This window comes from Allobacillus saliphilus, assembly GCF_018138385.1.
Taxonomy (GTDB): Bacteria; Bacillota; Bacilli; order Bacillales; family Alkalibacillaceae; genus Allobacillus; species Allobacillus saliphilus.
In genome coordinates this window covers 1-53,991 of record NZ_JAGSIE010000027.1, presented here as the reverse complement: position 1 = coordinate 53,991, position 53,991 = coordinate 1, and the positions used below count along the sequence as shown (strand labels likewise).

Genomic DNA, 53,991 nt, shown 5'->3' with positions numbered 1-53,991 from the left:
TCCGTATATTTCCTACGCTAAATTAGATTGTCATTCGTGTTTCTGAGTTTATAACTTAGATTTGTCCCAGCCTCTTTACTTTACTTATTAACTTCACTTCGGTTGCGTTATTCCACTTCTTCCTCAATAATTTCTCCTTTATCGAAATTGTAGAATCGGAATAAATCCCCATAAATAATCTCGTCAGAATACTTCAGTTCTTGCATCGCCTGTTCCACAATATCTGTACAATTGCTGTCATCTGCAATATCGCCTGTTGAGCGTTCATAACATAGTTCACTCGTATAAATATATTCATCTCCAACAACAGTTCCATCTCTCATTGCGATGAATCCTTTTCGTTCTTCGGAAAATAAATCATTACCAAAAACAATGTCATTTTGATTTTCGATATCCAACATGTTCAAAATGGTCGGTTTGAAATCAATTTGACCCGTGACCTGTGAGATCACTTGATTGTTTTCGTTTCCAGGAATGTGAATGAGTAAAGGTACTCTTTCTAACAAAACTTCGTCATAAGGTGTAATTTCATCTTTTCCAAGAAACTGTGCCATCGCTTTGTTATGATAAGAGCTTATCCCGTAGTGATCTCCCATTATGATAATGATTGAATCCTCATACTTGCCAGATTCTTTCAGCTCATCGAAAAACACTTCCAACGACTCATCAAAATATCGAACCGTTTGGAAATATTGATTTAATGTCGTTGAGTTTGAATCAAATTGTTCGATTGTCGCTTTTTCCTCTGGTATTTCAAATGGAAAATGGTTCGTTAAAGAGATCATTTTTAAATAATAAGGTTCTTCTAAATCTTTCATCATGTCGACTGATTGCCTGAAGAATTCCTTATCTTCGAGGCCCCACCCGAAGGAGTGTTCATCACTAATTTCATATGATTGTTGATCGAAAAATTTATCGTATCCCAATGATTCATACATCGTATTACGATTCCAAAAACTTCCGTTATTCGCATGCATAGAGTAAGATGAGTATCCTTTTTCTTTAATTATTTTTGGCAATGAATGAAATTCGTTTTGTGCATGTGTAAAATACACGGCACTATTTGGTAAAGGATACAAACTGTTATCTAAAATAAATTCGTGGTCAGAAGTTTTTCCTAATAGCGTTTGATGATAAAAGTTATCGAAATAATAGCTATCTTCCACTAAATCATTCAGAAACGGAGTAATTTCTTCTCCGTGTAATTCTTTATTGATCACAAAAGATTGTAGTGACTCTGCAGCGATATAAATTATGTTTTTATCTTCTGCAATTCCTTTCATGTCTGTTGAGGTTACTTTGTTGGTTGATCGAATCTCTTTATCTACATATTTTTCAATCTCGCTCATTTCCGAACCATCAGCAAATAACCGTTTTGATTGTGTGGACGCAGTCAGGACCATATCATACGCATGAAATGCAAAAATTCCCACATTCTTCACTAAGTATTCACGGTCAAATCCACGCTTGAACAACATCGGCCTTTCAATTTCAGCCAGCGTCAAATTGAGCGCTAAAGCTGCCAATGAGACGACAATAAGCTTTCTTTTAAACAGACCTGTATACAACTTAACCGGAAAAGTGGATTTTCTTGCAAAGTAGAAAATGAGAATCACATCTAGAAACAATAAGATGTCGGTAAGATAAAACAAAGAAAACACACTTGAACCTAAATCTCCAGCGTTGTTAACTTGGAATAGAGTCGGAATCGTCACGAAGTCTGTAAAATTCCGATAATAAAGCAAGTTCGCGAAAACAATTAAACTCATTACGAGTGAAACATATTTGATGTATCGCTTTTGGTTTTTAGGTTTCATCCAAACCGCAAGAAACAAAATGAATGCACTGATTGCTAATGCATTGATGATTAAGATTGTCTCCTGAAAGATGGATTCAATTGAAAGGTTAAAATAAAAGCGGTAGACAATATATGTTTTTACTCCTAGGAGTATTGCTGCAATGATAAATAATGGTATTTGTTTTATTTTGTTCATTTGAAGTCTCCTCACTTTTATCCCGATATAACTCCTATACAAATAAGACGAGTTATTAGATTAAAAGTTTCAAATCATATCGTATTTATTGTTCCCGTTATATGTTACAAACAAACGGGGCTTATTAACTATATTTGCTGCGTTCCTTTCTGACTATTAAAAGGGCACGCATATATTCCTCATTGGTTATCAGTTTATTTTGATATAATTCATTAATCTCTTGTTCCATCAAATTAAATTCAGCTAACCGATCGCCAATGTAAATAAAAATTCCATATTTTTTAAGTAATTGAAGCACATCAAGAAATGTTTCCATAACTCCACCCACTACGTTCATATAAACTTAATATTTTTATCACTTTAATTTTTGATAAAATTCCTCAAATTGCTCATTGTCTGGCTGTAACTCAATGGCTTTCTCAGCATACTTTAATGCTTCATCTTCCTCCATTAATCGTGAATGAACAACCGCTAAATTAAAGTAGGCTTCTGCAAAATTCTGATCAATATTCACAGCAGTGTGGAAATCTTTTTCTGCCAAATCAATTTCTTTTTGCTCGAAATAAGCCACACCTCTATAGAAATAAAGATACGCCTCTTCTCTTCCTCGATCTAGTTCATCGTTCACTAACTCAATCGTCTCATTATATGAACCTTCACCAATTAGTTCTTGAGCAGTTGCTGAAAATGTGTGTGGGTTGTCGAGACCGCCTGCTCGGTTCATTCCGTATAAAACTAAAGCAGCTATAATCGTAATATACATAAAAAATGCAACGAATTGCCTTACGAAAGCTTTTTTGTACGGCAAGTGAACAATCTGTGAGGCAACGAAACCACCAATTAAACCACCCAAATGCGCCCCATTATCGATTTGAGGAATTGTAAAACCAAAAACTAAATTTATACCAATAACGATAAATAAGCTAGAGCCCATCGTCTGAAAGAATAAGCGTTTATAATGCACTCCAAAAAATAATAGCGCACCAAACAAACCAAAGATTGCACCAGAGGCACCTGCTGCTATCGCATCATTTGTCGCAAAACTTGCCACACCACCAAACAGTCCTGCAAATAGATAAATGAACAAGAATCGCTTGCTGCCGAATATACGTTCAACCGCTTCACCTAAAAAATATAAAGCCATCATATTCATGAACAAATGCAACGTACCTATATGAAGGAACATTGAAGTAAATATGCGCCACCATTCACCCTCAATGATTGCCGGGTTATATTTAGCACCAAAATCAATCAGATCTTCCGTGTTTGTTGAACTTCCGACAGATTCCATATACATAAAAATGAATACATTAATCGCAATCAATAAAAACGTCCATCTTGGCTTTCCGAAGTGGAACGTTTCTTTAATTTCACGTTGTTGTTGTTTGTACGTTGAAAAGAGTTGCTGTTCGATATAATGAGTGTATGATTCTTGCTCTTCGATTGTTGGATACTCATCAAATAATGTTGATGATTCTTTTCCCATGCGGCTTAAAAAACGATTGAATTCCTCTTGTATATATTCTTCACTAAACAAATAAACGGAGGAATGCAAGCGTTTATTATTTTTCAGTTGTCGGTCTTTCAATAAAGGTTCCCAATGATCTACAGGTAAAAGATCGCTCACATAAATAAAGTGAAAAAAATAATTTCTGCGGCCACGAACTGGGTTCTGTCTAAATATTGACTTCGTCTTTTCCTGGATATCCCGCTCGAGCTGCCGTGCCCAATCGAACGTCTGGTGACTAAGTGTAACAATATGCGTAGAACCCTTTTCAGTTTTTTCTAGAACATATTCTTTTTGATTAGGCATAATTTGAACGAGATTAAATTGTTCATGGTTAACTAAATATTCAACTGTCTTCAATAATGTATATCGTTCAGTTATATACAATGTTACAGCTCCTCATGATCAACTGAGGCATTACCGTGTAATTAGCTTGGCAATTTCCTCAATACTCATTGATGAATCAATTTCATAAGAACCTAATTGAATCGTCTGACTTAAATCATGTTCTGCCAAATAATCAATAAATGGCTTTCTATCATTAATTATTTTATTTCTTTCTAGTGAATCTGCGATATCAGAAGAGTTCATCCCTTGTTCTATTTCCAGAACGTAGTGAAAAACGTCTTTCTCATTTGAAGACGCCGAATCATCTGATGTGCTGCTCTCTTTTTTTAGAGCTTTCAATTGAGCTTTTAACTCTTTATTTTTATCCACCAAATTAGTATATTCATCTTGTGGTAATAACTTGAGCTCTTGCTCCTCAATATATGTTTGTATTTCACTTTCCGGAACATTCGAGAAGTCTTTTACTTCGTTGGAATTTACTTCCATCCAATAAATAAGTCCAAAGATGAATGTTGCTGTCAATAGACCTACAGAATAGGCCATAACCATTCGTTTCAATTAGCTTTCACCCTTTAGCGATTCCAATGACTAGTGCTTTGATCTTTTTGATAATCTTTTACATCAAGAGGCTCTGATAGCAGTTCTTCTTCTAAAACCTTCAATTTATTATTGATTAAATAACGATCTTGTAAGGAAGAAATACGTATTTGTTCAACTTGGTATTCAATGTCTTTTAATTGATCGTTCATGAAAAAGGATAAAATAAACAATACGATTCCGATAGTACCTACACTAATTAATGCGATGATCAATCCATACACCTCATTTTGAAAAAATTCCTAAATTCTATTTTATCATAAATTTTATTGACGAGGCACTAAAATTGTAACAGTTCTATTTCAAAGCTTGAAACTCGAATTGTTCTTTGGTATGATAATGAAGTCAAAATGATAAGTGCAGAATGGAGGAATCATGATGCGTGAACAAATTACATTAGCGTGCACAGAAACAGGTGATCGTAACTATATTACTACGAAAAACAAGCGTACGAATCCTGAGCGACTTGAATTGAAAAAATATAGCCCACGTTTGAAAAAACATACGCTACATCGTGAAACGAAGTAAAACAGTAGGTTCCTGCCTGCTGTTTTTTTATATAGGAAATCTTCTAAGTATTTAACCATCCAATTAATGGAATACTCTTAATGAATCCATCGAATGACTGTTGGATCTTCATACAATCGTGATAAGCTAATGATAAACATTCTACAATATCGTAAAGGATAGGTGCTCAATGTCGAAACACGTCTACCGTACACTCAGTAAGCGATTGCTTCATCATATCCCTCGCCAATACAAGGATGATTGTCTCAATAGCATGATGGTACATTTGCAGGAAACGAACTTGTGGCAAGAAGCTGATACAGTCGCACTCACTATTCCTCGAAATAATGAACTGAATATTGAAGAAATCATTAAGGCTGCTTGGAAGTCAGGAAAACAAGTGGCTATTCCCAAATGCTTTCCAAAGAAAAATCATCACATGGAGTTTTATTTATATACCAATAAAAAAGAATTAGAAAACGTATACCTGGACTTGTATGAACCTAAAGATCATCGCGAAAAAATAGTTGATAAAGATTTTATCGATCTTATAATTGTTCCCGGCTTATTATTTGATCCACAAGGATATCGCATCGGATATGGCGGTGGCTATTACGACCGGTATTTAGTTGATTATCCGAATTCAACCGTTTCTTTAGCGATGGAAGAGCAAATCGTCCAATATATACCTTTTGATGAAAATGATATTCCGGTTGATTTCATCATCACTGAAGATCGGATGATTCATTGTGAAATCGAACGGAAGAAAAGCTCTTAATCGAATTGAATCACCCGTTAGAAACAAACAAAAACGTGCTAACCCTGAAATGAAACTTTACCTAGGGGATAGCACGTTTTCTGAGTGATTCAAATTCTGTTTTAAAACATGATTTCTTTTATAAGGCTTTTTTATTCTTCTTCTGATTCTTCCTCTTCTGATTCACTTTCCGAGTCATCTTCATTAGAACCTTTTAGCCGTTCTTCTTTCAACTCAAAATAAGTATCCAATGCCCTTCTTCCAATTCGGTGGTGAACTGGGTAGTCACCGGTTCCTAAATAAGGTGCCATGACGGCAAAAGCTATTTCCGGTTCATCAAAAGGTGCATAACCAACGAGATTGTAATTATTGACATCGGAATGTAAGGTTTTCGTGTCATTGTCCCAGTAAAAAGCTTCTGCAGTTCCCGTCTTGCCAGCTGGGTTATACTCAGCATCAGCGAAATACCTGTACCCTGTCCCTCCACTTTCTTGAAAGGCTTGTCGCATACCTTCTTGGACTCTTTTTAAATAAGTGTCTTTCATTTCTATTTTATTAAGAATCGTCGGTTCGTTAACTTTATATAGAGGGCCGAGTTGGTCCCCTTTCGATGAATTATGAATCTGCTTGACGAGATACGGTTTCATCCGGTAGCCATCATTCGCGATTGTTGAAATGTACTGAGCGAGTTGCATTGCTGTGTAGTTTCCGTACTGACCGATTGCCATATCTTGAAGTTCACCGCCATCAGCCTTAGCAATTTCCATATTTTCTTCATATGGAAAATCGATACCTGTTTTGGCTCCAAGACCAAACTGTTTATAATAGTTCTTCATCTGTGTGTAAGCTTCACTATTGTATGTGATGCCTTTTCCATATTGGTAATTATATTCTCCACCCATTCGCATCGCAATAAACCACATATAGACGTTGGAAGATCGTTTAATTGCATCGATATCATTTACTGGACCTAATCTTGTCCAAGAACTTTTTTCTTTATCAACTGATATTTTAATCGGACGGTCAGTAATCACTTCTCCCGGACGGATCACCCCTGAATCAAGACCCGCCAACACTGTAGCACCTTTTACCGTGGAACCTGGTAAATACGTGTCATAAAGTACTTTATGGGATACGTCCGTAAATTCATCTTCTCCTGTTTCAGAAGGATTGTATTGTTGTCCAGAGGTAGCCAAAACTTCTCCCGTTTTTGGATTCATCAAAACTATGACAGCATGTCTGAACCATCTGTTTTTCCCTGGATGTTTTTGCACGGCTGCCTTCACTTCTTCTTGCACGATTTTATCTATTCGATGTTGAAGTTCCATATCCACCGAAAGGATCAAGTCTTTACCTCTTTGTCCTTCACGGATTGTATTTGAGTCAATTACAGTACCGCTCGAATCAGTAATATGCTCTTTAATCTCTTTATTTCCATTTAAATAAAGCTCATACTCTTTTTCAATTCCACTTCGACCGACACGGTCATTTCGACTATAATTCCTCGCGAGAAAGTATTGATCCTCATCTTGCGGGATTCCTTGTTGTTGACTCGTTATTCTTCCAATGTAACTTGCAAAAGTACTTCCAAATAAATAATCACGTTCCCAATCCGTCGTGACATTAATTCCCGGTAATTCATGCAAGTTTTCACCGATTGCCATATATTCTTCTACAGTGATGTCTTCATATTGAATGATATGAGGTGTCAGCTCGTATGCTTTGTCCAGTTCTCGCTTAATAGCCATGACTTCAAGTTCTTGTTCTGAAAAGCCCTCTAATTCATCATCCGAGATCTTTTCGAGCATTACATAATATTGATCCTGATCACTCAGTTCTTTCTCTTCTTCTGTTAATCGTTCATATGCCTCTTTTTTATTGTTAATGATCCAGTAGTCTTGTTTATTTCGTTTGGTTACTGGTTCTGTATCCATTTCAATATATTTTGCTAATTTTTCAGCAATTTCTACATTATCTTCCGGTTGAACGTGCTTTTTTGGTGTATATGTAATAGCGAACTTCGCCTTGTTGTCAACGACGAGTTCACCGTTACGGTCATACATCTTACCTCTAGGTACAGGTGTCGCAGAAGTTACTCGCTCTGTTCGATCGAGTTCTTCTTGGGCGTCCATGCCGAATAAAATCTGGACAACGCCGAGTTGTAAAATCAAACCGGAAAACAATAGAAAAATAATAAAAAACAATATATTTAAACGAAGAGGCAAATGTGATTTTTGCTTCTTATTCTTCTTCCCCATCGTTTGAGCTCTCCCTTAAATCGAGTGAATTTGACAAGCTCTATTATATCATCAAATTAACTCATTTTCATGAAGAACTTCCGACATTTACTCGATTTTTCGAATTTGTAGCATAACGAATAGATAACCTAAACCGAATAGTAGTAGCGAATACCGCAGCCATTGAATCTCATGGAAGTATTGTAAACCAAGCCAAAATAGCACAAGCGAAATAACTCTGCCAAAATTTAATATTATTTCTTTAAATACGACGTATTCAACCCGGTAATCCCTTGCGTTCCTTGCCTGGCCAATGACATCGTAAGAGATGGACATGAACGGAGCAAAAAACAACGGAAAAGATAATCCAATCATCATTCCATATATATAAAGATCTACTGCGGTATTTGCATAAATAATCCAAATAACAGCAATGTATAGAGCGACAGAGCCAATAAATATAAATCGTTTCCGTTTAGATGGTTTCAACCAGCGATTCAATAACTGATATACCAATAATGATCCACCAGCATAAATGAAATTATAGATTCCGATGGTCATTTCCCGATCGGTAATCATGAATACCCAAAGACCAACAGCAAATAAAAACACACCGTCCCGGAATCCTTGTAGAAAGTGTGCATTTATCATTCGATTCCAATTCGGATTTTCTTTCCATTCTTGCATTGCCCTACGGATAATATACTGCCCGCTCGTTCGTCTGCGTTCGAGAAATATACTAGTTATTACAGCTAGTAAGAATAACAGAAACGATAAAAAGAATATCGTCAAATAGCCTTTGAATCCGGTCAGTACGGTAATCAAATAACCTGCAAATAACGGACCGATCATCCATGCAATCGATTGCAATGTCCCCATCGTGCTATTGAAATAATCACGTGTATGTGGTTCCGTCACTTCAAAGGTCAGCACATTAAATGCCAGTAAATAAAATCCGTAACCCGCTCCAAGAATGGCACCAAGCAATACATAAAATGACGAAGCATGACTTCCTAACGATAATAGACCAATGAAAAATAGTGAGATAAGTATAATTCCGACACGTAAAATAATAACTCGATCGAAACGTTTTACCCATTTGCCAGCAATGACAAAAATAATTAACTGCGTAAAGTAAATAGAAATATTGTACACGGCGAGCAGTTCAATATTATGAGATTGTTTCCAGAGAAAAATATTGACGAAAATATTGGACATGCTTAAACCAAGAGTATATAACGCAGAGATTGCCAGCAGATAAAATAAATTTTTTCTCTCGTATTCAGTTACGTCATCCCGATTGCGAAGTTTCATTTAGCTCCCTCTTTTCAATCTTTAGTCTAAACAAGAGGAAACCAGTTATGCATGCTTAGTATTGTGATTAAATGTATGAAACCTTCACAACAAGAGAACATTTTGCATTAAATAACATCATTTATTTCATTAAAAAAGCTCCCTTCAAAGCAGAATTACTTTGAAGAGAGCCTTTGAAACATCTTATTTCATTTTATTTAGCGTCTTCATAACGCTTACTTACTTCATCCCAGTTTACAACGTTCCAGAATGCTTTAATATAGTCTGGACGACGGTTTTGGTAGTTCAAGTAGTACGCATGCTCCCAAACATCCAAGCCAAGAATTGGTGTTTTTCCGTCCATAACAGGAGTATCTTGGTTTGGAGTTGAAGTGATTTCTAGTTCTCCATTATTTACAATTAACCAAGCCCAGCCAGATCCGAAGCGTCCTGTTGCTGCATTTGCGAATTCATCTTGAAATGCTGAAAAGCTACCGAACTTTTCATTGATCTTATCAGCTAGTTCACCGCTTGGCTCTCCTCCGCCGTTTGGAGAAAGAACTTTCCAGAATAGTGAGTGGTTCGCATGTCCACCACCATTGTTTCTTACTGCTGTTTGAATATCACTTGGTAGAGAGTTAAGATCTTTTAATAACTCATCCAATGATTTGTCTTGAAGGTCAGAATGCCCCTCTAAGGCAGCATTTAATTTCGTCACATAGGTGTTATGGTGCTTCGTGTGGTGAATGTTCATTGTTTCTTTGTCGATGTGTGGCTCTAGTGCATCATATGCGTATGGTAATTCTGGTAATTCAAAAGCCATGATGAAATTCCTCCTTCAAATAATTTAATCCATGGAAATTACAATGAATTTCCCTCCACCTTTAAGGGTATCAATGGTTACAAATTCCTGCAAGCTTTATGCTCTTTTTAAATTGTTAAATCCTTGTCATTCTTATGGCGCGATTCAGTATTCATCACATGATAAAATGGATATAAACAAACCTTTAGGGAGACACGAACTAAAATGGATACAAAAGAGATCATTCGAGAACAAAAACACAAACTGTTCTGGATTTTGCTATTCAGCATCCTACTGGCTGGGATTATTGTCTTCCAAGCCTTTTTAATAGTTGAAATCATTCAATCAATTTTTGTTGAAAACAAGCCATTTGAGGCTGTTATAACATTATTAATTCTCCTATTCATTTTCCTAATCGCACGCGCCTTTATTATTCATCTCATTGGGTCAGTTAGTCTAAGAGTAGGATTTCAGGCTAAGAAAAAGATTAGAAGTCAATTATTAAACCATTTTTCAACTAAAACCCTAACACCGACAAATGAAGACCAAACTGGGAAAAAAATAAGCTTGATGTTAGATACTGTAGACGAAGTAGATCCTTATTTTAGTGAATACTTACCTAAAATCATTCAAGCATCGACGATTCCCGTTACAATTCTGATTGTTATTTTCTTTTTCAACTATCCTTCTGGATTCATCATTTTATTCACCGCTCCTTTTATCCCATTATTTATGGCGATCATTGGGATGAAAACGAGAGATAAATCTGAAGAACAAATTGAACAAATGAATGCTTTTTCTGCGCAATTTCTCGACACAATCCAAGGATTGAAAACATTAAAGATATTCGGTAAGTCTAAACAGTCGGAAACGAAGATCGAAACGAGCACGTTGGGATTTCGTGATGCAACGATGGATGTTTTAAAAGTTGCATTCGCTTCAGCGTTTATGATGGAACTAATATCCATGTTAAGTATGGGGTTAATTGCGTTGGAAGTATCTTTTCGAATGATTATCTTCGAAACGATTACATTTCATACGGCATTCTTTGTTCTCTTATTAGCTCCAGAATTTTATGTATTTTTGAAAGACTTAAGCAGTACTTTTCATTCTGGCAGGGAGAGTTTGACAGCTATTAAAAAAATAGATGAAGAGATTTCCACCGAGACAGATAATGTAAGCTGGGGAGACCAAAAGCTTCAAACGGATTCTCCATCTTCCATCCAACTAAAAAATGTTGAAATGCAATACCCTAACGAAGGCTTCTCGCTTGGTCCAATCACTCTTCATATTAATCCGTATGAAAAGATTGCGCTAATCGGTGAAAGTGGATCGGGTAAAACGACTTTATTTCATCTAATAGCTGGCTTGATGGAACCAAAATCAGGGACAATCTATTTAGACGGTTATTCAAAATCAGATGTTGATTCAACTTCTTGGTTTCGTCAGCTTGGATATTTATCACAAAGTCCTTATATATTTGCTGGAACAATCGCAGAAAACATTTCGCTAAGCACAAATAAACGAGTCAGTGATCAAGTGATTTGGAGTGTATTAAAACAAGTCGAACTTGATGCTCTTGTGTCCACTTTGGAAAATGGTATCCATACGACAATCGGTGAAGGTGGACGAGGATTATCTGGTGGTGAAAAACAGCGGGTAGCACTTGCACGAATTTTAGTGAAACAACCATCAATTTTGTTATTTGATGAACCAACTACTGGACTTGATTTAAAAACGGAAAAAGTCATTCAAAATACGCTGAGTCAATTAACTGACAAAATGACAGTTATTACAATCGCACATCGAATAAAAACAATCCAATCCAGCGACCGCATTTGGATCATGGAAAAAGGAAAAATTGTAGCAGATGGTACACATAAAGAGTTGGAACATTCCAATGAGTTCTATCAGAGCTTAATTACACCAACAAGAAAGGAGAACATTGAATGACGAATCTACGCATTGTAATCAGCGAAATTTTAAAAGAAAAAAAAGATGTTCTTCTATCTGTGTTGTTTGGGTTCATTGCTGGCATGGCAGCGATCGGCTTGTTCTCAGCAAGTGGTTATTTACTATCCAAAGCAGCAATTGGTGTACCACTTACTGCGTTGACTGTCGTCATTGCGATTGTCAAATTGCTTGGAGTGACGAGAGCGTTTAGTCGCTATGGTGAACGTTATTATTCACACCGTGCCAGTTTTACGGTTCTCGGACATATCCGTAAGAGCTTTTATCGAAGACTTGACCGATCATTTTCAACTCTCATGCAAAAATATCAATCCGGTGACTTGCTCTCACGTATGGTTGGGGATATTGAATCATTGCAAACCTATTTCTTACGCGTGCTATATCCACCAATCCTGCTCTTTTTTATTTTCTTGACGACGATTTTCTTTGCGTCCTTTTTCTCATTTTGGATTGCTGTCATTATATTCATTGGCTTTATTCTACAAGTTTTAGTCTTGCCATCAGTTTTTTATTGGTGGCTGATGAAAACGAATCCGAATGTACGAGCGACTCGCACTGCATTATCTAATGACTCAGGTGAATACTTTTTTGGATATAAAGAGCTGAAAATTTTCCAACGTGAAAAGTATCAGAAAGACTCATTAATAAATAAGAGTGATCAATACGAGCAATCAGTATTAAACCAAAAAAGAAAGGAACGTTTGCATCAATCAATATACACATGGGTCGGCTATTTTATCATCTGGCTTGTTTTAGCAGTAGGTGCCTATTTTGTATCAGATGGTGATTTGAATGGTGTCTATTTAGCTGTATTCCTATTACTATCGATAACATTGTTCGAAAACAGCGAGGTCTTAAGTGCCCTACCCATTCATCTAGCAAATAGTCAAGAAGTTAGCGAACGGCTTAGTGAAATAAAGCCTACCGGCCAAAAAGAAAGGAAGTTAACAACTCCTTCATTCGAATCTTTACGTATGAATCAACTGACATTCCGTTATGCCAACGCTCTTTCACCCGCTTTGGTTGATGTTAGTTTTTATTTAAATAAAGGAAGTAAAACAGCTATTGTTGGACCTAGTGGTTCAGGTAAGTCGACAATTATTGATTTAGCTCTCGGACTTGAGTCCACACAAACAGGGTCTATCGAGTGGAATCGCACACCGATTTCACAGTTCGAACAGAGTTCTATATGGAAACAATCAAATGTAGTGTTACAAGAAAGCCATTTCTTTTATGGGACGGTTCGTGATAATTTGCTTACGGAACCATCGCATTCAGATATTGATCTAAAAAATGCTCTCCAGCGGGTAAATCTAACTTATTTAAACCTTGATTCACTTATATTAGAAAAAGGCAGCAATTTATCTGGTGGTGAAAAACAGCGGCTAGCCATTGCAAGAACATTATTGAATCCAGATGCGGAGCTTTGGTTATTAGATGAACCGACTTCAAGCTTAGATACGAATAATAAGGACAATATTTATCAACAACTTTGGGATGAAACAAAAGATAAAACCGTACTTTTGATTACACATGAACTAACCCACTTAGAAAAAATGGACCAAATAATCGTTTTGCAAGAAGGAAAAATTGTTGAATCAGGTACGTATGAAGAGTTAATGGACCGCAAAGGTGAGTTTTACGAAATGAAACAAATTGAAGACTCTGTCTTGTTATAAGGATCAATAATTGTAAAAACATTAGGGCTATATCATTAAGATTGAATGATAACAAAACCCCAGTTAGGACGTGAGCGTTGTCCACTAACTAGGGTTTTGTTTTTATTTGTCTATTATTTATAGTTATTATTCATCGTCATATAAAGAAGGACTCTCTTTTGACGCGACCCAAAAAGCTAAAAAAATTGATCCGATTAACACAATCGGTGGTGCATAAATAATTAGTAGTTCTTCCATATGAATCACCTCAACTATTTATCTCCTTGAATATATCTTTTATCAAATAAGAATAACCTAAACACTAAATACAATGATGGAACGAGCATGACAAAGCCCAAAATGAATACGATGATTAATGATATCGCCATTGTATCATTTGTAAATCCATCATGAACTGTCAAGTGAGGATAAAGTAAATACGGATACTTCGAAATACCGTAAGCGTAAAAAGCAAACGCGAATTGTCCGAATAACAGCGTTACTGACCAGCCATAATTTTTCTTTTTGATAAGAAAATATACAGAACCAATAAAGAATATAAAGGAAATGGCAAACATCCACCATAAGTCAATGATCAATTCTAAATGATCAGGATTATGCCAGCGTAGTTCATATATAATCCCACCAGCAGTAATAATTAAAGGCACAGCCCAGATTAATGCGTATTTTCGCATCAAGTTGGTAGCATTGGTGTCTCCAGCTTTATCTGCATACCACGTTAGGAAGACGGCTGAAATATACAATACAGCCACTACGGCTAGAACGACGATACTCCACGTCAATGGACTTGTAAATAATGACCAATAGTCCAAGATAGGTCCAGAGTCAGTTATTTCAATAAATCCTCCTTCTGAAATAGCGAAAACGACAGAAAGAGATGCTGGAAATAGTAAACCTGACACCCCGTACATAAATGCATATCCATTATGTCCTGTTGGTCCATAGGTTTCGAAAGCATAGTACGAACCGCGTATTGCTAGTAAGATCAGTGCGATACTGACTGGCACTAACAAAACACTTCCATAATAATAAGCAGTTGATGGGAAAAAACCGACAATGCCTACGAAGAAAAACACTAGAAAGACGTTCGTGATTTCCCAAACAGGCGAAAGATACCGCTGAATAACCTTTGTTAATATATGCTCTTTCCCGGTTAATTTACTGTATGCATTGAAAAAACCTGCACCGAAATCTATGGAGGCGATCATCACATATCCAAATAAAAATGTCCATAAAACCGCCATTCCTAAAATCTCATAGCTCATCGACCCTCACCACCTTGTAATGATGCTAGATCTTTTTCTACTGGGTTTTGTTTAAACATACGCGTGAGCACAACGACGACACCGATACCTAGTACTAGGTACAGAATCGCAAACAAAACGAACATCAATCCGACATGATCACTTTGTGTTGCCGCTTGGTCAACAGTCATAAAACCTCTTAAGATCCATGGCTGTCTTCCAAATTCAGCTAGCCACCATCCTGATTCGATCGCTATCATAGACAAAGGACCACCTAGCAAAATACAAAAACGAAACCATTTTTGTCGGATCCAATTCCAGTTGTACCGCGTTCCAATGACATAGATCAACCCTAAGAAAATCATCAATGAGCCAATCGTAATCATAATGTCAAAGAAATAGTGAATAAACAAAGGTGGTTGCTCTTCTTCTGGAAATTCATTCAATCCAATCACTTCAGCAGACGGATTATTAAACGCCAAAATGCTTAATGCATATGGAATCTCCAGTGCATAGCGGACGTTTTGATCGTCATCCAATATACCCATGTATATTAGAGGGGCCTCTGTTTCTGTTTCAAAATGCCATTCTGCTGCCGCTAACTTCTCTGGTTGGTGCTCTGCTAAATATTTACCAGAAAAGTCCCCGAGCAATGCTGATGCGATAGCAAATACTAAACCGACCTTCATCGTCAAATGTAACCCTTTTTTATGGTACGTTTGTTTAGAACCACGCAATAAATGAAAGGCCGCGATTGAAGCTAGAATAAATGCTGAAGTCATGAACGCAGTTGCGACAACGTGAGTCACTTTTGTCCATGTCGCAAGGTTGAACATTGCCATCAATGGATTCACGCTCGTCAATTGTCCATTAACGATTTCAAATCCTTCTGGCATATTCATAAACGCATTGACCGTTGTTATAAAGAATGCTGACATTGCAGCTCCGATGGCAACTGGAACGAGTAATAATAAATGTTTTTTAGGGTTTTCAAAGCGATCCCAAGTATATAGATATATACCTAAGAATATTGCTTCGAAGAAAAAAGCGAATACTTCCATGAATAAAGGTAAGGCAATCACATGCCCGGCTAATTCCATGAACCTTGGCCAAAGAAGACTTAATTGCAAGCCAATCGCCGTTCCTGTAACTACACCTACAGCTACAGTTACAACAAATCCTTTGGCCCATCTTCTTGCCATTAATAGATAATGAGGATCATTTCGTTTTATGCCGATCCACTGTGCAATCATAATCATTAAAGGTACGCCAACACCAATCGTCGCAAAGATAATATGAAAGCTTAGCGTCAACATGGTAAGCATTCTACTTCCAAATACCGGATCATCAAATAACATATTTCTCCCCCCATCGAGTAATATTATCTCACAATTACTATTATACCCTATCTGTTCTTGACTAAAGCTTACATCTATGATGGTTATATGGCTTTATTTTGTAATATTTGTGAATGAATTGTCATTTTGCAGAAACGAAGAAAAATTACATTATTTTAAAAATGCGTCTTGTAATTAGTAGTTTTTAAATAATCAGCTCTACTCTTTTCGCAGTATCTTTAAAACAAAGCAACTATTATTATTTTCCAAAAGCACGCATGAGGAAAAAATACAAAAACAGACCCCAATAGAGTATATAACTCATAGAGATCTGTTAAATGTTTACACTGATGCACGATCAGATTGATTATTGATAAATAACGACAAGATAAATCCTATTATAGAGATTATCGCTGCAACGTAGAAGGACACAACTACACCATTAATTTCACCCGCGACACCAGCATTCTGTGTAATTTGATGTGTCATAACGGAAACGAGCAATGCTGTTCCTACCGCACCTGATATTTGACGGAACGTATTATTCATTGCCGTACCATGTGGCAAATATTTCTCAGGTAACACATTCAGACCAGCTGTTGTTGAAGGCATCATAATCATCGCAATAGAAAGCATCCGCAACGTATTTGACACCGTTAAATATAAAAACGATGTCGACTCGTCTAAATTTGTAAATAACAATGTTGTCAGAAAGAGGCCCAATGAACCGATAATCAGTAACCAACGTGGTCCAAACTTATCAAATAACGTTCCTGTCACAGGATTCATTAGTCCCATTAAAACTGCCCCAGGCATTAACATGAGACCTGATTCCAATGGAGAAAAGCCAAGCATATCTTGCATAAAAATTGGCAGTATGATTGCTCCGCCGATCATTGACATAAATGAAACCATACCAATTACTGTCGCAATCGTAAATGTTTTAAATTTAAAGATTCGAAACTCCAAGATTGGCGTTTCCATTCGTAATTGCAAACGAATGAAAAGGAATAAAGTGATTGAACCTACTAATATAGAAATAACGGTTTCTGTCGCTAGCCAACCAGCATCCCCTGCTACACTGAAACCATAAAGTAATCCACCAAATCCAAGTGTAGATAAAATGATTGATGGTATATGAACAGATGGATATGTTTGTTTCGTTATGTTCTTTAAAATAAAATAAGCAACAATCATATCGAAGATCGCTATTGGTAAGACAATATAAAACAAAATACTCCAGTGATGATTTTCAACAAGATAACCGGATAACGTTGGACCGATTGCTGGTGCAAAAGCGATAATCAAACCAAAATACCCCATCGCTTTTCCTCGTTTATCAATCGGAAAGATCAAAAAGAGAATCGTTTGCATCAACGGCATGATAATTCCAGCGCCCGAAGCCTGAAATACACGGCCGACTAGGAGAATTTCGAAACTAGGGGCAATCGCACATAATAAGGACCCGAACGCAAAAAGACCCATTGCTGTCAAAAAGAGTCCACGAGTTGTAAATCGTTCAATCAAAAAAGCAGTAACAGGAATCATAATCCCATTAACGAGCATGAAAATTGATTGAAGCCATTGACCTAAATTTGGATCAATCTCTAAGTCCCTCATTATATATGGTAGCGCCGTACCTAGTAACGTTTGATTTAAAATCGCTACAAAAGCTCCAGATAATAACGCAATCATCAAGGGAACTTTTTTGATTTTACTTCTTTCTTCATCTGTCATGGTGAACCTTCCTTCTATCTTCGCAAATTAAGTATCAGTATAACAATTTAGTAACCCGAAATAAATAGATATGATTAATAATATTATTTATAAAATTTCCTCGCATAATAGCTTATATTCATGTTAAAAAACAAAAACTCTAAAAGTCGTCTGACTTTTAGAGTAATTATTTTATGTATGGCGGAGGAGGAGGGATTCGAACCCCCGCGGGCCGCAAAGCCCCTGGCGGTTTTCAAGACCGCTCCCTTCAGCCGAACTTGGGTACTCCTCCGAAGAGTAAATGGTGGACCCTGCAGGACTCGAACCTGCGACCGATCGGTTATGAGCCGATAGCTCTAACCAGCTGAGCTAAGGGTCCTAAGTATTTAATGGGGCGACCGGTGGGAATCGAACCCACGAATGCCGGAGCCACAATCCGGTGCGTTAACCACTTCGCCACGACCGCCATATGTAAAATGTTTAATTCATAAAAAATAGCGGCGGAGGGAGTCGAACCCACGACCTTACGGGTATGAACCGTACGCTCTCGCCAGCTGAGCTACGCCGCCATATGGCTCCAGCGGCAGGATTCGAACCTGCGACCAATTGGTTAACAGCCAACTGCTCTACCACTGAGCTACGCTGGAATATAATAAAGTAATTTTTACGTGGTACACGCTTTGCTTAATATGCTCCGTGTTCGTCTATCTTATTTCGTTCACTTCGCAATTTTCGACGACGAAATATAATTTATCATGTTCCTTCATGATTGTCAATCCTATCTCCATAAAGTTTTCTTTTAAAATTTTATTGGATGATATAAAAAGGTTAAAAATAGAACAAAACTTGTCAAACCAGCCATTTAGAACCGTTAATCTACATCCAATAACTTGCCAAAACTTATGAAAATTATAACCGCTCTCTATGTTAGAAAGCGGTTATAATAAATATTTATTAATGATTGTTTTTAACTTCTTGCGCTACGTTTGATGCATGATCTCCAATTCGTTCTAAGTTACTAATCATATCGACGAATACAATCCCTGCTGTTCCATTACATATGCCTTTATTCAGACGTAAAATATGATTTTTTCGATAAACTTTTTCCATATTGTCAATTTCATTTTCTTTCGCCATTACAGCATCGGCTAGTTCGACGTCCATTGTTTCGAATGCTTCCAAAGCTTGTGAAACTGTTGAAATAGTTAAATTGAGCATTTCATTTAAGTCTTGCATCGCATCTTCAGTAATAATGACTTTATTCGTGAGTTTATACTCATTTAGCTCAAGAACGTTTTCAAAGTGGTCCCCTATCCGTTCGATATCGCGGACAATATTCACGATACTGGAGTGTAACGTACTATCCGCTTCAGTAATCGATGCACTAGAAATTTGTACAAGATAGTTCGTGATCTTCTTATCCAAGTCATTAATCGCGTGTTCGAATTGATAAGCCATCTCTGAGTGTTTTCCACTGTTTGTATTCACGTAGTCTCTTGTCTCTTGCAATCCTTGTACAGCTAGTTCGCCCATACGCAACGTTTCTTGTTTCGCTTGGTTAATCGCTACAGAAGGTGATTGTGCAATAAATATCGGATCCAAGTGTTTTGGTTTATAATCAATGACTTGATCCTCACCAGGAACAATTTTCGTTACAAGCACAGCTAATAAAGCGATGAACGGAAACTGAATAATCGTATTCGTAATATTAAACGTACCGTGGGCAAATGCGATGGTCATTTTCGGTTCCAATGCCAGCACTTCTTGCATCCAAGAGATTAAGCTTGTAAATGGAGCCAAAATTATTAAAAAGAGTATTGCCCCGACTAGGTTAAAAATAACATGCGTTGCGGCCGCTCGTTTAGCTGCTACACTGGCACCAATTGCTGCAATAACTGCTGTAATGGTAGTACCGATGTTGTCACCAAACAATACAGGTAATGCAGCTGCTAACTCAATCGCGCCTTCTGCATGTAACGATTGTAAAATACCGATCGTTGCAGAAGAACTTTGCACGATGACTGTAAAGATTGTTCCGACTAACACTCCTAGTAGTGGTATTTCACTCATCGAAACAGTTAATTCTTGGAAGGTATCTAAAGTTCGAAGTGGTTTCATACCTTCACCCATTAGTTCGAGACCATAAAACAACGCACCAAAACCAAAGAAAACTTGTCCCAAATAATTAATCCGATTATTTTTAAAGAAAAATAGTAATAATGTACCTACTGCAATTATCGGAAGTGCATATGCAGAGATATCAATACCGATAATGAACGCAGTGACCGTTGTACCGATATTAGCCCCCATAATGACTCCTATTGCCTGTCTAAGGGTCATAAATCCCGCGTTAACCAAACCAATCGTTAACACAGTTGTTCCTGTACTCGTTTGTATTAATACGGTAACGACTATACCGGCGAGAACTCCCATAAATGGGTTCGTTGTAAAGCGATCTAAAATTTCTCTTAGTTTATCGCCGGCGGACTTTTGGAGGCCATCCCCCATATATTTAATTCCGAATAGAAAAATTCCTAATCCACCAATGAATAGGAATATCATTTCTTGAACAGATACATCTCCCATTGATTTCACCTCTGTTTATTTAATAACCCTTTCACATTATGTAGAACAAAGTCGTTTATTGTAAACGGTTAAGGTGAAAAATTTACACAATCTTTACAATCGAGAATAATGGTAAATTATTCTGTAGATCGGTCGACCTCTTTAACTACAATCCTTGTTCCCTCAATTTGCACAATCTCAACCTTTTTATCCATTTCAATCCACTTTCCTTCAGAAACTGCACTGTATTTTTCTTCATTTACTACAATCGTTCCCGTCGGTCGCAAAACCGTTTTTGTAATGCCTCTTTCTCCGAGCAAGCTTTTATATTCGTCATTTAATGAATTGTACCCCGCTTCACTCGTCAGCTGATCTTTCAAAGCAATTTTTGACCACATATTCCTTTTCGGAAATACTTTTAATAAAAACAAGCTACTTAAACTACCTAATAAAACACCCGCAGAACTATAAAAAGATGCTATCCAACCTGGTGCAGTATAACCGATTATAAAAATCATCAGTAATAAACCAATAACACCCAATGTACCATCATTAATTAACTTTCCGTCTAAGACTACTAACCCAAGTCCTACCAAGAAAACTGCAGTAATGATCAGTAATTGTAAAGAGTCCAGATAAAAAGAAAAGTAATACGCTATAAATCCAAGTCCTAAAATTGCTCCTACACCTTTAATTTTTACAAAAAGCTCACCAAACAAGAAAAACAACCCTAAAAAAGGAATTAAAAACACGAAAAAATTATGATCTAAAAGCATTTCTCTCCCCCGCATTTCTACATGACTAAATATTTTTATTCTTCTCTTTATTTTATATAATAATATTGTAGAAATAAACTAATATTGAAACCAATACGTTTTATCAAGTGTTAATATGGCAATTGGAACCGAATTTGTGTTATTATCTATATTGGATATTTATTTTTCTAAAGATTAAAGGAGAGTTGTAGCATGACTGCTATTACACACCGTAAGGATACGAGACCTGTTCGTGTAGGAGATGTTGTCATCGGTGGAACAGACGAAGTCATTATTCAATCCATGACGACAACAAAAACACACGACGTTGAAGCTACTGTTGCAGAAATTCACCGGTTGGAAGATGCTGGTTGTCAAATCGTTCGTGTTGCATGTCCAGATGAACGTGCAGCAAATGCACTTCCAGAGATCAAGAAGCAAATTAATATACCGCTTGTCGTTGATATACACTTTGATTACCGTCTCGCACTGAAAGCGATTGAAGGCGGCGCGGACAAAATCCGTATTAACCCTGGTAATATCGGTAAAAGAGAACGTGTTGAAGCTGTCGTAAACGCAGCGAAAGAAAAAGGAATTCCAATTCGAATTGGAGTCAACGCGGGATCATTAGAAAGACACTTGCTAGAGAAATATGGATACCCTACAGCAGAAGCAATGGTTGAAAGTGCGCTTGAGCATATTAAAATACTCGAAGATCTAGACTTCTACGACATTGTCGTTTCATTGAAAGCATCTGATGTTAACTTAGCGATTGAAGCATATGAAGAAGCTGCTAAGCAAATTCAGTATCCGCTTCACCTTGGTATCACTGAATCAGGTACATTTTTTGCTGGTTCTGTAAAAAGTGCAGCAGGTCTTGGTGTTATTTTAAACAAAGGGATCGGAAGTACACTTCGAATTTCTCTAAGTGCTGACCCTGTACAAGAAGTTAAGGTAGCGAAAGAATTGTTGAAATCATTTGGCTTAGCTGCAAATGCCGCAACATTGGTTTCATGCCCTACTTGTGGAAGAATCGAAATCGACTTAATTTCAATTGCGAACGAAGTTGAAGAATACATTCAAAAGATCCATGCTCCTATTAAAGTTTCTGTACTTGGTTGCGCTGTAAACGGGCCAGGTGAAGCGAAAGAAGCAGATATAGGTATTGCAGGAGCACGGGGTGAAGGTTTACTATTCCGTCACGGAAAAACTGTTCGTAAAGTTCCTGAAGAAACAATGGTCGAAGAATTGAAAAAGGAAATCGATATTCTTGCTGAAGAACATTATCGAAAACAAGAAGAAGAAAAACAAAAGCTAAACACGTAATTCAACTATGACAAAGCCGGTTATGAGAATAGTATCTCGTTACCGGCTTTTTTCTTGATTTCAATTTTAAATAATCGGATTGATCATCAATCGAAATATAACTGCAAACATTGATAATACGATGGCTGCATTTCCCAATATCAAACTGTTTTTCCGGATTGCATATACGCCTAATACCGCTCCGATTATTGCGAAAAATATCGTCCATATAAAGAACGAAATCACCGCTACGCTAAGTGCTAACCATCCCCATCCGTGCTGAGCACGTACTTTCATATTCGTTCTTTTATCATATTTCCTTACTTCTGAACGACTTGATTCGTGAGGATTGATTGCTGGTGCATCCGCAGTAAATTCCGTATCGTAATTATCTATTGACTCTACTTCTTGTTTCGAGTCTGTGTTTTGTTCATTGACATGACTGGTTGATGTGAAATCATCTTGGTTAGAAGTGTATTCTGATTCGTTATGATATTGATCATCTTTCATGATTGCATGCCTCCACTTTATTTCGTATCTTTAGTCTGTGTATAAGTGGTTATTTTATGAATGATAATTATTATTTTCGTCACAATTGGGTTGGTTCGCATGAGACATACTCGTTGTTCATACATATATATATAAATGAAATGACTACAGAAAGGTTGATCCCATGATTAAGCAACTCGTTCGGATGAAGTTAGCACAAACTTCACCAAAAGAAATCGTTCAATATAGCCAACGGTATAATATTCCGCTTACTATGAGCCAATCTGAAGAATTACTCGACTTCATCCACACAAAAAAAATCGACCCTTTTTCGGAAAAGGATCGATTGAAAACATTTTCTTATATTGAACAAAATATAGGCCGTCGAGAAGCCAATAATGCGAAGAAACTATTGGAAAGTTTAGCTAAAGAGTATAACTTAGATCACTTGTTATAGTTTACCATTATTGATTAACAATTTTATCTTTTAAATCTTCATCGAAAGCACCGTTTTTCAACATGTCAATTTCAAATTTGTAAGGTGGCTTTCGGTTCTTTTTATCTTCACCCACATATGGTGTTTCCAATATTTTAGGTACTTCATTAAATTCTGAAAGATGAATGACACGGTGCAATGCCTCAAAGCCAATGTGACCGAATCCAATATTCTCATGTCGGTCTTTTCTTGCACCTCTCTCATTCTTACTGTCGTTAATATGAAGTACCTTCAAGCGGTTTAAGCCGATAATGTCATCAAATTCTTTTAACACGCCATCTAAATCATTTACGATATCATAGCCGGCATCATGAACGTGACAAGTGTCAAAGCAAATAGATAAACGGTCATTATGTGTGACACCATCAATAATGTTCGCGAGTTCTTCAAAGCTACGACCACACTCTGAACCTTTTCCAGCCATTGTTTCTAAAGCAATTTGAACGGATTGATCTTTTTCAAGCACTTCATTTAATCCTTCGATGATTCGCTTGATTCCAACATCAACTCCAGCTCCGACGTGAGCTCCTGGGTGTAAGACAATTTGTTTAGCACCAAGGGCCTCTGTCCGTTCGATTTCACTACGTAAAAAATTGACACCTAATTCAAAGGTTTCAGGCTTCGTTGTGTTCGCAATATTAATAATATAAGGGGCATGGACAATGATTTCATTAATTCCATGCTCTTTCATATGAGCTTTGCCTTGCTCAATATTTAATTCCTCAATAGCTTTTCTTCTTGTATTTTGTGGCGCTCCTGTATAAATCATAAATGTGTTGGATCCATAAGAAACTGCTTCTTCACTGGATGCCAATAACATTTTCTTTCCGCTCATTGAAACGTGTGAACCTAAAATCATTCCCGTCTCCCCTTCCACTATTTTCTCTTTTTCCGAAATTGGTCTCTTTTCATTTGTTGTTTAATTCGTTCTTGTTCAGACTTCATTTTCTTTTTATATCCTGGTTTCACTTTTTTCTTTCTTCTGACTTGTTGCCATGCTTGTGCGTCTAGCTGAGATTCTTTCCTCTCACGCTTTTTCCGTTCATTCCATTCCTTGACTTCTACCCATTCACCTTGTTTGATGTCCATATTTGTGAATGACAAGCCCCGTTCTTCTAATTTTTCAATTAAAGGTAAATCTTTTTCTTCATAAAAGCTGACTGCTGTTCCTTCAAGACCTGCTCTTGCGGTACGGCCTACACGGTGAATATACGAATCCATTTCTTGTGGTAGCTGCGCGTTAAAAACATGACTAATTCCAGGAATATCAATTCCTCTTGCAGCTAAGTCAGTCGCCACAATATATTGAAAACGTAACGACTTCAACTCTTGAAGCATACGTTTACGCTCTCGCGGCTTTAGCCCACCGTGTATTAAACCAACTTCAAAGCCTTTCGATATCAATTCATTCGCCAACTCATCCGCATCTTCTTTCTTATTCACGAATACTAATGCGATATATGGATTAATTAAATCCGAAGCTTTGATTAGCAAATCAGCTCGATTTCGGTGTCGCAATGGGACTAAACGGTGCTCCAGTTTTTCCGGTCCAAACGAACCGTGATCTATTTCAATATGGAGCGGATTATTTAGATAACGCTTCAGTAACGGTTGCAATCCTTTTGGGATCGTTGCAGAAAAAATCATCGTTTGAACGTCTTCTTTCAATCGATACAAGATTTGGTCTACTTCATTGATTAAACCTAAATCGATCGTCAAATCAGCTTCATCAAGTACGACTGTGTTCACGGAAGCCGTTTTAATTGCCTGCTCCTTCATAAAATCAAGGATTCTTCCAGGCGTACCAACAATTAAATGTGGCTGGTTTTTCATTTTTTGTAATTCGCGGTTTTTATCTGTGCCACCAATGACCAACCGGGCATTCCAGCCAACCTGATCATCTGCGAGATGAATTATTTTTTTGACTTCATCAAAAATCTGAATCGCCAACTCACGTGTCGGTGCGATTACAATTTTTTGTACAGATGCATCTGTTGTGTCGATTTGTTCGAATAACGGGATTAAATAAGCATGCGTTTTCCCAGAACCTGTCTGAGATTGTCCAATAATACTCCGTTTACTGAACGACTGAGGGATCACCTCATGTTGGATCTCAGTTGGCTTTTTAAAGCCTAATTGGTGAATAATTTGAAGCATATTCTCGCTTAGTGCATAATCATTAAACATTTTAGTCATAAGACGAATTCTCCTTTAAAACTGCCATCTTTTATTATAAATCACAATAGAATGAATTGCCAACGACTTAACACTTTGTAAAAGTTACTCATAGGCCTTATAATAGGTTTAGAGAGATATTATTGCGATTTGAGGAGGAACCAATCAATGGAAGTCATCAAAATAGCCCCTAGAGGTTATTGTTATGGTGTGGTTGACGCAATGGTCATCGCAAGTAATGCCGCAAAGGATCCAAACCTACCTCGGCCAATTTACATTCTTGGGATGATTGTTCATAATAGCCACGTCACTAACGCTTTCAAGGATGAAGGGATTATTACGTTAGATCAACGTGGAAAATCACGTTTAGAATTATTAAAAGACATCAATGAAGGAACGGTTGTTTTTACTGCTCATGGTGTATCACCAGAAGTAAAAAAAGTCGCTGAAGATAAAGGGTTAACTGTTCTTGACGCAACGTGTCCAGATGTAACTCGAACACATGACTTAATTCGTGACAGAGTAGCTGATGGATATGAAATTGTATACATCGGTAAAAAAGGTCACCCCGAGCCTGAAGGAGCTGTCGGTGTCGCACCAGACCACGTCCATTTAATACAGACAGAAGATGATGTCGATAACTTAACGATCGATCCTACTTCGAAAATCGTTGTCACGAACCAAACGACGATGAGTCAGTGGGATGTACATGACATTATGCTTCTCGTCCAAGAAAAATATCCACAAACAGAATTGGTTCAAGAAATTTGTATGGCTACGCAAGTTCGTCAGGAGGCAGTTGCTGAACAAGCAAAAGATGCGGACTTAACACTAGTCGTAGGCGACCCAATGAGTAACAACTCCAATCGGTTGGCACAAGTATCAAAAGAACTTGCCAATACAGAAGCATATCGAATTGCCGATGTTTCGGAAATCAAATTGGAATGGCTTGAAGGCTGCGAAAAAGTTGCCGTTACAGCTGGTGCTTCAACACCAACTCCAATTGCCAAAGAAGTCATCAAATTCATCGAGAATTATGATAAAAACGATGAATCGACTTGGTCAAGAGAAAGCCTTGTAACGAGCACAAAGATTCTTCCAAAAGTGAAGCCTAATAAAAAGCCTGCCAAAAAGAATCGTGCGACAATCAAAAAATAAATTACATTTTGAGAATGTATTTTTACTGTTTCTGTAAGCCTCTCGCTTAGGTTTACAGAAACAGTTTTTTATGCTCAAAATATTAATAATAGACACCTAAACATTGAGCTTTTTCGTTTAATAACTTGTTGCTCATCTTAAGATATCTCTCCCCCACTCTCCAATTAAATAAACCACAAGAATAATCCGCTAGCATTTACCTTCCGTTTTTTTCGACATCTTGTTCCAATATATAAAACAGAAATTAATGCGATGCAAATTCAATTAGTGGAGGATGAAATACAGATAGGATATTAACGCACTATGATCAAGCAAGAGTGAAATTGAAACACTTCACTTACTCTCACAAATAGCAGGAAAAATTATGAATATGCAACACAAAACCTCAATGGGCGTATGTTATGCTTGATATTATTAAATGGAGATTCTTTACGAGATTACTAAAACATGAGTCTCACCGTTAAAGATGAAAATAGATACATTTATTACTGAAAAGCTAATTATTAAGATCATTGTCTATTTTCTGGCATATTTAGACACAATCTTGTATTATCAACCTATAAAATTTTTGTTATCAAAAAATCAAACATCGGAGGTTTATATGAAGAAAAATACGTTATTAACCATTGCATTAGGATTGATATTTGTCCTGCTAACTGCTTGCAACTCTTCTTCAGATGAAACGCATGAAGAAACAGTCAATCCGGACGATCCAATTGTTGTAGGTTCATTTGTTGATACAGAAGGTGGAATCTTAGGTAATATGGTTCTGTTAATCCTTGAGAAAAATGGTTACAACATAACAGATAAAGTTCAGTTCGGAACGCCTGATGTGCATAGAAACGCACTCTTACAAGCTGAATTAGATATTGGAATCGACTATACAGGAAACGGACAGTATTATGCTGAAAATGTCGATGAAGAAGTGTGGAGAGACGCATCGGAAGGCTATGAAACCATCAAGAAATATGACGAAAAAAACAATGATTTAATCTGGTTGGCTCCAGCAGAGGCGAACAATACTGAAATGTTAGCCGTGAAAAAAGAGTTTGCAGAAAAGAATGGTTTAGAAACATTAGATGATTTTGCGGACTATGTGAATGATGGCGGTGAAGTGACTTTAATCACGAGTCAGCTTTTCGCTGAGAAAGAATTAGGATTGCTAGGTATGGAGGAAGAATACGGGTTTAATTTAGATTCGGATCAACTCATCATGCTTCCACACGGAAACACAGCTGAGATGATTAGTGCACTTGTGCAAGGAACAGATGATGTCAATGTATCACTTGTATATGGTACAGATGGATCGCTCCCTGACTTAAACTTAGTTGTATTAGAAGATCCACTTTCTATTCCGCCTGTATTTGAACCGTCTGTCGTCGTCAGAGGAGAAGTTTTAGAAGAATACCCTGACATTCAGAACATTGTTGAAGATGTGTTTGCGACAATTAACTTAGAAGACTTACAACAAATGAATAAAGATGTCATCGTAGACGGATTATCACCTAAGGACGTCGCGCGAGACTACTTGACAGAAGAAGGATTTTTAAACTAAATTCAGTCAAAAGGTGTTGGATGAATGATTACAATTAAAGATAAAACATTGCTGCTGCTATCCGTAATAGGAGCAGCAGCATTTGTTTTTTTGAATCTCATAAAACATAAACCAAATCGAATTTTACCTGGAGAACCATATTCAAGTTTCGATATTTTCGGAAATATAGGTATAACAATCCTTCTTGTATGGGGGGTATTCATCGTATTCTCTTTTGTTGAACTAAAGCATAAAAACAAAATCATATTTATATTAACAACAGGTTTGATAATCGCTTTATTTTCGTTATTACTTTCCAATGTTGAAGCGTTGATCGATGGGCAGTCTTCCGCGCGTATAAGTTTTTCAGCAGGTTTTTATGTGCAACTATTTTGTATATATATGCTTTTTTCGACTTATACAGAGCGGATTAAAAACCATACATATATAAAATGGATTGGATTATTGAGTATTGTTGGTTTTTTCTATTACTTTACGAATACAGACGCATTTTCAAATCTCTCATTAGTGAAAGAGTACACAATTAAAAAAGAGCAATTTTATGATCACCTTAGAATCCATGCACTTCTTACGTTTGCTTCGGTCATTACCGGTGCATTTATAGCAATACCGCTAGGATTTTTAGCGTATTCTAGAAAAAAATTAGAAGATAAAATTATGGTTCCATTAAGTATTATCGAAACGATTCCAACATTTGCTCTTTTTGGTGTGTTACTTGTTCCGCTCGCTGGCTTAGGAAGCCTTCCTTTCTTTGAGCAAATCGGCGTTAGTGGCATAGGCTGGGCTCCTGCTTATGTTGCCCTCACATTATACACATTGCTTCCAATCGGCCGAAATACATTAACAGGCTTTCATTCCGTTAATCAAAACGTTATTGAAGCAGCAACCGGCATGGGGATGAGCAACAGACAAATTTTACAAAAGATTGAGCTTCCATTAGCGTTTCCGGTTATTTTTACAGGTATACGCATAGCGTTTATTCAAACAATTGGTGGAGCTGTGCTCGCTGGTCTAGTCGGCGGTGGTGGAATGGGAACATTTGTCTTTCTCGGTCTTGGTGAAGCATCGCCTGATTTAATTTTGTTAGGTGTCCTACCAATCGTATTTTTCACCATCCTGCTTGACTATATTTTACGAACCATCGAAAAGATAATCGGGGGTATAATCTATGATTAACATCGAACACGTGACAAAAAAATATGGTGACTTTACTGCTGTGAATGATCTCTCTTTGACCGTTGAATCTTCTGAGTTCTTAGTTATACTCGGTCCATCTGGATGTGGAAAATCAACTTTACTGAGATTAATCAATAAAATGATTGAAAGAAATGATGGGGTTATCACGGTTAATGGTGAAAATATTGATGACTTAAAAGGTGTACAATTAAGAAAAACAATCGGATACGTAATTCAAAATATTGGGTTGTTCCCCCATATGAACGTCTATAAAAATATTGCGACTGTTCCACGTTTGTTAAAGTGGAACGAAGATACAATTGCCAAACGAGTATCTGACATGCTTGCTTTAGTCGGCTTGGAGCCTACGATTTACCAAGTGAAAACACCTGCACAATTATCAGGCGGAGAGGCTCAACGTATTGGTGTGGCACGAGCGATGGCATCTGACCCGGAGATTCTTCTGATGGATGAACCATTTGGAGCAGTTGATCCAATTAATCGGTTAAGATTGCAAAAGGAATTTAGAAAGATTCAACGAAAACTGAAAAAAACCGTTGTCTTTGTTACACATGATACAGATGAGGCACTGCTGCTTGCAGATCGAATTTGTATCATGAATAAGGGCGAGATCGTACAAGTTGATACACCAGAAAACATCGTTCTTCATCCTAAAAATGACTTCGTAAAAGACTTCTTTAAAGAAGAAGGTATTTTAACCATTTTGTCACGGAAGCCTGCGGTGGATTATGCAGAACCGTTCGAGTTAGATGAAAACCCACTACATCAAGACGCGACAATGAGAGATGTACTATTAACAATGTTAACGACTGGTCAAGAGCGAGTATCTCTTATTAACGGCAGCATTTCATGGGATGCTTTATTACAAATCGCCGGAAGTGATGTCCATGACAGTGAATAAAAAAGGACTTTTTGTTGCAGCGTTTCTTACAATTCTCTTAACTGTTATCGTGATTTATTCAAAAGGATTTGAACAAATTCTCTACAAATTTTTCAGTTCAAAAAGCGAAAACGGATCTCGAACACTGCTCGTTGTTTATTTTTTTGAACATCTCTGGATGGTTATCTTATCAAGCTTGATTGCAATTGTACTCGGAACAGCTATCGGTATTTTCATCACGACAAGTTACGGCCGTGAATTTAAAGCCCTTTTATTAAAAACAGTCAATTTAGGCCAGGCCTTCCCTTCTCCTGCTTTACTCGCTCTTGCAGTTCCTATTTTAGGTTACGGCATTAAAGGAGCACTCATCGCCCTTGTCATTTATATATTAATGCCGATTGTGTACAACGTCGTCATCGGAATAGAAGAAGTACCTAAAGATATCGTTGATGCCGCAAAAGGTATGGGAATGTCGGAAGTAGAAGTCTATCGGAAAATAAAAATCCCGTTAGCATTAAATGTTATTCTAGGAGGAATTCGCACCGCCCTTGTAATAAACATTAGTGCGACAACATTAGCAGCAACTGTTGGGGCTGGTGGTCTTGGTGTATTAATCGTAAACGGCGTAAAAACGTTCGATATGGTTTTAATTTTAGAAGGCGTTATTCCGGTAACGTTACTTGCTATTATAGTAGAACTGTTATTAAAAGCACTGCAGCAAAGACTAATTTGGAATAGTTAAAAATAACGTTTAACCGGCAACTATAATTCTCTCAGTCCAATCCTTAACAAATAACGTGGAGCTCATCAATTACGATGGTCTCCACGTTTTTTGCCATTTATATGCTATTGGAACCTTCACTACACCTATAGAAGTAGTCCTTTATGAATCAACTGCTGGATCAACCGTTATGTCATAATATACATTTGACACTTTTGGAACTTCATTACCTATTCGTCGAGCTATTCGATCTAAAACATTATCAGGTATTTTTGCCCGCATCATTTGTGTTGAATTTATTTTCTCTATCATTTTAACCAATATAGGATATGTCCATTGTTCGCCACTAAAATCCCACTCAGGCTGCAACAAAACTGTATAAAACTGTTCCAATTGGTATTCTAAACCTGCTTGGAAAACTTCAAACCTTAAAATGGCTTCACTTTCACGTAAAACATGAATACGTTCTTCGGTAACCTTACCCTTCACTTTACCCGCTAACCCAACGAGTGTAATAGGCTGCTTACCCAAAATATAATCCGGTACCCGGAGGTGTCTGCCGAGCTCCTCAACTTCCTGCCTGTATAACCAACAGAGTGGCTTAAGTTCTTTTAACCCTAGCATACTTGATTGATGAAATAGATCTTTTGCATCATCTTTATCACCGTACAGAGCATTCGAAGCATACCATTTAATTGTCTTAAGCTGACTAACCTCTCTTTGAACAATATTCACCAATTGATTTTCTACGGCAAGTTCTTTTTCTTCGTCAATTTCGATTTCATTCAAATTTTCAAAGAAAGAAGCCTGTTCATCTAACGTTGTGATGTTCATATTAAACCTTTGTGATAATACATTTGTTGTTTCTTCAGGTTCACTTTTTCGCAATAGTCCGTTATTAATAAACAAACCAACCAATTGGTCTCCAATGGCCTTATGAAGAAGTACGGCTAAAACGATTGATTTGATATCTTCGTTAATGGAAAGGATTACTTTTTCTTCTCTGATCGTCTCACGAATTTCAGCTATACTTTCTTCCATAAAATTTTTCATCGTCCATTGACCGTTACATCGACATATATCATATAAAAAATTCCGTAAAAGATCATCACCGTTTTTAGTTGCTTCCATTTCGGGATGGAATTGAATACCAAAAATCTGTTTTTCCTCAGAGCTAATGGCAGCAATCGGACAGCCCGGTGAATGAGCAAGAAAAAGAAACCAGGTGGCGCTTCTTTCACTCGATCTCCATGCCTCATATGAGCTGTGTTGTAGACGGGTAAACCGTTAAATAATTTATTTCGAGAGTCCGCCTTAACTTCTACAATCCCAAACTCATTTTGTTTTGTATCATCTACAACACCGCCGTAAAACTGGGTAATCAGCTGCAACCCGTAACATACACCTAATATAGGTACATCCAGTTCAAAAATCTTCGGATCTGGTTTTGGAGATTTGTTTGTATAAACACTCTCAGGGCTTGCACCCAAAACAATACCGTTTGGTCTCATATTTTTTATTTCTTCTGCAGTGATTGACGGCGGAACAAGTTTAGAATAAACATTTAATTCTCTGATTTTCCTTGTCAATACCTTATTCATTGGACTTCCAAAATCAATAATAATAATCTTTTCGTTACTCGCCCTCACTCCATACACCTCATCTCTTCGTACATATAGATAGATGTACCCTTTTCGCACATCAAATTAACAAAACGGAATAGGATTTTCAGATTAGTCCCATGAATGGTGTTCATAATAATTCCTTTCACGGCTACGAGTAATTTGTTATCTTGTAGCCAATTATCGAAGATTCAATACTTATCAAGCAATATTTCAAGTTTGATTCAAATCTGTTCTCTTCTTGTTTTATTTTCAATGAATCAATAGCCTATGATAAAATGAATTAACTATCATTTATAGTTTAGAAAGGATTGATTATGTCTTGGATAATAAAGTTGCTGTCATTACAGGTGCTGGAAGCGGTTTAGGTGCAGCTCTAGCAAGAAAATATTCGAACGATGGATTTCATGTTTGTTTATTAGGTAGAACAGAAAATAAGTTGGAGAGCACTGCAAAAACATTACCAAACAAAAGCTATTCAATTTTTTCTGTAGATATTTCATCTAAAAAAGAGGTAGCGAATGTTTTCGCGAACATAAAAGAGAACCTTGGTTCAGTTAATGTTCTTGTTAATAATGCAGGTGTTGGTGTATTTGAATTGGCTGAAAAATTAACTGAAGATGCTGTGCATCAAATGATCGACACTAACTTAAAAGGAACCATTTTTTGTACACAAGAAATACTCGCTGATATGAAGGAACAGAATAGCGGCAGTATTATAAACATCGTATCTACAGCTGGTTTAGAGGGAAAAGAAACTGAATCAGTATACTGTGCAAGTAAGTTTGGTATGCGTGGCTTTCATGAAAGCCTACTCGTTGAACTAGAAGATACAGACATTCACGTATTCGGCGCATACATGGGCGGTATGTCTACTGAATTCTGGGATGGCATTTTAGATGAATCGGTTACTTCAGGTCTAATGGACCCTGAAGATATCGCAGACATCATCTACCATAACGCTTCTATTAGAAAACACTTAAATGTAGAGCAAGTTGTTATAAAGAATCATTAATTTGTTAAAAAAGGAGCTAAATCTCTCATGATTTTAGCTCCTTTTCTTATGTAACTTGTTTTTTATATAGTCAATAATTACTTTAGTAGAGTAGTATTTATTTGTAGTTTGTTCTAATCAAATAACATTGCATTATTCCGCTCAAAATCAATTTGACAAGTACAAACTTGTATGATTATATTAGAGCTAATTGAATAAATGAATCACTAGGGGAGCAAAAATTTGCTGAGAAAGACATGTCTTGACCCTTTGAACCTGAACTAGGTCATACTAGCGTAGGGAAGTGGTGGCGATACGTACAAAAGTATCTTTTATTCTACCATTCCCTCTATTAGTGGAATGGTTTTTTTGATTCATTTTTCAAAATAGAAAGAAGGAGATAAGATATTATGACGTTTACAGATCGCCTATTCAAAACTGTCGAACCTGTTTGGAATAGTTATTTAGACCATCCATTTGTGAAGGGTATTGGGGAAGGAACCCTCGATAAAGAGAAGTTTATTCATTATATGAAACAAGATTACGTATACTTAATTGAATACTCTCGTGTGTTCGCAATTGGTAGTACGAAAGCGAATGATTTAAAAACAATGACTATTTTCGCTAATCTACTTCACGGCACAATGAATTTTGAAATGGATTTGCATCGTAAGTATGCAGAGAAATTCAATATTTCGAATGAGGAATTAGAAGCGACAGAACCTTCAGCTGCTATGACTGCCTATACAAGTTATATGATTAGCCAAGCACAGCTTGGCGGTGTGGAAAACGCTATTGCAGCAGTACTTGCTTGTGCTTGGAGTTATAATTGGATTGGTAAGAAGTTAGCTGAATGGCCAGGTGCATTAGAGCACGACCTTTATGGAAACTGGGTTCAGATGTATTCTTCTGAAGGTTTCACTGAAATTGCTGAAAACTGTATCGACTTGATAAATGACATTGCAAAAGATAAATCTGAACATGAGTTGAAAAGAATTGAAGATATCTTTGTCAGAACGAGTTACTTTGAATACATGTTCTGGGAGATGGCAGAAGATGTCTCTATGTGGCCAGTAAAAGATTTAGCAAAAAATTAATTAACGAACAGTAAAGCAAACAAACTATTTCATTCATCATCTTTGTCTGTGAATAAGTAGAATTATGGCAAAAGCAAATGAAGACACCCCTATAAAAGCTGTCGCTGCAGTCGTAAGAGAACCATTGAATCACGTCGTTTACCGTTCTGATGGTCTGGTCCAATAGGCTCACCAAAAGCTCTAGAAGGTAAGCAGTTTGGCTCCCCCAGGAATACCGCCAAACGAAGCAGTGGTAAAAATGATTGTTAACCATGACGGCGAAGATTATGATAAGGTTGAGATGGTCAATGTTTAATTTGAATTAGACTCATCCTTGGTTTCTGAACAGGTGGATGTGTTGAGCGGAATGTATGTCAATCACGAAGTTCCTGTTTTACGACGCGAAGGGTACGAAGCCGATTATTTTAACCTAGTTGATAACGGAGTACCGAGTTATTATGAAATAGTTACAGTGGCAAGTGAAGATAGTGGGAAAATGAGCAAGCAGATATAGAAGCTTTTTGGAAAGAGGCTCGAAAAGGCTTCGACTTCATGGTTGAAAATCTAGAAGATGCACTACAAATTATTCTTGATAATCAAGACGAAGCTAATTTCTCTCTTGATAAAGAAGTAGAGATGGGAAGCATGAGCATTTTATTACCAAAAATGAAAAGTGAATCAGGATCTGGGACAGAAAACACAAGATCCTGGGAAGAGACAGCGGACTGGCTGAAGAAAAATGAATTAATAGATGATATTCCTGATATGAATAAATTAAATGTTAATATTGTATCTTAACCATTTCATTTTTCCAAGTTTTTTGAGCAAAATGGAAAAGTCGCAGTGATATATATGTTATATGTCACTGCGACTTTAATGTTTCTATCATTCATGACGTCGGTGAATAACCTTCACCTTGTCGTAGACTTATTTGTTTTAAAATGGGATTGTCGCATATAAAACCCTTTGTTACCAAGGGCTTTAGGGCTCCTATTACTACTCCCACTCAATCGTTGCAGGTGGTTTACTTGTGATATCGTACACGATGCGATTCACATGTGGAACTTCATTTACAATTCGATTCGAGACTTTTTCTAAAATATCAAATGGTATTCTTGCCCAATCTGAAGTCATACCATCAATTGAACTGACTGCGCGAATCCCAACTGTGTGGTCGTATGTCCGTTGGTCGCCCATAACGCCGACACTTTGTATACCTGGTAAAACCGTGAAATACTGCCACACTGTTTTATCTAATCCAGCTAACATAAATTCTTCTCGCAAAATGGCGTCGGATTCACGGACAATTTCTAATTTTTCTTCTGTCACTTCTCCAAGGACACGAATGGCCAAGCCTGGTCCAGGAAATGGCTGACGCCAAACAATATGTTCCGGGATACCTAATTCTTCTCCCAATTTCCGGACTTCATCCTTGAATAAAGTGTTCAACGGTTCAATTAAATTCAACTTCATTTTTTCCGGCAATCCACCTACATTGTGATGGCTTTTAATCGTCTGTGCTGTTTTCGTACCACTTTCAATAATATCTGTATAAAGGGTCCCTTGTGCCAAAAAGTCGACATCATCAACCTTAGAGGATTCCTCATCAAAAACATAGATAAATTCGTTCCCAATTATTTTACGCTTTATCTCCGGATCACTGACGCCATTAAGCTTTGATAAGAATCGGTCTTTAGCATCAACCTGAATGACATTCATATGAAAACCTTCCGAAAACATCTTCATTACATCTTCAGCTTCATTTTTTCGAAGCAAGCCATGATCAACAAAAATGCATGTCAGTTGATCGCCAATTGCTTGATGCAACAAAACAGCAACAACAGAGGAATCGACGCCACCACTTAAGGCACAGAGAACTTTTCGATCTTTCACAGATTCTCTAATTTTTTCAATTTCTGATTCAATGAAGTTTCTCATTGTCCACTCACCGCTACATCCGCAAATTTCATAAACAAAGTTTTTCAAAAGATCATTCCCATAAACTGAATGGCCGACTTCTGGGTGAAATTGAACACCGTAAAACTTTTTCTCCTCATTACTGATTGCGGCGATCGGACAGGATGGATTCTTAGCATCAATTTGAAATCCTTCAGGCATTTCCACAACATGGTCTCCATGACTCATCCAGACAATTTGTTCTTCTGGTAAAGTATGAAAAATTGATGATTGATTTTCTGTCAATAAAATTTTTGCTTTGCCATATTCACGTTGGGCAGCTGGTTCAACACGTCCGCCTAGTTTATAGGTCATTAATTGCATGCCGTAACAAATGCCTAAAACTGGGATACCTAATTCAAAGATATTTTCATCAATAGAAAATGCATCACGCTCAAACACACTGTTCGGACCACCGGACAAAATAATTCCTGTAGGATTCAATTCTTTCAATTCTTCTGCAGAAAGGTCGTTCGGGTGGAGCTCACTGTATACTCCGAACTCTCTAATTCGACGCGTAATGAGTTGGTTATATTGGCTTCCATAATCTAAAACAATTATCTTCTCTTCATGCTTCATACCTACACCTCAGCTATTTTGATTCGTTACATTGAGTAATTCGGTGCTTCTTTTGTAATTTGCACATCATGTGGATGGCTTTCTCTCAACCCTGCATTCGTGATTTGAACAAACTGTGAATCCTCACGAAGTGCTTCTAAATCTTTTGTTCCACAGTAACCCATTCCTGATCGCAAGCCACCAACCAATTGATAAAGAGTGTCTGCAATAGGGCCTTTATAAGGAACACGCCCTTCGATTCCTTCTGGAACAAATTTTTTCGATTCACTTTGGAAATAACGGTCCTTACTTCCTCTCTCCATGGAAGTAACAGAACCCATTCCACGATAAACTTTATATTGTCTTCCTTGAAAAACTTCTATATCACCAGGACTCTCCGTAGTACCCGCAAACATACTTCCAAGCATAACAGCATGTCCACCGGCAGCAATAGCTTTAACAACTTCTCCTGAATATTTAATGCCACCATCCGCAATAATGCTGACACCATGTTTTCTAGCTTCAGTAGCACAATCATAAATGGCTGTAACTTGTGGAACACCTACTCCGGCTACAACTCGTGTTGTACAAATGGATCCAGGACCAATTCCAACTTTCACAACATCGGCTCCAGCATCGATTAATGCCTTCGTCCCCTCTTTTGTCGCTACATTCCCAGCAATTAAGTTCATTTGTGGGTATGTTTCTCTTAATTTTTTTATGGCATTTAATACACCTTGTGAATGACCATGTGCTGTGTCGATGACTAGCGCATCAACTCCTGCTTCTACGAGCTTCTCTGAACGAACAAGCACATCACCTGTTACGCCAATGGCTGCAGCTACCAATAATCTTCCTTGACGATCCACTGCAGAATTTGGATATTCAATCACTTTCTCGATATCCTTAATCGTAATAAGACCTTTTAACACACCGTTCTCATCGACTAAAGGAAGCTTCTCCACTTTATGTTTCTGGAGCACTTTTTCCGCTTGTTCCAATGTCGTATCAACAGGTGCAGTAATCAGTTGCTCTTTTGTCATAACCTCGTCAATAGGTAATGAGTAATCTTCAACAAAACGAAGATCTCGGTTCGTGATAATACCGATCAGTTTTTGTTCTGATTCATTGTTGACGATTGGAACACCCGAAATTCTATATTTACCCATCAAGTGTTCAGCATCATAAACTTGGTTCTCAGGAAGAAGGAAAAATGGATTTGTAATAACACCTCTTTCTGAACGTTTCACTTTGTCCACTTGCTCTGCCTGTTCTTCAATCGACATATTTTTATGGATGACACCAAGTCCACCTTGTCTAGCCATAGCGATTGCCATGCCTGATTCAGTTACTGTATCCATTCCTGCACTCATAATGGGTATCTTCAAATTCAGCGTATCTGTCAAAGATACCTCTACTTTAACATCACTCGGTAAAACGGTAGATTCTTGTGGCAGCAATAAAACATCATCAAACGTAAAGCCTTTTTTTTCGAACTTGTTTTCCCACATATGTGTCGACCCCTTTACGAAAATATTATTAAAAGACTATCAATGTAATTTTGCATTGTCAACACACCAAAAAAATGTTCAATTAATCAAAATATACTGACATTAGTCGTTCGTTAGAAAAGTAAATGGTTCTGTTTTGTGTGCTGATATGTTGAACTGTACCGCTGGCATTTTTTCAATTAATCTTTGTTGTAAGCCTACTTTCATTATCTGTTCAATATGATGCCCTGGATCAATCATCGCAAGCCCCATCCCTAAAGCATCATGAGCGGTGTGGAAATATACATCACCTGTAATCAGCACATCTGCACCCATTTGTTTTGCTTTAGCGATATATTTATTGCCATCGCCTCCAATGACTGCAACCGTGCGAATCCGTTTATCTTCTTTACCGACAAAGCGCAAGTTCGGAACATCGTATGCTTTCTTTACAAGTTGTGCCAACTCTTGAAGTTGCATTGGTTCGGATAATTTGGCAATCCGTCCCAATCCGTAAGCTTCGCCTTGAACTTGTAGTGGATAAACATCATACGCCATCTCTTCATATGGATGTGCTTGTTTAGCTAGCTCAATAGTCCGTTTTAAAATTCCTTCTGGCACAATTGTATCCATGCGATACTCTTCTACTCGCTCTAATTCATTTTCACTCCCGATATATGGATCGGCTCCTTCTTGCGGTTTAAACGTACCCATTCCTTCTAGATTAAATGTGCAATGACTATAGTTTCCGATAAACCCAGCTCCGGCATCAGCAAATGCTTGACGTATTTCATTTTCATGCGTCTTTGGCACGTGAATGACGAGCTTATATAACTTTTCTTCTGTTGTTTTGACGAGCACATCTGTATCTGTTAATCCTAGTTTTTCCATCAATAAATCATTTACGCCACCACGCGCAATGTCTAAATTGGTATGTGCAACGAAAAGAGAGATGTTATGCGTCATTAATTTCTTCGTAATTCTACCTTTTTCACTATCCCAATTGATCGCTTGAAATGGTTTAAAAATAAACGGGTGATGAGCGATAATAAGGTCGATTTCATTTTCAATCGCTTCATCAACGACACTTTCAAGAACATCCAATGTAACCATTACTCGATTGGCATCACTATTTGGACTACCGATTTGAAGACCAATCCGATCACCTTCAAACGCTAAGCTTTTTGGCGCAATCTCCTCCATGGCATTCATTACGTCAATTACTTTTGTCATTGTAATTCCTCCTTGATCCATGATTTTTGTTGTTCGAAAAGATTGATTTTATTTTGGTCTGGGTTTTTCGCTTGCTTTATTTGTTCGATAATTTTTTGTTTCTTTTCAAGAACATGCTGCCATTTCTCTTTAAAAGCTGAATTTTTTTCTTTCATGAGAAATGGTCCTAAATATATTTCTTTATCTGTTAATTGCTGAGCTTGGTCACTTTTCTCCAAGACAAGAACTTCATAAATATATCCCTCATCATTAATGATTCGTTCGGCTATTAGTTGATACCCATAGTTTAACGAAAACTCTCTAATGGAAGAAGCATCGATATTCGGTTGAAGGATCAGTCGAGTCACTCCTTCCAATTTTTCCGGATGATTCTCAAGAATGGAACGAATGAGTGACCCGCCCATTCCCGCTATGACAATCGTGTCCACTTCATTTGGTTCGATCACCTCTAAACCATTGCCTAACCGGACATCAATCCGATCTTGTAGATTCATTTTGTTTACTTGTGATTGAGCAGATTCATACGGTCCGCGATTAACCTCACATGCAATTGCTTGAACATGAGGTCGTTCTAAACAAACAGCGCACGGCAAATAAGCGTGATCCGAACCAATATCAGCAAACTTCCTTACATCTTCAGGTAAAAATTCGATAACTTGTTTCAGTCGATTTGATAATTCCACAGCTCTCATACCTTCCTGTATTAAAAAATCCAGAAACAAAAGAATTTTCTTTTGTTTCCGGATTCAAAGATTTAAATCTTATTTACCTGCTCCATCCACTAACCATTCAGCAAGTTTTTCCGCATTGCTTTGGTCAAGGTTAATCGCTGGCATTTGACCTTTACCGTTTTTAATAATTTCTACGATTTCACTTGCATCGTAGCTATCGCCAACGTCAGTCAAAGCAGGTCCCATTCCACCTTCTAACTCACCGCCGTGACAGGACATGCAATTTTGACTATAAATATCTTCTGGAGCTAGATCAGTTTGTTCTGCACTGTCTTCCCCTTCACCTTCTGCGTTGTTCATTTGTGCCATACCGACACCACCCATAATAATCATCGCTAAAATTCCAATAATACCAATTACATAATAAGGTGCTGCTGCGTTTCTTTTCATGACATATAGACCTCCTTCAGTTGTATCTATGTAGTATTCTTCGTTTACAAAGCTATATCTATTTTACTCGAAATGTGTTCAAGAGAAAAGAGATAAATGTGAAGATTTATATAACAATCAAAGCAAAAAACAATAAAATGCCAATGAATCCAGATATAACCAAATAATATACTTTGTTAGCCCAACCAAAAGCAATCCAGATTAAACCTTGTATTACAATTAGTAAATTCAACCAAAATCCACTGCCCAACCATTCATGTACGATTAATGTAGATCCAACGAGCATGGTGATAAAAAACAACACGATAACAACGTGTGTAAAAATGGATTGAATTTTATTAAAAAAATACCAATGTATTCCGAGAATGAAAATAAAGGTTGAAAAAACAATAAACTGAGCAAGGATTTGATCTGATAAATGAGAAGCAATGACAATGTATGCAGGAAGAAGAAGGAAAAGGAAAACTAAATCAAGACCAATGAACAGTTGTCGCTTCATTGATGCGTTTGACTTTGAGTCCTCTTCTACCCCTTCCCCATAGGTATACAATGCCAACAGAAAATTACAATACTTTTCTGGTAGTAGCTGATTTTGTTTCCAGCTTGTAATTTCATCAATAATTATTTTGTTTTTATCCTTTTTCATCCCAAGCCTCCAAAAAGACTTATTCTAAGAAATCTTTCAATCGCTTACTTCGGCTTGGATGTCTTAATTTACGTAATGCTTTCGCTTCAATTTGACGAATTCTTTCTCTTGTTACGCCAAATACTTTTCCGACCTCTTCAAGTGTTCGTGTTCTGCCATCATCTAATCCAAAACGAAGTCGTAACACGTTCTCTTCTCGGTCTGTCAACGTATCGAGGACGTCTTCAAGCTGCTCCTTAAGAAGTTCATAAGCCGCATGGTCGGAAGGTGAAGTTGCTTCTTGATCTTCGATGAAATCACCTAAGTGAGAATCATCTTCTTCTCCAATCGGAGTTTCCAAAGAAACAGGTTCTTGTGCAATCTTCAAGATTTCACGCACTTTATCTGGAGTAAACTCCATTTCTTCAGCAATTTCTTCCGGAGTTGGCTCGCGACCTAAATCTTGGAGCAATTGTCTTTGTACACGAATCAACTTATTGATTGTTTCGACCATGTGTACAGGAATTCTAATTGTTCTCGCTTGGTCAGCAATTGCACGTGTAATCGCTTGGCGGATCCACCAAGTTGCATACGTACTGAATTTAAACCCTTTACGATAATCAAATTTTTCTACTGCTTTGATCAAGCCCATGTTTCCTTCTTGAATTAAATCCAAGAATAACATTCCACGACCAACATAACGTTTCGCAATACTTACAACTAAACGCAAGTTCGCTTCTGCCAAGCGTCTTTTTGCTTCCTCATCGCCTTGTTCAATCCGTTCTGCTAATTCAATCTCATCTTTAGCAGTCAATAGATCGACACGGCCGATTTCTTTCAAATACATACGGACAGGGTCATTAATTTTCACCCCTGGTGGCACGCTTAAATCATTTAAATCAAATTCTTCTTCTTTCGAAATCTTCTGCATGCTCGGATCGTCTTCACTTTCACCGATAAGGTCGATTCCTTGTTCAGCAAGTGTTTCGTAAAACTCATCCATCTGTTCGGAATCCAATTCAAAGTGACCTAATTTATCCGCAATCTCTTCGTATACGAGAACTCCACGTTTTTTTCCGATTTCCAGCAGTTGGTCCTTAGATTGTTCCAGTGTTAATTCTTGATCTATTGGCTTTTCAGCCATGAAAACCCCTCCTTCCAAACTGACTACGTTAGCTTGGATATATTACTTTTCTTCCTCAATTCGAGCATTTTCATACCTATTCGGGCTGCTGACTTTGGATCATTCTCTCTCTCTGCTTGCTTCAACATGATTTCCAATGCTCGAATTTCTTGATCTATATCACTTTCTTTTTCGATTGCAAGAAAGTAATCTTCTAGTTCGTTTTGTTCCAAATCATCATTGATTTCTTTTAATGAAATCTCAATCGCTAGTTGTTTATATTGTTCTTCGGGTAACCGTTCAACAAATTGACTAACGTTCGGTTCATTGCCTTCTTCATAATAAGCGTATAGATAGGTGACAAGAACTTGATGCTCTTGAATATTGAATGCTGAACCTAATCGCTGTTGAACCGTTTCTGCAAAATCTGCATCCCTTAACATATGGGCAATAAGATTTCTTTCTGCCGTATGATGTGCTGCGTATAACTTTTCATTTTTCCTAGGCATTCCTGTTTGAACGTTTGTTCCACCACGTTTATCTTTAACCTTCACGGATTTCTTTATTCTGGAAGTTCGTTTCTCGATTTCATCCATTAATGTTTCACGATTTAAATGGAATGTATCTTCAAGTTCTTTTAAGTGAAAATCTCGTTCAACAGGATACTCACTCGTTGCGATTATGTCCAAAGCTTTTTCAATATATGCAATACGGTCATGATCAAGATTTAAATTATAATCTTTTTTATAGTATTCCAATGCGAAAGCAATATAAGTTTGAGCTGGTTGAAGAACTTTCTGTTTAAAGTATTCTCCACCATATCGATCAATATATTCGTCAGGATCTTGCCGTTCTGGAATATGGGCGACTCGAACTTCTAAACCTGCTTGACGTAAAATGTTCGCAGACTTGAAGCTAGCGTTTCTACCCGCATCATCTCCATCGAAACAGATGACTGCCTGTTTGACATATCGTTTTAATGTTTTTGCGTGAGTTTCAGATAAACTCGTACCCAACGTAGCTACCGCATTATAGACACCAGCTTGATATGCTTTGATGACATCCATATAACCTTCGAAAAGAATAACTTCTTTCTCTTTTTGAAAATGTTTTCTCGCTAAATGAAAATTGTATAAAACTCTTCCTTTATGGAAAAGCTTGGATTCAGGACTATTTAAATATTTAGGTTCTTGGTGTTCTTTAAAAGCTCGTCCGCCAAAAGCGATAATCTTACCTTGGTGGTTTTTAATCGGAAAGATAACACGATCTTTAAAACGATCATAATAACTTCCTTGATTTGTTGATTGTACAAGTCCGTAATCCGCTAATTGTTCCAGTTCATAACCTTTTCCTTTTAGAAAAGCGGCTAAAAATTCATTGCGATCCGGAGAGTAGCCTAATTGAAACTCTTCGATAGTGTCAGGCTCAAATCCTCTTTTTTTCAAATAATTTAAGCCAGCCTTCCCATCAGCAGTATGCTTGAGTACATGATGAAACAATTTGGCTGACCAGTCATATGCTTGCAGAACACCTTCTTGCTCTTCAGAGTAATAGGATTCTTGTGGTTGGATTAACCACTCACCAGAAATCTCTTCTCCACTTTTGCGAGCTAAAAGTTGAATGGCTTCTGTAAAATGAATGGACTCAATTTCCATTAAAAAACGGAGTGCATTGCCTCCTTTTCCACAACCAAAACAGTGAAAAATCTGTTTCTCTTGTGAAACAGAAAATGATGGCGTGTTTTCTCCGTGAAACGGACAGAGACCAAAAAAGTTTCTTCCTTTCTTAGTCAATTGGATATATTCACTAATTACATCGACGATATCACTAGTAGATAAAAGTCGATCGATCACTTCTTCAGGCACCTTGTTCATTTTTATCACCATATTCATATATCATTCGATAAAAATACCATAAACCCTTCATCAATCGACATTTTTTGTGAAAACTTCGTGAACACCTTAATCAAATGAACTAATTATGTTTCATTTACCTTTTACCCTTCCACACGCAATTAAAAACGTCTCGTCACTTGTAACTAAAGGGGTTGTCTCAATAATTCTATGTACATGAGTTCATTACTATCAAAGTTTTAGTAGGTGGTATGATATTTCTCACAAATATTGATTATAAAACAAATTGAGCGATAATGCTAACTTTTTGCTGAGAAACGTTGAAAGTTAAATTTGGTGTTTGTTTTTACTCACTTTTTTGCCAAAAATTGAAGATAAAAAATGAGAGAGGTCGGGAATTTTCCCAACCTCGAAGACAATGTTCTTAATTATTAAACTCTGTTGTTATTTTTATGGTAAATTTCTAATATGATATTTGCTGTTTCTTCAACTGCTTTGTTCGAGACATCCACTGTCTCACAACCGATTTTGTCGACGACTTGATCAAAGAACGAATTCTCTTTTTCAATCCGTTCTAACTTTGCATAGTTGGCCGTATCATCAAGGCCAAGTGACTTGAGCCGTTCTTTACGAATATCGTTCAATTTTTTACTGTCGATTCTTAAGCCAATACATTTATTTGGATTAACGTTAAACAGTTCAGCTGGTGGGTCTACCTCAGGTACGATTGGTACATTGGCAACCTTTATTCGTTTATGAGCCAAAAATTGGGATAAAGGCGTTTTCGATGTTCTTGATAAACCAATCAAAACGAGATCAGCTTTTAATATACCCTTTGCATCTCGGCCATCATCATATTTTACAGCAAATTCGACTGCTTCAATTCGTTTATAATAATCTTCATCAAGTTTATGTACTAAACCTGGTTCAAGTTTTGGTTCTATTCCTAAATAATCTTCAAGACGATCTAATAAAGGTCCAAGTAAATCAACTGCAATTACATTATTTTTTTTAGCCATATCCATTAACTGATAACGAAGTTCAGGTTTCACGAGTGTGAATGCAATCATTCCATTATTTTCTTTAGCTAATGCCACTGCTTCGCCAAGTGTTCCTTCGTCATGAACGTATGGAATCCGCTGAATTTTATCTTCATGACCGTTAAACTGACTTAACGCAGCTTTTGCTAACAGTTCAGCTGTTTCACCAACTGAATCGGATAAAACATAAAATTTAAACGGGTTCATAGGCTCCCTCCTTTTTTAATCTTCTTTTACCAATTCGACGAATGCACGAGTAATATTCGTTTTTGTCACTCGACCGATTACTTCCAACCCTTCGTCCTTTTCCTGAACAACGGGTAAAGCATCTATTTGATTTTCAATTAATTTATTGGCCGTATCAATCAGCAAATCTTCTTTTTTGCATACTTTAATCATCGGCATTCTCGTCATGATAATATGTACAGGGACTTCCTGTAAACTTTGTTGCCCAAGACTAGCGCGAAGTAAATCTTTTCTTGATAAAACACCTTGTAAATGAGAGTGCTCATCGACGACAAATAGAGTTCCAACGTCTTCTAAAAACATCGTTGTAATTGCATCATACACGTTGACATGTTCATTGACCACAACTGGAACTGAAAAATGTTCACTGACCTTCATTTTTTTGATGTTATGTGTCAACAATTCGTTACTCGTTTTACCTGTATAAAAATACCCGACACGTGGTCTGGCATCTAAAAAACCTGCCATCGTCAATATTGCTAGATCAGGACGTAATGTAGCACGTGTTAATTTTAATCGATCGGCAATATGTTCACCAGTAATCGGACCGTTCTCTTTAACGATTGAAACAATCTCTTCTTGACGGGCGGAAAGTTCCATTCCATTCACCACCTAACATTCGAATACGTTATACTTTTTAGTATTCATTATATCCGATTGGAGCATAAATTAAAATAAAGGATGACTCATTGTACGAAATTTGTCACCCTTTTACTCTTCTAATAAATGGATTTGATCTAAAAATCGTTTACTCTTGATGAACATTCCGCCATAACGATCATAATAATCATCGAGTAATTTTCGTAACCATTGAATGGTTTCTTTTCTCAGCTGAATATTGCGTATTCGCTTGACACTCGTTTCACTCATCGCTAGTAGCAGTTTATGCATGGATGTCGGTAGAGGCACAGCATCCGATGCTCTATATTGACATTGTTTACAGAGAGCACCACCTTCCGTCACTGAAAAAGCAACGATTGGTTCTTCAATATGACCATTGACACATTCTTTTAAAATCGGAGCAAAGCCGCCGATCTGGTATAGTTTCATTTCAAGCATCATCGCAATGATTGCTGGTGGATTTTCATCTTCTGCCATTTTTTCTAAACTGGCTAAAAGTTCTTGAAATAATAACTCATACTTCTCTCGTTCATTCATCATTTTAGATACCAGTTCAGCTATGTATGTTGCGTAACCGGTTTTAATAATATCTTCTCGGATTTTTCTCATACTATCCAATACCTCTGCTTGTTGGATTGTACCCAACCCACTAGAAAGGCGCATGACAAAAATACCATAGATAAATGGCTGCGTTACCGCAGCCATTCGACTTTTTGACTTTTTAGCACCTCTAGCGACTCCACTGATGAGCCCATATTCGCGTGTAAACAAGGTGACTATTTTATTTGTTTCACCATAATCTTTCGTTCTAAGGACAATGCCTTCTACTTTTTCAAACATTTCAATCCCTAACTTTCAATGAATCCTTTATTTCGTTTCAATCTGTGTGCTAGGTGTTATTTGTTCCAATTCGTCATCTGGTTCTTCATTCACTTCTTCAACTTGTTTCATTAACAAATAAGCTTCAAGGTTCCCTGTCTTTTCAAATAATTTCCATGGCAATTCACTCATCTTTTTCCTCCACCTTTCAGTTAATTTGAACTGAAAAATTGATTCATTGTTATTTTCTCCGGTTTTGGTTAGTTCATAAGTTTAAATAATTACCATTTCAGCAATTGCTTAGTATTCGTCTTGACGATAACCATACTCTCGTAGTTGTGAAGAACGGTTACGCCAATCTTTTTGAACTTTTACCCAAAGTTCCATGAATACTTTTGAGCCAAGCAAAGTTTCAATATCTTTTCTTGCCTCTGTGCCGATTTGTTTTAACATATTCCCTTGTTTTCCAATAATAATCCCTTTTTGTGATTTTCTTTCTACAATCACGGTTGCTTGTACATCGATGATCTCTTTGTTCTCCTGTTTCTTAATGGATTCAATAATCACTGCAACTGAATGTGGTATTTCTTCTCTTGTGTGATGAAGTACCTTCTCTCTAATCAATTCACTTATGATAAATCGCTCTGGGTGGTCTGTAACATGATCTTCTGGATAATATTGTGGACCTTCTGGTAACTGATCAACCAATACTTCCAGTAATCTCTCAACGTTATTTCCATGTAGAGCAGAAATGGGTACAACTTCAGCAAATTGAAGCTTTTCTCGGTATTGGTCAATTAAAGGTAGTAGCTCATCTGGATGAACTTCATCAATTTTGTTGATAACAAGTAAAACAGGCTGCGAGATGTTTTTTAACTTCTCAATGATAAACTCATCGCCTTTTCCATAGCCTTCTTTTGCATTGACCATGAACATGATTGCATCTACTTCATTTAGTGTGTCTATCGATGACTTAACCATGAAGTCACCAAGTCGGTGTTTCGGTTTATGAATGCCGGGTGTATCAATGAATATCATTTGATACGAATCTGTTGTTAAGACACCTTGAATTTTGTTCCGTGTTGTTTGTGGCTTATCACTCATAATTGCAACCTTCTGACCGATCACATGATTCATGAATGTAGATTTTCCAACGTTAGGTCGACCGATGATTGCGATAAATCCTGAATGATAATTTTCTGTTGATTGCATATTTATTACACCTACTTGTATTCTGTTAATGGTATTTTACTACATCTGCATTAAAATTTCACAACATCGACAAAGATAGTTGAAAATAGACAAAGCCAATGTGGTTTTATTGAATTTTACCCAAAATGTGAGCAATTAAATCTTTTTAGTACATGATTTTAATTTAGCGTATACATCTTTACGATTTATTTAGATATCAATATAGTAACCCCCAGTTAAGAACTTCTAATCTGTTCGCTAACTGGGGGAATTGTATTACTAATTTAAAATATAAATTACTTTTGGCAGAAATATAATTACTCCTACTATAGCAGCAAAAATTGCGGCAACCAGGACAGCTGCTGCACTGATGTCTTTAATATTTTTAGCTGTTTCATGCTCTTCTTTAAACAACTCATCCGTAAGCAGCTCAATGACAGTGTTCACTAATTCAAGTGCCAAAACGAAGCCAATGGCTAACATGACAAACAGCCATTCCAAAACGGATATATGGAAGAGAATGCCTGATAAGATTACGACAATCATTATAATCAAATGAATACGCATGTTAAATTCTGTTTTTAACGCAGTCATTACACCTGTTAGGGCAAACCCCAATCCGATTGGATCTTTACTTCTCTTATTTTTCATGACGCGTTAACCCGAAGTCATCTAGCAGATGATCTTGCCGTTCCATCATTTCCTTTTCTTCTTCTGTCGTCATATGATCATAGCCCAATAAATGCAAGAAGCCATGTACTGCGAGAAAACCTAATTCCCGATCGAATGAATGTCCATATTCTTTTGCTTGCTCTTCGGCTTTTTCTATGGAAATGATAATATCACCGAGATGGCGAGGCAAATCATCTCCTCGGATCTCAATCTCTTCTTCACCGTGCTCTTCTAGCGCAAAAGAAATGACATCAGTCGGCTGGTCTTTGTCACGGTATTGCTTATTAATTTCTTGAATAGTTTCATTGTCGACAATCGTTACCGATAATTCAGCATCGTTGCCGATTTCTTCTTTTTCTCGTGCGTAATCAAGTAACTTTTCCAATAATTCGAGTTGACTCTGATTAAGCTGATTTGTTTCATCATTAATGTCAATAATCATGAATGTACCTCCTTAACTTGTTTTTCTTGGGTGGATTCGGATGGATAATCAATCCGTTCGTGAAAAACACCGCTTAACACATTACATATCGAGTTTTCAATAATTTTCAAGTCACTTAAGGCTAGTTGACTGTCATTTAACTGCTCGTCCATTAATCGTTGATTGATAATTGACCTGACTAGCTTTCTGATTTCTTGCTTTGTTGGACTTTTTTTCGAACGGACTGCCGCTTCAACTGAATCACAAATATTGATAATGGCAGCTTCCTTTGTTTGCGGTATTGGACCTTTATAGCGAAATGCAGTTTCTTCCACCTCAGATGTTTCCTTCTTTTTCTTATGATAAAAATAGCCAAGCAATGTTGTGCCATGGTGTTGTTCTGTAATCTCAATGATTTCTTCCGGCAATTTATATTGCCTCAATATTTTTGCCCCTTCATAAGGATGAGCCAAAATAATTTCTGCACTCTCTTCTGGTGAAAGATCATCATGTGGATTATCCATATTTTGTTGATTTTCTATAAAACAATGTGGCCGCAGAGCTTTTCCGACATCATGATAATATGCAGCGACTCTTGCCAATAAACCATTTGCACCTATCGCTTCACATGCAGACTCGCTCAAGTTAGCGACCATTACACTATGGTGATAGGTTCCTGGCGCTTCAATTAAAATTTTTTTCAATAATGGATGGTTAGGGTTAGATAAATTCAACAGCTTTGACTCAGTCAATAGGTTGAGAGCTGCTTCGAATAACGGTAGTAACCCTAATGCTAGGACGATTGATATTAACACAGAAAACGCGGCAAATAATAACGATAGAAATAAGTTCAGTGTAAAAATCTCTGTTTCAACCGGAATGACGAATGCAATGACCAACAACCAATGGGTAAACAATAATACCGCTGAGTTTTTAATCAATGAGATACGTTCAGTTAATGAACCTAGAAAATAAATGGCAACCATTTGAGAAAGTTGATAATAAAGAAAAGTAATCACAAAAGAATCTGTAAAATTGTCATGAAAAATGCTTGCTGTAATTAATGCCATCCAAACAGTTGAGATAATGGCAATTCGTTCGCCAACTAATCGTTTCATTAAAATCGCATAAGCAGCTACTGGTGCTATATAAAACAGCATTTCATGTTCAGGACCAAACACATTGCTCGCCAATATTAAAAAATACATACCTAAATTCAACACAACGAAAGAGACCGCCATATTTTTAGAACGATTGTTAAAGTTTCGAAGTTCTGTATACGTTAGAATGAATATAAAAATGGAAATGACACTCATAACAGCAGTTAACTGAACTGATTTATCACCTTGCAAGTATTGAATCAATAAAACAATAACAAAAACGGCAGGCAAACTGATGCTACAGATGACTGCCGAAAAATCCGATAATTGTTGCTTGTTTGATTGATTAAAATGAGTTGCCTTCTCGTTTAGGCCCATTTAAATCCCCACTTTATTTCTATTTATTTAATCTTCATAAGCTTCGATGATTCGCTGTACGAGTGGGTGTCGAACGACATCGGAGCCTTTCAGATAATTAAATGAGATTCCTTTAATGTTTTTTAACTTTTGTTCAGTTACTTTTAATCCTGAAATAACACCTTTTGGAAGGTCAATTTGCGACACATCACCCGTAATCACCATTTTTGAGCCAAACCCTAACCGGGTTAAGAACATCTTCATCTGTTCAGGTGTCGTATTTTGAGCCTCGTCTAATATGACAAATGCATCATCTAGCGTACGACCCCGCATATAAGCAAGTGGGGCAATTTCAATAGTCCCTCGTTCCATCAATCTGTCCGTATGCTCTACGCCAAATATGTCATGCAAGGCGTCGTATAACGGTCGTAAATAAGGATCTACTTTCTCTTTTAAATCTCCTGGCAAGAAACCAAGACTTTCTCCAGCCTCAACAGCTGGACGCGTCAATACCATTCGTTTGACATCGCCTTTTCGTAAAGCTTTTGCTGCTAATACAACAGCCAGATATGTCTTTCCAGTTCCGGCAGGGCCTATTCCAAATACGAGATCATTTTCTTTCATTGACTGAACGTAATCTCGTTGGCCTAATGTCTTGACACGAATCGGCTTACCTTGTTGGTTTTTTGTAATTTCATCTTCAAATAATGTCTCAAATTGCTCGATTTTATCTTGTTTGGCCAATTCAATTCCGTATATAATATCACGCTCTGTAACGTTAATTCCTTTCTTGATGATCTTCATAACAGCCAATAAAAGGCTTTTGACCACTTTGACATCATTTGAGGAACCAGAGATCTGAATTTGACCACCTCTCGTCAAAATTGTAACTGGTAAATATTCTTCGATTTGTTTTATATTTCGATCATTGGTTCCGAATAAACTTAATGTATTTTGATGTTCTTCTATGTGTAGATCAATCGTTTCCTTGCTCTCTTGCATACATCAGTCTCCTTGATCAATGTTTTGTTGAGTGGAAATATCTTCGATTACTTTGACAAACATTTCTAATTTAACTTTATCACTGTCTCGATGTTCGTGCAAAACTTTTTGATACTGAAGTTTCACTTGTTGGCCAAGCTCTCTTTTTAATCGTTCTTCGATTAAGCTTGGCAATTGTTCTTCAATATCATATTCGAGTTCACTTGATTGTTCATCGTAATAGTATTGTTTTGTTAAACTGATTGGCAAAGGCCACTTAAAAAAATAAAAAGGCGTTTTTTCTTCATGAACTAACCGTAACTCATTTTCTTCTTTCCCAATTTGCCGGTCCCCTATTCGTAATTGATAAGTGGTGACCGGATCTGGTATTAGATTTAGCTGTTCTTGTTTCAGGTTAATTGTCAATTGAAGATGATACCATACCTCCGCCAACACCTCACCTTTAGAGGTAGTTGTGACGTCGCCTTCTTCATCCAGTAAACCTGATACTAGAACATCTCCTTTCTTGACGACATCATTTATTTTCACTAAAGGTCTTCCATCAGTTACATACATGGAATGAATCGTACCTGATTTTTCAGCAACCAAATGACTCGGTCTTTCTGTTTGTTCACGTATTTCTTTTTCACTCTCTTCGATCACTATGTAATAGCTCGTACCATGCCTTTGAATGCCGACATACGATATTTCTTCGATTTTATTCATGATTTCCCTTTCTATTGTTGAGATGTTCGCTGTTTGCTGAATCCATTTACCCTCCACAAGACCTAATTCCTTCGTTAAGGCTTGTACCTCAAAACGAGATTCTGCCGTTCCACCCTTAATGGTCACATTCCAAATTAAATTTGATAAACAAAAAATAATCGCAAATCCAATGACGATGCCAATCATTCCAGGAATCCATTTTTTTCGTTGTTCATAAATACGTGGAAAACCACTTTTTTCTTTAAACCGGATTTTACATTGATACTCTTTTCTAAAACGTTTTACAAAACTTACATCCTTATATGAAATTTGAAAAGAGGCCTCCTCGGCAGACGTTCTCCTCAAAGCAGAGATTTGTACGTTCTCTTCAAGCATTCGGTTAATCAGTGATTCGATTTGTTTACCTTCAACATCTACTATTACTGTTCCCTTAATTTTACGACTGTATTTATTAATTGTTCAACTCTCCTTTCATGTAGCTTCTTGGGTCACTGACAGGATTGTCCCTTCAATAACGATTTCATTTTTCATCAAACTTTTAATGACTAAGCTTTTTCCTTCAATCATTATTTGACCACCGTTTTGTTCAACTATAATTTGATGATCTTGAAACTGCTTCAACCCTTTGTGATTCTCTATATATAAATGGACGTGACCGATTAACGTCAATCGTGGATAATCATAGATGACATCATTGGGAAGGTGAGCTTTTTGTGTTAACCATCGATTTATTCGTCTTAGTTTTTTCATCCCAATTTCCCCCTATCATCTCCAATGTATGAATGAAAAGAACGAACTATCACTTACACATAATCGAGTAGGAGGAGGTAGTTAACCTCCGACCTCTCACACCACCGTACGTACGGTTCCGTATACGGCGG

The 53,991-nt window shown here is 37.1% G+C and carries 52 protein-coding genes, 5 tRNA genes, 1 pseudogene and 1 riboswitch; of the genes and pseudogenes, 15 read left to right on the top strand and 43 right to left on the bottom strand.

The window, feature by feature from the left end; translation table 11 throughout:
• Nucleotides 1-107 precede the first annotated feature (107 nt).
• The 5 genes from KC820_RS09530 to KC820_RS09510 form a co-directional block, all read right to left on the bottom strand.
• Nucleotides 108-1,994, bottom strand: coding sequence for an LTA synthase family protein (locus tag KC820_RS09530; protein WP_212370501.1), 1,887 nt, complete (start codon nucleotides 1,992-1,994; stop codon nucleotides 108-110).
• Nucleotides 1,995-2,118: 124 nt separating this feature from the next.
• Nucleotides 2,119-2,310: a YqgQ family protein gene (locus KC820_RS09525; RefSeq protein ID WP_212370499.1), complete on the bottom strand. Its 192-nt coding sequence runs from the start codon at nucleotides 2,308-2,310 to the stop codon at nucleotides 2,119-2,121.
• 39 nt (nucleotides 2,311-2,349) lie between these two features.
• A complete protein-coding gene (locus tag KC820_RS09520; protein ID WP_212370497.1) occupies nucleotides 2,350-3,888 on the bottom strand; it encodes a rhomboid family protein in 1,539 nt (512 codons plus the stop codon).
• Between the two features lie 30 nt (nucleotides 3,889-3,918).
• Entirely contained in the window at nucleotides 3,919-4,407 is a 489-nt protein-coding gene (locus KC820_RS13235; RefSeq protein WP_236782601.1) for an endolytic transglycosylase MltG, read from the bottom strand.
• A 14-nt stretch (nucleotides 4,408-4,421) separates the two neighbouring features.
• Complete coding sequence (locus KC820_RS09510) at nucleotides 4,422-4,661, bottom strand: hypothetical protein (protein ID WP_212370495.1); 240 nt, start codon at nucleotides 4,659-4,661, stop codon at nucleotides 4,422-4,424.
• A gap of 163 nt (nucleotides 4,662-4,824) precedes the next feature.
• Between KC820_RS09510 and rpmG the strand changes: the two genes are divergently transcribed.
• Together rpmG and KC820_RS09500 are read left to right on the top strand one after the other, a co-directional pair.
• On the top strand, nucleotides 4,825-4,974 hold the full coding sequence (gene rpmG / locus KC820_RS09505) for a 50S ribosomal protein L33 (RefSeq protein ID WP_144087458.1): 150 nt from the start codon (nucleotides 4,825-4,827) through the stop codon (nucleotides 4,972-4,974).
• A 169-nt stretch (nucleotides 4,975-5,143) separates the two neighbouring features.
• Nucleotides 5,144-5,731 carry a 5-formyltetrahydrofolate cyclo-ligase gene (locus KC820_RS09500; RefSeq protein ID WP_212370493.1) on the top strand — a complete coding sequence of 196 codons (588 nt, stop codon included), beginning with the start codon at nucleotides 5,144-5,146 and terminating at the stop codon, nucleotides 5,729-5,731.
• A gap of 131 nt (nucleotides 5,732-5,862) precedes the next feature.
• Here KC820_RS09500 and KC820_RS09495 read toward each other — a convergent pair whose 3' ends face one another.
• The 3 genes from KC820_RS09495 to KC820_RS09485 form a co-directional block, all read right to left on the bottom strand.
• Nucleotides 5,863-7,968: a peptidoglycan D,D-transpeptidase FtsI family protein gene (locus tag KC820_RS09495; RefSeq protein ID WP_212370491.1), complete on the bottom strand. Its 2,106-nt coding sequence runs from the start codon at nucleotides 7,966-7,968 to the stop codon at nucleotides 5,863-5,865.
• 87 nt (nucleotides 7,969-8,055) lie between these two features.
• A complete protein-coding gene (locus KC820_RS09490) occupies nucleotides 8,056-9,261 on the bottom strand; it encodes an MFS transporter (protein WP_212370490.1) in 1,206 nt (401 codons plus the stop codon).
• Nucleotides 9,262-9,454: 193 nt separating this feature from the next.
• On the bottom strand, nucleotides 9,455-10,063 hold the full coding sequence (locus tag KC820_RS09485) for a superoxide dismutase (protein WP_212370489.1): 609 nt from the start codon (nucleotides 10,061-10,063) through the stop codon (nucleotides 9,455-9,457).
• A gap of 204 nt (nucleotides 10,064-10,267) precedes the next feature.
• On the opposite strand from KC820_RS09485, the gene cydD reads away from it, so the two are divergent.
• Both cydD and cydC read left to right on the top strand, forming a co-directional pair.
• The gene (cydD, locus tag KC820_RS09480; RefSeq protein WP_212370488.1) at nucleotides 10,268-11,995 is read left to right on the top strand and encodes a thiol reductant ABC exporter subunit CydD; all 1,728 of its coding nucleotides are present in this window, start codon (nucleotides 10,268-10,270) and stop codon (nucleotides 11,993-11,995) included.
• Nucleotides 11,992-13,692, top strand: a complete 1,701-nt coding sequence (cydC, locus tag KC820_RS09475) for a thiol reductant ABC exporter subunit CydC (protein WP_212370487.1) — start codon at nucleotides 11,992-11,994, stop codon at nucleotides 13,690-13,692. The genes cydD and cydC overlap by 4 nt, the downstream gene beginning before the upstream one ends.
• A 126-nt stretch (nucleotides 13,693-13,818) precedes the next feature.
• Here the strand turns inward: cydC and cydS are convergent, their stop codons facing one another.
• The 11 genes from cydS to KC820_RS09425 form a co-directional block, all read right to left on the bottom strand.
• Entirely contained in the window at nucleotides 13,819-13,929 is a 111-nt protein-coding gene (gene cydS, locus KC820_RS13680) for a cytochrome bd oxidase small subunit CydS family protein (protein ID WP_377862675.1), read from the bottom strand.
• Between the two features lie 14 nt (nucleotides 13,930-13,943).
• Nucleotides 13,944-14,957 (bottom strand): cytochrome d ubiquinol oxidase subunit II, encoded by a 1,014-nt coding sequence (locus KC820_RS09470; protein WP_212370486.1) that lies wholly within the window; start codon nucleotides 14,955-14,957, stop codon nucleotides 13,944-13,946.
• Nucleotides 14,954-16,294 carry a cytochrome ubiquinol oxidase subunit I gene (locus KC820_RS09465; protein WP_144158396.1) on the bottom strand — a complete coding sequence of 447 codons (1,341 nt, stop codon included), beginning with the start codon at nucleotides 16,292-16,294 and terminating at the stop codon, nucleotides 14,954-14,956. The genes KC820_RS09470 and KC820_RS09465 overlap by 4 nt, the downstream gene beginning before the upstream one ends.
• A 321-nt stretch (nucleotides 16,295-16,615) precedes the next feature.
• A complete protein-coding gene (locus tag KC820_RS09460) occupies nucleotides 16,616-18,010 on the bottom strand; it encodes an MDR family MFS transporter (protein WP_212370484.1) in 1,395 nt (464 codons plus the stop codon).
• Nucleotides 18,011-18,188: 178 nt separating this feature from the next.
• Nucleotides 18,189-18,281: transfer RNA gene (locus KC820_RS09455), tRNA-Ser, on the bottom strand.
• 10 nt (nucleotides 18,282-18,291) lie between these two features.
• Nucleotides 18,292-18,368, bottom strand: a tRNA-Ile gene (locus tag KC820_RS09450).
• Nucleotides 18,369-18,379: 11 nt separating this feature from the next.
• Nucleotides 18,380-18,455 (bottom strand) — tRNA-His (locus KC820_RS09445).
• 29 nt (nucleotides 18,456-18,484) lie between these two features.
• Nucleotides 18,485-18,558, bottom strand: a tRNA-Met gene (locus KC820_RS09440).
• A gap of 3 nt (nucleotides 18,559-18,561) precedes the next feature.
• Nucleotides 18,562-18,636: transfer RNA gene (locus KC820_RS09435), tRNA-Asn, on the bottom strand.
• A 307-nt stretch (nucleotides 18,637-18,943) separates the two neighbouring features.
• Nucleotides 18,944-20,575 (bottom strand): Na/Pi cotransporter family protein, encoded by a 1,632-nt coding sequence (locus KC820_RS09430; RefSeq protein WP_212370482.1) that lies wholly within the window; start codon nucleotides 20,573-20,575, stop codon nucleotides 18,944-18,946.
• A gap of 116 nt (nucleotides 20,576-20,691) precedes the next feature.
• Nucleotides 20,692-21,330 (bottom strand): NfeD family protein, encoded by a 639-nt coding sequence (locus KC820_RS09425; RefSeq protein ID WP_144087469.1) that lies wholly within the window; start codon nucleotides 21,328-21,330, stop codon nucleotides 20,692-20,694.
• A gap of 192 nt (nucleotides 21,331-21,522) precedes the next feature.
• Here KC820_RS09425 and ispG point away from each other — a divergent pair, with 192 nt between their 5' ends.
• Nucleotides 21,523-22,635, top strand: a complete 1,113-nt coding sequence (gene ispG, locus KC820_RS09420) for a flavodoxin-dependent (E)-4-hydroxy-3-methylbut-2-enyl-diphosphate synthase (RefSeq protein WP_212370478.1) — start codon at nucleotides 21,523-21,525, stop codon at nucleotides 22,633-22,635.
• A 66-nt stretch (nucleotides 22,636-22,701) separates the two neighbouring features.
• Here ispG and KC820_RS09415 read toward each other — a convergent pair whose 3' ends face one another.
• Nucleotides 22,702-23,124 (bottom strand): DUF2306 domain-containing protein, encoded by a 423-nt coding sequence (locus tag KC820_RS09415; RefSeq protein WP_212370477.1) that lies wholly within the window; start codon nucleotides 23,122-23,124, stop codon nucleotides 22,702-22,704.
• A gap of 163 nt (nucleotides 23,125-23,287) precedes the next feature.
• On the opposite strand from KC820_RS09415, the gene KC820_RS09410 reads away from it, so the two are divergent.
• A complete protein-coding gene (locus tag KC820_RS09410) occupies nucleotides 23,288-23,560 on the top strand; it encodes a DUF2624 family protein (RefSeq protein WP_212370476.1) in 273 nt (90 codons plus the stop codon).
• Between the two features lie 7 nt (nucleotides 23,561-23,567).
• Here KC820_RS09410 and KC820_RS09405 read toward each other — a convergent pair whose 3' ends face one another.
• Both KC820_RS09405 and KC820_RS09400 read right to left on the bottom strand, forming a co-directional pair.
• Complete coding sequence (locus tag KC820_RS09405) at nucleotides 23,568-24,458, bottom strand: deoxyribonuclease IV (RefSeq protein ID WP_212370474.1); 891 nt, start codon at nucleotides 24,456-24,458, stop codon at nucleotides 23,568-23,570.
• A gap of 17 nt (nucleotides 24,459-24,475) precedes the next feature.
• Nucleotides 24,476-25,795: a DEAD/DEAH box helicase gene (locus KC820_RS09400; protein WP_212370473.1), complete on the bottom strand. Its 1,320-nt coding sequence runs from the start codon at nucleotides 25,793-25,795 to the stop codon at nucleotides 24,476-24,478.
• Nucleotides 25,796-25,942: 147 nt separating this feature from the next.
• Between KC820_RS09400 and KC820_RS09395 the strand changes: the two genes are divergently transcribed.
• From KC820_RS09395 to KC820_RS09375, 5 genes are all read left to right on the top strand, one after another.
• Nucleotides 25,943-26,932: a 4-hydroxy-3-methylbut-2-enyl diphosphate reductase gene (locus KC820_RS09395; RefSeq protein ID WP_144087475.1), complete on the top strand. Its 990-nt coding sequence runs from the start codon at nucleotides 25,943-25,945 to the stop codon at nucleotides 26,930-26,932.
• Nucleotides 26,933-27,533: 601 nt separating this feature from the next.
• The gene (locus KC820_RS09390) at nucleotides 27,534-28,487 is read left to right on the top strand and encodes a glycine betaine ABC transporter substrate-binding protein (protein ID WP_212370470.1); all 954 of its coding nucleotides are present in this window, start codon (nucleotides 27,534-27,536) and stop codon (nucleotides 28,485-28,487) included.
• A 24-nt stretch (nucleotides 28,488-28,511) separates the two neighbouring features.
• Nucleotides 28,512-29,663 (top strand): ABC transporter permease, encoded by a 1,152-nt coding sequence (locus KC820_RS09385; RefSeq protein ID WP_212370468.1) that lies wholly within the window; start codon nucleotides 28,512-28,514, stop codon nucleotides 29,661-29,663.
• Nucleotides 29,656-30,585 carry an ABC transporter ATP-binding protein gene (locus KC820_RS09380; protein ID WP_144087478.1) on the top strand — a complete coding sequence of 310 codons (930 nt, stop codon included), beginning with the start codon at nucleotides 29,656-29,658 and terminating at the stop codon, nucleotides 30,583-30,585. The genes KC820_RS09385 and KC820_RS09380 overlap by 8 nt, the downstream gene beginning before the upstream one ends.
• Complete coding sequence (locus KC820_RS09375) at nucleotides 30,572-31,306, top strand: ABC transporter permease (RefSeq protein ID WP_186279502.1); 735 nt, start codon at nucleotides 30,572-30,574, stop codon at nucleotides 31,304-31,306. The genes KC820_RS09380 and KC820_RS09375 overlap by 14 nt, the downstream gene beginning before the upstream one ends.
• A 141-nt stretch (nucleotides 31,307-31,447) precedes the next feature.
• Here the strand turns inward: KC820_RS09375 and KC820_RS09370 are convergent, their stop codons facing one another.
• Together KC820_RS09370 and KC820_RS09365 are read right to left on the bottom strand one after the other, a co-directional pair.
• Entirely contained in the window at nucleotides 31,448-32,338 is an 891-nt protein-coding gene (locus KC820_RS09370; RefSeq protein ID WP_212370466.1) for a GMP synthase (glutamine-hydrolyzing), read from the bottom strand.
• 87 nt (nucleotides 32,339-32,425) lie between these two features.
• Nucleotides 32,426-32,886: pseudogene (locus KC820_RS09365) on the bottom strand (glutamine amidotransferase-related protein); the annotation flags it as partial.
• Between the two features lie 343 nt (nucleotides 32,887-33,229).
• Here KC820_RS09365 and KC820_RS09360 point away from each other — a divergent pair.
• The 4 genes from KC820_RS09360 to KC820_RS09345 all read left to right on the top strand — a co-directional run bounded on the left by KC820_RS09360 (nucleotide 33,230) and on the right by KC820_RS09345 (nucleotide 35,775).
• Nucleotides 33,230-33,922, top strand: a complete 693-nt coding sequence (locus KC820_RS09360) for an SDR family oxidoreductase (protein WP_144087482.1) — start codon at nucleotides 33,230-33,232, stop codon at nucleotides 33,920-33,922.
• 198 nt (nucleotides 33,923-34,120) lie between these two features.
• A riboswitch (TPP riboswitch) is annotated at nucleotides 34,121-34,221 on the top strand.
• Between the two features lie 90 nt (nucleotides 34,222-34,311).
• Nucleotides 34,312-34,998 (top strand): thiaminase II, encoded by a 687-nt coding sequence (gene tenA, locus KC820_RS09355; RefSeq protein ID WP_144087483.1) that lies wholly within the window; start codon nucleotides 34,312-34,314, stop codon nucleotides 34,996-34,998.
• 346 nt (nucleotides 34,999-35,344) lie between these two features.
• Nucleotides 35,345-35,491, top strand: coding sequence for an ABC transporter substrate-binding protein (locus tag KC820_RS09350; protein WP_236782603.1), 147 nt, complete (start codon nucleotides 35,345-35,347; stop codon nucleotides 35,489-35,491).
• A gap of 38 nt (nucleotides 35,492-35,529) precedes the next feature.
• Nucleotides 35,530-35,775, top strand: a complete 246-nt coding sequence (locus KC820_RS09345; protein ID WP_144087485.1) for a hypothetical protein — start codon at nucleotides 35,530-35,532, stop codon at nucleotides 35,773-35,775.
• Between the two features lie 198 nt (nucleotides 35,776-35,973).
• Here the strand turns inward: KC820_RS09345 and guaA are convergent, their stop codons facing one another.
• The 19 genes from guaA to yqfC all read right to left on the bottom strand — a co-directional run bounded on the left by guaA (nucleotide 35,974) and on the right by yqfC (nucleotide 53,860).
• A complete protein-coding gene (guaA, locus tag KC820_RS09340; protein WP_212370462.1) occupies nucleotides 35,974-37,512 on the bottom strand; it encodes a glutamine-hydrolyzing GMP synthase in 1,539 nt (512 codons plus the stop codon).
• A gap of 26 nt (nucleotides 37,513-37,538) precedes the next feature.
• Complete coding sequence (guaB, locus tag KC820_RS09335; protein ID WP_212370459.1) at nucleotides 37,539-39,002, bottom strand: IMP dehydrogenase; 1,464 nt, start codon at nucleotides 39,000-39,002, stop codon at nucleotides 37,539-37,541.
• Between the two features lie 102 nt (nucleotides 39,003-39,104).
• On the bottom strand, nucleotides 39,105-40,214 hold the full coding sequence (locus tag KC820_RS09330) for a Nif3-like dinuclear metal center hexameric protein (protein WP_212370458.1): 1,110 nt from the start codon (nucleotides 40,212-40,214) through the stop codon (nucleotides 39,105-39,107).
• The gene (locus KC820_RS09325) at nucleotides 40,211-40,906 is read right to left on the bottom strand and encodes a tRNA (adenine(22)-N(1))-methyltransferase (RefSeq protein WP_212370454.1); all 696 of its coding nucleotides are present in this window, start codon (nucleotides 40,904-40,906) and stop codon (nucleotides 40,211-40,213) included. The genes KC820_RS09330 and KC820_RS09325 overlap by 4 nt, the downstream gene beginning before the upstream one ends.
• A gap of 69 nt (nucleotides 40,907-40,975) precedes the next feature.
• Nucleotides 40,976-41,335 carry a cytochrome c550 gene (gene cccA, locus KC820_RS09320; RefSeq protein WP_212370450.1) on the bottom strand — a complete coding sequence of 120 codons (360 nt, stop codon included), beginning with the start codon at nucleotides 41,333-41,335 and terminating at the stop codon, nucleotides 40,976-40,978.
• A 106-nt stretch (nucleotides 41,336-41,441) separates the two neighbouring features.
• The gene (locus tag KC820_RS09315; protein WP_212370448.1) at nucleotides 41,442-41,981 is read right to left on the bottom strand and encodes a hypothetical protein; all 540 of its coding nucleotides are present in this window, start codon (nucleotides 41,979-41,981) and stop codon (nucleotides 41,442-41,444) included.
• 19 nt (nucleotides 41,982-42,000) lie between these two features.
• Nucleotides 42,001-43,104 carry an RNA polymerase sigma factor RpoD gene (rpoD, locus tag KC820_RS09310; RefSeq protein WP_144087492.1) on the bottom strand — a complete coding sequence of 368 codons (1,104 nt, stop codon included), beginning with the start codon at nucleotides 43,102-43,104 and terminating at the stop codon, nucleotides 42,001-42,003.
• Nucleotides 43,105-43,127: 23 nt separating this feature from the next.
• Nucleotides 43,128-44,975, bottom strand: a complete 1,848-nt coding sequence (dnaG, locus tag KC820_RS09305) for a DNA primase (RefSeq protein WP_236782600.1) — start codon at nucleotides 44,973-44,975, stop codon at nucleotides 43,128-43,130.
• Nucleotides 44,976-45,367: 392 nt separating this feature from the next.
• On the bottom strand, nucleotides 45,368-46,183 hold the full coding sequence (locus KC820_RS09300; RefSeq protein ID WP_212370445.1) for a pyruvate, water dikinase regulatory protein: 816 nt from the start codon (nucleotides 46,181-46,183) through the stop codon (nucleotides 45,368-45,370).
• Nucleotides 46,184-46,198: 15 nt separating this feature from the next.
• Nucleotides 46,199-46,822, bottom strand: coding sequence for a transcriptional regulator CcpN (locus KC820_RS09295; protein WP_144087495.1), 624 nt, complete (start codon nucleotides 46,820-46,822; stop codon nucleotides 46,199-46,201).
• Nucleotides 46,823-46,933: 111 nt separating this feature from the next.
• A complete protein-coding gene (recO, locus tag KC820_RS09290; RefSeq protein WP_144087496.1) occupies nucleotides 46,934-47,683 on the bottom strand; it encodes a DNA repair protein RecO in 750 nt (249 codons plus the stop codon).
• Nucleotides 47,684-47,710: 27 nt separating this feature from the next.
• Entirely contained in the window at nucleotides 47,711-47,854 is a 144-nt protein-coding gene (locus tag KC820_RS09285; protein ID WP_144087497.1) for a YqzL family protein, read from the bottom strand.
• Between the two features lie 108 nt (nucleotides 47,855-47,962).
• Entirely contained in the window at nucleotides 47,963-48,874 is a 912-nt protein-coding gene (gene era / locus KC820_RS09280) for a GTPase Era (RefSeq protein ID WP_144087498.1), read from the bottom strand.
• Nucleotides 48,875-49,132: 258 nt separating this feature from the next.
• Entirely contained in the window at nucleotides 49,133-49,504 is a 372-nt protein-coding gene (locus KC820_RS09275) for a diacylglycerol kinase family protein (protein ID WP_144087499.1), read from the bottom strand.
• Nucleotides 49,494-49,967 (bottom strand): rRNA maturation RNase YbeY, encoded by a 474-nt coding sequence (gene ybeY, locus KC820_RS09270; RefSeq protein WP_144087500.1) that lies wholly within the window; start codon nucleotides 49,965-49,967, stop codon nucleotides 49,494-49,496. The genes KC820_RS09275 and ybeY overlap by 11 nt, the downstream gene beginning before the upstream one ends.
• Complete coding sequence (locus tag KC820_RS09265; RefSeq protein ID WP_212370442.1) at nucleotides 49,964-51,424, bottom strand: HD family phosphohydrolase; 1,461 nt, start codon at nucleotides 51,422-51,424, stop codon at nucleotides 49,964-49,966. The genes ybeY and KC820_RS09265 overlap by 4 nt, the downstream gene beginning before the upstream one ends.
• A 27-nt stretch (nucleotides 51,425-51,451) precedes the next feature.
• Nucleotides 51,452-52,405 (bottom strand): PhoH family protein, encoded by a 954-nt coding sequence (locus KC820_RS09260; RefSeq protein ID WP_144087502.1) that lies wholly within the window; start codon nucleotides 52,403-52,405, stop codon nucleotides 51,452-51,454.
• Nucleotides 52,406-52,408: 3 nt separating this feature from the next.
• Nucleotides 52,409-53,545 carry a sporulation protein YqfD gene (yqfD, locus tag KC820_RS09255; protein ID WP_281281182.1) on the bottom strand — a complete coding sequence of 379 codons (1,137 nt, stop codon included), beginning with the start codon at nucleotides 53,543-53,545 and terminating at the stop codon, nucleotides 52,409-52,411.
• A 36-nt stretch (nucleotides 53,546-53,581) separates the two neighbouring features.
• Nucleotides 53,582-53,860 (bottom strand): sporulation protein YqfC, encoded by a 279-nt coding sequence (yqfC, locus tag KC820_RS09250; protein ID WP_212370440.1) that lies wholly within the window; start codon nucleotides 53,858-53,860, stop codon nucleotides 53,582-53,584.
• Between the last annotated feature and the right edge of the window lie 131 nt (nucleotides 53,861-53,991).

Excerpts from the sequence above, each read along its gene's own strand:
- KC820_RS09530 (WP_212370501.1), bottom strand. The coding sequence starts at position 1,994 with ATGAACAAAATAAAACAAATACCATTATTTATCATTGCAGCAATACTC.
- KC820_RS09525 (WP_212370499.1), bottom strand. The coding sequence starts at position 2,310 with ATGGAAACATTTCTTGATGTGCTTCAATTACTTAAAAAATATGGAATT.
- rpmG (WP_144087458.1), top strand. The coding sequence starts at position 4,825 with ATGCGTGAACAAATTACATTAGCGTGCACAGAAACAGGTGATCGTAAC.
- KC820_RS09500 (WP_212370493.1), top strand. The coding sequence starts at position 5,144 with ATGTCGAAACACGTCTACCGTACACTCAGTAAGCGATTGCTTCATCAT.
- KC820_RS09495 (WP_212370491.1), bottom strand. The coding sequence starts at position 7,968 with ATGGGGAAGAAGAATAAGAAGCAAAAATCACATTTGCCTCTTCGTTTA.
- KC820_RS09490 (WP_212370490.1), bottom strand. The coding sequence starts at position 9,261 with ATGAAACTTCGCAATCGGGATGACGTAACTGAATACGAGAGAAAAAAT.
- KC820_RS09485 (WP_212370489.1), bottom strand. The coding sequence starts at position 10,063 with ATGGCTTTTGAATTACCAGAATTACCATACGCATATGATGCACTAGAG.
- cydD (WP_212370488.1), top strand. The coding sequence starts at position 10,268 with ATGGATACAAAAGAGATCATTCGAGAACAAAAACACAAACTGTTCTGG.
- cydC (WP_212370487.1), top strand. The coding sequence starts at position 11,992 with ATGACGAATCTACGCATTGTAATCAGCGAAATTTTAAAAGAAAAAAAA.
- cydS (WP_377862675.1), bottom strand. The coding sequence starts at position 13,929 with ATGGAAGAACTACTAATTATTTATGCACCACCGATTGTGTTAATCGGA.
- KC820_RS09470 (WP_212370486.1), bottom strand. The coding sequence starts at position 14,957 with ATGAGCTATGAGATTTTAGGAATGGCGGTTTTATGGACATTTTTATTT.
- KC820_RS09465 (WP_144158396.1), bottom strand. The coding sequence starts at position 16,294 with ATGTTATTTGATGATCCGGTATTTGGAAGTAGAATGCTTACCATGTTG.
- KC820_RS09460 (WP_212370484.1), bottom strand. The coding sequence starts at position 18,010 with ATGACAGATGAAGAAAGAAGTAAAATCAAAAAAGTTCCCTTGATGATT.
- KC820_RS09430 (WP_212370482.1), bottom strand. The coding sequence starts at position 20,575 with ATGGGAGATGTATCTGTTCAAGAAATGATATTCCTATTCATTGGTGGA.
- KC820_RS09425 (WP_144087469.1), bottom strand. The coding sequence starts at position 21,330 with ATGCTTTTAGATCATAATTTTTTCGTGTTTTTAATTCCTTTTTTAGGG.
- ispG (WP_212370478.1), top strand. The coding sequence starts at position 21,523 with ATGACTGCTATTACACACCGTAAGGATACGAGACCTGTTCGTGTAGGA.
- KC820_RS09415 (WP_212370477.1), bottom strand. The coding sequence starts at position 23,124 with ATGAAAGATGATCAATATCATAACGAATCAGAATACACTTCTAACCAA.
- KC820_RS09410 (WP_212370476.1), top strand. The coding sequence starts at position 23,288 with ATGATTAAGCAACTCGTTCGGATGAAGTTAGCACAAACTTCACCAAAA.
- KC820_RS09405 (WP_212370474.1), bottom strand. The coding sequence starts at position 24,458 with ATGATTTTAGGTTCACACGTTTCAATGAGCGGAAAGAAAATGTTATTG.
- KC820_RS09400 (WP_212370473.1), bottom strand. The coding sequence starts at position 25,795 with ATGACTAAAATGTTTAATGATTATGCACTAAGCGAGAATATGCTTCAA.
- KC820_RS09395 (WP_144087475.1), top strand. The coding sequence starts at position 25,943 with ATGGAAGTCATCAAAATAGCCCCTAGAGGTTATTGTTATGGTGTGGTT.
- KC820_RS09390 (WP_212370470.1), top strand. The coding sequence starts at position 27,534 with ATGAAGAAAAATACGTTATTAACCATTGCATTAGGATTGATATTTGTC.
- KC820_RS09385 (WP_212370468.1), top strand. The coding sequence starts at position 28,512 with ATGATTACAATTAAAGATAAAACATTGCTGCTGCTATCCGTAATAGGA.
- KC820_RS09380 (WP_144087478.1), top strand. The coding sequence starts at position 29,656 with ATGATTAACATCGAACACGTGACAAAAAAATATGGTGACTTTACTGCT.
- KC820_RS09375 (WP_186279502.1), top strand. The coding sequence starts at position 30,572 with ATGACAGTGAATAAAAAAGGACTTTTTGTTGCAGCGTTTCTTACAATT.
- KC820_RS09370 (WP_212370466.1), bottom strand. The coding sequence starts at position 32,338 with ATGAAAAATTTTATGGAAGAAAGTATAGCTGAAATTCGTGAGACGATC.
- tenA (WP_144087483.1), top strand. The coding sequence starts at position 34,312 with ATGACGTTTACAGATCGCCTATTCAAAACTGTCGAACCTGTTTGGAAT.
- KC820_RS09350 (WP_236782603.1), top strand. The coding sequence starts at position 35,345 with ATGTATGTCAATCACGAAGTTCCTGTTTTACGACGCGAAGGGTACGAA.
- KC820_RS09345 (WP_144087485.1), top strand. The coding sequence starts at position 35,530 with ATGGTTGAAAATCTAGAAGATGCACTACAAATTATTCTTGATAATCAA.
- guaA (WP_212370462.1), bottom strand. The coding sequence starts at position 37,512 with ATGAAGCATGAAGAGAAGATAATTGTTTTAGATTATGGAAGCCAATAT.
- guaB (WP_212370459.1), bottom strand. The coding sequence starts at position 39,002 with ATGTGGGAAAACAAGTTCGAAAAAAAAGGCTTTACGTTTGATGATGTT.
- KC820_RS09330 (WP_212370458.1), bottom strand. The coding sequence starts at position 40,214 with ATGACAAAAGTAATTGACGTAATGAATGCCATGGAGGAGATTGCGCCA.
- KC820_RS09325 (WP_212370454.1), bottom strand. The coding sequence starts at position 40,906 with ATGAGAGCTGTGGAATTATCAAATCGACTGAAACAAGTTATCGAATTT.
- cccA (WP_212370450.1), bottom strand. The coding sequence starts at position 41,335 with ATGAAAAGAAACGCAGCAGCACCTTATTATGTAATTGGTATTATTGGA.
- KC820_RS09315 (WP_212370448.1), bottom strand. The coding sequence starts at position 41,981 with ATGAAAAAGGATAAAAACAAAATAATTATTGATGAAATTACAAGCTGG.
- rpoD (WP_144087492.1), bottom strand. The coding sequence starts at position 43,104 with ATGGCTGAAAAGCCAATAGATCAAGAATTAACACTGGAACAATCTAAG.
- dnaG (WP_236782600.1), bottom strand. The coding sequence starts at position 44,975 with ATGAATATGGTGATAAAAATGAACAAGGTGCCTGAAGAAGTGATCGAT.
- KC820_RS09300 (WP_212370445.1), bottom strand. The coding sequence starts at position 46,183 with ATGAACCCGTTTAAATTTTATGTTTTATCCGATTCAGTTGGTGAAACA.
- KC820_RS09295 (WP_144087495.1), bottom strand. The coding sequence starts at position 46,822 with ATGGAACTTTCCGCCCGTCAAGAAGAGATTGTTTCAATCGTTAAAGAG.
- recO (WP_144087496.1), bottom strand. The coding sequence starts at position 47,683 with ATGTTTGAAAAAGTAGAAGGCATTGTCCTTAGAACGAAAGATTATGGT.
- KC820_RS09285 (WP_144087497.1), bottom strand. The coding sequence starts at position 47,854 with ATGAGTGAATTGCCATGGAAATTATTTGAAAAGACAGGGAACCTTGAA.
- era (WP_144087498.1), bottom strand. The coding sequence starts at position 48,874 with ATGCAATCAACAGAAAATTATCATTCAGGATTTATCGCAATCATCGGT.
- KC820_RS09275 (WP_144087499.1), bottom strand. The coding sequence starts at position 49,504 with ATGAAAAATAAGAGAAGTAAAGATCCAATCGGATTGGGGTTTGCCCTA.
- ybeY (WP_144087500.1), bottom strand. The coding sequence starts at position 49,967 with ATGATTATTGACATTAATGATGAAACAAATCAGCTTAATCAGAGTCAA.
- KC820_RS09265 (WP_212370442.1), bottom strand. The coding sequence starts at position 51,424 with ATGGGCCTAAACGAGAAGGCAACTCATTTTAATCAATCAAACAAGCAA.
- KC820_RS09260 (WP_144087502.1), bottom strand. The coding sequence starts at position 52,405 with ATGCAAGAGAGCAAGGAAACGATTGATCTACACATAGAAGAACATCAA.
- yqfC (WP_212370440.1), bottom strand. The coding sequence starts at position 53,860 with ATGAAAAAACTAAGACGAATAAATCGATGGTTAACACAAAAAGCTCAC.